Raw genomic sequence first — 57,671 nt, forward strand, 5'->3', positions numbered from 1 at the left:
ATGAACGAGCGCCGATGATTGTCGATCATACCGACCGGCTCGATCTGGTTCAGGGCACGATTGCGTTCAACTTCCAGATCACGGAGCTACTGGATCACCAGGTTCTCTTCTCCAAGGATGCGGAAGGATACGGGAATGGTGGCCACATAACAGCATTCCTGGACTCAAAAGGCAGCCTGCTTATCCGACTTCAGGACATCAACGAAACGTTCTACCTGAAAGCCCAGCTAGGCTTGCAAGTAGACAAATCCTACGATTTCGGGCTGACCTTTGGCGAACACGGGGTCGAACTGAGCCTCGACGGTGCGCGTGTGGCCTTTGATCCGGACATTGTTTTTGATCTTGCCCAGAACACCGAAGCCTTGATCATTGGTGCAAGTGGCTGGAACAACGCTCCGGGTCAAACCGATCGAGTTGGCAGCCATTTTAGCGGGACAATCAGCGACTTTGTCATTTTTGATCAACCGCTTACAACAGATCAGATGAAAGCTGCCGGTTTCGGCAAAGGAGAGATCGGACAGCTGGGCAATAGCAGCGGAAATCCCGGGATGGATGTCTATGGCTCTACTGACGCAGACGTGTTGAACGGAGGTGAAGGCGACGACTACATGTCCGGCGCGGCCAACAACGACCAGATGATCGGCGCCGAAGGCAATGACACAATCGAAGGCGGCACCGGTGACGACACGATTGACGGCGGCATAGGCAACGACCGATTGAACGGCGATTTGGGTGATGATGTGCTGAAAGGCGGAGCCGGCAGTGACTGGCTGACACCTGGAAGCGGATCGGACATGATCGACGGCGGCGCTGGAACCGACATGGTGAGCTTCTTCGACTTGTCGAAATCGGTTCGGGTGCTGCTCAAGAATGGAACCGTTGAATCCGGCACCGACAGCAACACGATCGTTGGCGTTGAGAATGTAACGGGGTCGGTTTTTGGCGACTACATCGAAGGGAATGACGGGGCGAACAGACTTCGCGGCTTGGGAGACTATGATTGGATGGTCGGTTCGGGTGGCGGCGATACCTTTGACGGTGGCAATGGCCGGGACATGGTTTCATATGTTCACTCGCAAACAGGTGTGATCGTAGATCTCGGCTTGGGCCTCGGGTTGGCCGGGCAGGCACAAGGTGATCGATACACGTCGATCGAGCGGGTGACCGGTTCTGTTTTCAACGACAAACTTCTCGGCTCAGAGGGAGAAGATGATTTCCGCGGCCTCGGCGGATATGACTGGTTCGTCGGTTCGGGCGGAGGAAAGGACCGCTATGACGGCGGGAGCGGCGATGACATGGTTGCGTACTCGTCATCCACGTCGGGCGTCGAAGCCAGTCTGCTGTTGGGGCGCGGCAGCAAAGGTGATGCTGCACAGGATCTGTACACCAGCATCGAGGGGCTGACCGGATCGGGCTTTGACGACATACTCACCGGTGATCACGGCCGAAACCGACTGCGTGGCCTGAATGGCGAAGACACCCTGATCGGCAATGCCGGGGTCGACCGGCTTGAAGGCGGCAAAGGGAACGACATACTCGATGGCGGCGCTGACTGGGATTATGCGATCTTCAGCGGAAACCGGTCCGACTACGATATCAGCACGCTTGGTATGACAACAACCGTGCGAGACCTGCGCGTATCTGGCGATGGGCTGGATACTCTGGTCAATATCGAGGCGCTGCAATTTGCGGACGATATCATGTATCTGTGAGCGGATTTCGCCGTATCTTTTTCCGCGCCGGCACCTCAGGCTGCTGGTGCGGGCAACCGCCGTCGTGACAAGAAGTTTCGCTCATTCCAGCGCGTGAAAGGCACCAACTTTCCTGCTTTCTGCATCTCTGGGAATGGGTAGTGCCTCGGGCGAGAACCGCTCACTTTCCGCTGATCTGCGATCGTGGCTTTGGGCCTTCCCATGCGTTAACCGGCAATTTTCCACCGAAAAATCTCACACAACATTTCATCAAATTCCTGCAATGAAATATAACGCTGGGGAAAAGTGAGCGGTAACAGCCGCTTGTAATTTGGGGGCATCAAATCCGGATTTGGCTGCATTATGTTTCAATCATCCAAGAATGGAGGGTTGAGAAATGGACATAGTTCAGAACCAGGCCTGGGAAGCTGCATGCTCAATGACGCCGCGCGAAGTAATGAGTTTTTACAGAATTGCAGGCCAGCAAGATCCGTTGCATCTGGAAGTTTACGAAAACTATCGCAAGCGGGGTGAATTCTCCTCAGTGAACCAGATGTTCCACTTCTACAGCGATGCGGCGGATATGCATGAGGCAGCGTACCTCGCGAACCAGTTCGAGACCAAAGGCAACGCATAACAACGTTCCCTAGACAAGGCATATCGGGCCATTCAATCCCATGACTTTCGGCTATGTCCGCGTGATCCATATTCGGATCGGGAGGATGGTCTCATGCCGACGATAACTAAAACACGCCCGACCAGCGTTCCCGCCAGCACGGGTTAACGGTCCGGAATGACAACCCGGACCATGCGCGTTCGCGGCGTCTGGTTGGCCTTGGGAACGCTCGGCAAGGCGGACTAATCGCAGCCTTTGCAATCTAGATTTTCAGAAACAACAACCAGACTAGAAACCCAATATAGAGAAACACCCCAAGATTCAGAACCGTATCAACAATCTGACCACTCATACCTGTTTCTCCGATGTCAGAGCCCTTATCAGGCAGACGACAAGAATTGGCACAATGAAAACGAATGCGATGGCCGACAGCGCGATGATGGATCGCACCAACGCGATTTCACCCACAAAGATCATTGCCAGTCCCAATCCTGCAAGAACGATGCCCCACATCATCCTGACCTTGGGAGGCGGGTTCTGATCTCCGCCCGAGCCAATCATGGCAAGCGTAAAGCCCGCGCTGACGACACTGGTGACCACAAACAAAAATGCCGCCAGTATTGTCGCTCCTTGCGCAATCCCGGCTAGCGGGAAATGCTGCAGCAAAGCAAATGTCGTGGCATCCAGACTCTGGGCATTAACTTCAAGCAGCTCTCCGTTCCCGCGGAACACATCAAAGAAACCAACTCCGCCGAACACACCAAACCAGAATACTGAAAACAGGGTCGGCGCGACGATAACACCAATCAGGAATTCCCGGATGGTCCGACCTTTGGATATGCGGGCAATGAAAATGCCTACGAACGGCGACCAGGCCAGCCACCAGATCATGTAGTTCAGAGTCCATCCCTGAAACCAGTTTGCAATGTCCCGGTCAAAAAACTCTACGGTCGAGAACCCGGCAGGCAGAACATTGAAAAGATATCTGCCAAATCCTGATACAGTCAAATTCATGATGTAGGAAGTCGGACCGAGAACGAGCAGATAGATCATCAGACCCAAGGCCAGCATCATCGCAAGGTTCGACAGTTTGGACATGCCCTCGCCAAGATCCTTCCGAAGCGGAATCATGAATGCAATGAACATTGCCACATAGATTACGGTTGTCAGGGCATTGGGGTCAGATACCCCAATCAGTCCGGCCAAGCCCGTCTGAACCTGAAAGACCCCCATTGCGAACGAACCTGCCAGTCCAACCGCTATGGCGACGATCGAAACCAAGTCGAAAAGCCAGGCCATCGCATTTACCCAAAGACGATCGCCATAGATATCTCCAAGTGGAGCACTGAGAAGCAGCGACCGCCCTTTCCGAAACGCGAAATAAGCGATCACCAAGCCGACCAGACCGTAGATTGCCCAAGCGTGAAATCCCCAGTTCAGGTAAGTCACGAACAAGGCATGCGATGCGGCGGAAGGACCATCCATGTGCTGATCCAACACCGCGTAATGAGTAAGAGGCTCTGCTGCTCCGTAAAACAGCAATCCGACCCCCATCCCCGCCGCAAACAGCATTGCAATCCAGGCAGGCGTCGAAAACTCCGGTTCGGATCCTTCCGGGCCAAGTCTGATATGGCCAAACTTTGACAGCGCCAGATAGATCGACAAGAACAGAAGCGCGCTGACCTCGAGCATGATGAACCAACCACGACTGTCGAACTGGGCCGATACAATCCTATCCGCTAGATCACCAAACCCCTGAGGATCCCAAAGCCCCCAAAGCGCTATTCCAATGCTGAGAGCCAAAGCCACCACCGTCAGGAGGTTCAGTTTCATGCCATTCCACTCCCAGACAAGTCATTGGTCGCCGGCCTACGTTGCCGACGCGCGCAACCCACCAAAGTCTGCCGTCGAATTTGCCAGTCGCCAAGACAATCGACAGCAATCCAAATCATAATTATCCCCGTATTCTCGAGTGATCCGGGTCATATGGGCAGGGGGCAATCACTCTTGCACTCACCGGTTCACCGCACAAGTTCAACTGCATGGAAGAACCGATTGCCGAAAACTCAGGGTCTACAAAGGCAAAAGCCAGGTTCTTTTGCACACGATGACCCCAAGCACCCGACGTGATTGTTCCCACCACCCGGCTATCGCACATCAGCGATGCCCCGGACGGGGCAGGGCCTCGGGTGGCGTCGATCTCCAAAGTCACCAATCCCTTTGCCCGCACACGAACAGCCCGTCCCAGCAGAGCGTCTTTCCCAATGAAGATTTCCTTTTCAAGGTTCACAAACCGATCCAGTCCGGTCTCAAACGGATCAAATTCGGTCAACAAATCAGCTTTCCAGTGCAGAAACCCTTTTTCAAGCCGCATCGACTCAACAGCTCGGGCGCCGAAAAGCTGCATCCCGAACGGACGACCTGCATCCTGCAGTGCCAAATAAGCAGCATAAAGCGATGTATTTGGTACGTGGATTTCATAGGCCAGTTCCCCAGAGAAACTGACGCCCACAACGGTCGCTGGAGCGAAGCCGACAAAACACTCGCGAACGGAGAGCCAGGGGAATGCCTTAGCCGACCAGTCGCCTCGAGCGCAACTCGACAAGACCTTTCGGGCATTGGGGCCAGCCAGAACCAGAATGGTCTGCGCCTCGGTCAGGCTTTGGATCTGAACATCCTCGCCCGGCTCCACATGCTGCTCTAGCCAGTCCCTGTCGTGGTATTCACTGGCGGCAGCCGAGCCATACCAAACCCGTTCCGGACCACGATCCGAAGCCGGCAGGTTGGCCACCGTTGCCTCGGACTTGATCATCCCAAAATGGTTCAAAAGATAGCCGAGACCTAGACGGCCCTCCCGTTTGCTCACAAAACCGCAGATTAGCCGGTCGAGAAAGCGATGGCGATCGCGTCCTGTGATCTCGATCCGGTTGAATCCGTTGACCTCGCACAGGCCGACATTCTCCTGAACATTTCGAACTTCGGCAGCCACGACGCTATGAGCCTCGTCAAAGTCAAACCCAAGTGTAAGTTGAAACGCCGGGTCCGGTTTGATGTAGTCCACCCGTTCCCAACCGTTGACCGTAGTAAAGGCAGCCCCCTGTGCAGCCAGTATCGGCGTCAGCACCGTGGTCTTTGCCAAACGCCCGGCAGATCTGTGTTCGTTCGGAAAATGAAATCGGAACTCGTTTTGGTAGTCCTCCACCGCCTTGAGAGCCGTCAGCTCTACATTGGCATGTCCGGTGAATCTGCGAGGATCCAGAACCCACGTGTCATAACAGGCCTCACCGTGCACGATCTGTTGGGCCAGCAGCCAACCGTGGCCGCCCCCTTCTCCCAAACCGGCACGCAGGCCGATGATGCAGTACGCGTTTCGCTTGCCGGGGATCGGCCCAACGAGCGGCAGTCCGTCGATGGTATAGGTGATCGGGCCATTGATAACGGTATGGACACCCACTTCGCGCAATGCCGGCAGGCGCTCAAAGGCACCTTCGAGAACATCCATCACCCGATCCAGATCATCGGGACACAGCGCGTTCACAAAGTTCGGATCAATCCCGTCCATCCCCCATGTCTTGCACGCCTGCTCGTAGAAACCGACCAGCAGGCCATTCTTTTCCTGCCTGCAATAGAAGTCGGAGATCGGGCACCTGATCAGGGGCATCCGATACCCGGCCTCTTTGATCTGCGGGATTTCGTCAGTCAGAAAGTACTGATGTTCCATCGATGCCACCGGGTGTTGCACGCCCATCATCGCGCCGACTTCGTTGACGCGGTAGCCGCAAGCATTGACGACAATATCACAGTCTAAATCGCCTTGATCGGTGTGCACGGTCCAAGTGTCGTCCCGGTGCTGGCTCAATCCGGTAACGGGCGTATTGCGATACACTTCGGCACCCGCCTTCCGAGCGCGCCGAACCAGAGCCTGACACAATTGCGCCGGGTCGATATCCCCGTCCAGAGGATCCCATAGGCCTCCAAGCAGATCGCCGGTCGAGATCAGAGGGTGTCTTCTTGCACACTCCTCAGCATCAATCACTTCGAAATGCACATCCATGCCACGAGCCATCGAGGAAAAATGTCGGTAGCCCTGCATCTGCGCCTCGGTATTGGCCAGACGGATGCCACCATCTCCGTGATGATAGTTGATCGGGAACTCAGGGTCTTCGGACAGCTCCTTGTAGAGCCGGATCGAATGGGACTTGAGGCCTATCATGGTTTGACTGGTACCGAAATTCGTCACCTGTGCCGCCGAATGCCATGTCGTGCCGCTGGTCAGTTCATTCCGCTCGACAAGAACCACGTCCGTCCACCCTTCGCGGGTCAGATGGTAGAGCGTCGAACACCCGGCGATCCCACCTCCGATAACGACAACCTTGGTGCGGGACTTCATGTGCAGGAACTCCGATCTCTTCGTTCGACACTAAAAACCCCAACCGATCGCCGTCAACGGCTTCGTTGAACCGAAACAGCGGGCGCGCTTGTGTCTGCATCCGCGCGGAATTAGTGTCCGCAAAAATACGGAGCCTCGGGTAACAGGATCAGAAAAATTGCCAAAGTTTCTTGTCGCTGTGCTCCTTCTCGGGCTGTTCGCTGGCCCGCGATCTCTTCACGCCGGTTACGAAGAATGGCGATTTATACTGACACCGTATGTTTGGGCTCCGTCGGTGGATGCGACGCTCGATATCGGACCTAATCCGCCTGTAAACGGATCAAAATCACTTCTGGACCTATTGGACGGAGCTTTCCTGATTCACGGAGAAGCCCGGCGGGGCCGATGGAGCATTCTTGGAGAATACAATTATCTGAACCTGTCGGATCAATACGGCAACACCCCGTCTGGCGCGCTTTCAGAATGGCGACTGAAAGGAACGATGGTTTCCCTTGCAGCAGCATATTCGGTTCAGGACACCAGTGCATTTCGCCTCGAAGCCGTGGCGGGCCTACGAAGCTGGAACCTCGATTTGTCGACACGGGTATTAGGCCGGACGGCGGAACAGAATGTGGACTGGATAGATCCGATGCTGGGATTGCGTGTCAACGCGCCTGTTACCGGGTCTGTCAATCTGGCAGGTTTCGTCAATGTCGGGGGGTTCGGAGTGGGCTCTCAGCTGCAATGGGAAGCATTGGCCAAGCTGGACTGGGCTCTGTCCCAGACAGTGAAGCTGTCAGCCGGGTATCGCCATCTCTACTTGGACTTTTCAGAGCCCAACGATAACGTTGATTTGACATTAAGTGGCCCATTCGTTGCCCTTGGGTTCAGCTTTTGAACCTTTTCGGCATGCGCTCCGGATGACACGGGCAGGGCATGCCCTGAATATGCGAAGATTTGGAGGATTACATGTCAGGACACGGGTACGAATCAGGCAGGTTAAACTTGCCGTTTGTCGGGATTTCGACGTTTGGCAAAAAGGAGTACGTGTCCGATTGGGATAACATCGACGCGGATGTCGCAATTCTCGGCGCGCCTTTCGATTTCGGATGCCAGTTCCGACCGGGGGCCCGCTTTGGCCCGCGCGCAGTTCGCGAAGCGTCGACACTGTTCAGTTTCGGTCACGCTGGCGCCTATGACCACGAGGATGATACGACCTATCTTGGTGAGGATGTTCGGATTGTCGATATCGGAGACGCCGACATCATTCATACCAAGACAGATGAGAGCCATGCCAATATCAAACTGGGCGTCGAGAAAATCCTATCTTCCGGTGCCTTGCCAGTAGTGATCGGGGGCGATCATTCGATAAACATTCCATGCATCGATGCGTTCGAAGCGGACTGCGCAAGAAACGGACCGATCCATATCGTTCAGATTGATGCCCATCTTGATTTCGTCGACGTTCGCCACGGCGTGACACAAGGCCATGGCAATCCAATGCGAAGAGCTATCGAAAAGGGTTATGTCTCTGGCATGACCCAATTGGGAATTCGCAATGTTTCGTCCACGACAAGGGAAGGCTACGAAGACGCGCGGTCCCGCGGCACCGACATCCTTTCGGTAAGGCAGGTCCGCAAACTCGGGCCCGAGGAGGTCCTGAAGCGCATTCCGGAAAAGGCGCGCTATTATGTGACCATCGATATCGACGGGTTCTGTCCATCGATTGCGCCGGGAACGGGAACGCCAAGCCATGGCGGATTTCTGTATTATGAAGTTCTCGAAATTCTTCAGGGACTGAGCGAGCAGGGTGATGTTGTGGGTATGGATCTTGTCGAAGTGGCCCCGGCGTATGATCCGACTGAAAGCACCCAGATTTTGGCAGCACAGTTGCTGCTGAATTTCGTCGGCTTCATCTTTCACAACCGGAAGTAAGCACTGAAACAGACCCAGAGCGCCGCGTGACTATCGCACGCGGCGCTCTAGATTTGTGACTTTGAAAGAACCTAACCCAGGAAAGGTTCCAACCGCTCACTCTTCGCGGTTACGATCTTTCTACGCCAGATCGGCAAATAGACGGCCGGGGCCTCTCATATCTGCTCCAAAATTGGACAACTGACCCAGATGCCATGCCAAAACCTGATTGCTCGACAGCACCGGCTTTCCTGTTCGCGCCTCGATTTCCTCAATCACGTCCAGGGTACGGAGATTGGTGCATGACAGAAACACCGCGTCGCAATCCGTTGCCCGCTCCATTTCGATGGCAGCTCTGGTAATGGACGCGTCGGAAATGCGAACCACGCGCTCTTCGGTTGGCTCATCAAAGCTGGCGACGGTTTCTACTCCTATCCCGTTCTCGGTCAGAACAGAGCAGAGCTTGTCTGAAACCCGCGCGGTGTAAGGGCTCAGCATAGCAATGCGGGACGCGTTCAGATGCCGACAGGCCGCGAGCAGAGCCGAAACAGGCTCGGTGACCGCAGGTGTCTCTATTCCGGCCTGAATGAGCTCTGAAATCCGTTCGGATCCAATCTGCGCCGAGGCTGACGTGCACCCATATCCCACCGCCGAAAGCTTCGCCCCTCCCGGCAAGAGAGCGGCCGCCTGCGTCAGTAATGGCTCCATCGCGCGCAGCGTCTCGGGGGAAACTTCAGCTGCAGAAGGAATCCGCGAAACCAGAATTTCGACTTTGGCCGGCAGAAGGGCCCGCATGTCCGGTTCAAGTGATTCATCTGATTGCAATACGACCAACCCGATCTGCTTGGGCCGTTTCGCGGAAAGCTCATAGTCGAAATGCATCACAGCACCCTGATTTGATGGCCCTGTCTTTCTGACAGGTATTCTGCCCCGGTTTCACGGATCACGACGTTCTCTTCGTGAACCAGAATCCTGTCCTTGCGAACAGCTACGGTGGGCTCCAGTGTCAGCACCATACCCGGTTCCAGAATGGTGTGGTCTTTGGCGATGATCGAAGGCCATTCGGTCAACTGCATACCCAACCCATGCCCGAGGCGACCAGCCCCGCCGCCTTTGGTATCAGGGTTGCAGACCGCGTTCATCGCGTGAAAGACATCTGCAATGGTGGCACCGGGACGGGCGACCTCAAAACCCGCTTGGGTCGCATCAATTAGCCGCTCATGCGCATAGCGAACCTGTTCGGTCGGCCCGGACAGGGCAAAATTTCGGTCAAAGTCACAGAAATATCCATCCCAGACCAATCCAGTATCCAACATCAGAACGGCGCCATTGGCGAGCGGGGTGTCATCCGCAGGCGAAATGACATCGTCATACCCCCCCTGACCTGCGGCTCCGGCGAGATATGGAACCCAATCCGCGCCTTCGTGAAGGCAAATCGCCTGAAACGCCCGGAAGACATCCGATAATGGAACACCCAACGCAGCGATTTCCGGAACGCGGTCAAAGGCGCGATTTGCGATCCTCGCGGCAGCTGCAGTCTTGGCGATTTCCGCCTCTGATTTTACCATGCGCAGTCGCCGGGTAATGGTTGAATCGCCTTGCATCAGTCGCGGGTTCAAACACGCCTCCAATGCCCGCAATCCGCCGAGCGGCATACGGACATGGCTCTCCATCTGATCGGCAAGGCCTATCCGCCCATCTTTCGGTGTCACTTCTTTCAAGGTTTCGGCCAGCAACCCGATCCCGTCATCTTGGTAATCGGGAGATTGCCACGTTCGAATGTCACTAACCCAAGTCTGCTCCATCAGATGCGCACCAATAGAGGGAATGACAGCAATGGGCTTTCCCACGGATGGCAGCACGACAAACCAAGGTCGGGTCGGGCTTTCCCAGAAACGGGTGAGAAATCCGGTGTAGTATCGGATTTCCGGTTCGGTCGTCAGCAACAGCGCCGAAAGCCCTTCCTGCGCCATCAATGCCTGTGCCGCGCGCGTCCGTTCCGCGAATTCCTGATCCGGGAACCCGCGCCTCGGAACGCTCACCCTGTTGCTCCTTCACTCAGGATCACAAAGACCCTTGAGCTGTCCGACAATCCGATCGCATCTGGATCGTCACCTGAGGCTAACAGACCGGAAAGCCCCGCCGCGCCTGACGGGGTGGTGGGCAACCCATGTTCATGGCACAGGACACTGCCGCGTTTGCCTTCTTCTTCGCTGATCAGCATGAAATCATCTGCGTCTCGCGCCAGACCTTTCAGGGCGATTAATGACGGTTCCTTGCAATCCAGCCGACCCATTGCCGAGCTCGGCCCTTCGGTCACGGTCGGGGTTCCGGCTGCAATCGACGCGTAGAGCGCCGGCGCCGCAGACGGTTCCACAACGATGATACGCGGCGCGCTGCCCCATGCCTTGCGCGCATAGGCCGCGCAAGCGCCAGCCAGCCCGCCGACCCCCGCCTGAAGAAAGATATGCGTTGGTGGTTCGGGCATCTGTTCTACCGCCTCTTGCATCATGACAAGGTATCCCTGCATCAACCTGTGTGGACGGTCATAGTATCCCGGCCAGGAACTGTCCGAGAGAAGAACCCAGCCTTTGCTTCGCGCCGCCGCAGCCGCCGCAGCCATGCTTTCTTCGTAAATCTCTCCCTGCCGGCGCACTTCAGCCCCCAGTGATCGGAGGCGATCGGCAAATGCTTCGGGCACGGTGTCGGCCAGATAGATCACAGCCTGCGCCCCGAAAGCATCGGCCCCGGCCGCAACAGATAACCCGTGGTTTCCGGCGCTCGCCGTTACATATGTCTGGCCGGCGGCACGACCTTCTTCGGCATCGCAGGCAATCACATAGGCGGCTCCCAGCGCCTTGAAACTCCCCAATCCCATACGGCCGCGTTCGTCCTTAACAAAGACCCGGCCAACGCCAGCCAACGCCGCCAGTGAGGGCTGTTCGATCATCGGTGTTTCCGATGCAGCGGGGCAACGTTTCAACAACTCCGAAGGATGATCGGCATTCACACTGGGCTCAGGCGTGTCGGCAAGGGCCGCCACGAGAGCAGCAGATTGCCCGGTCGGGTTGTGCAGAATTTCCATGTCGCCCTCAGCCTTTGTCAGAGCGCAAGCCTACCCGTCATCCCGCGTTTTTGACAAACATCTTTTGGGCAGGCGAGCCCAGACTTTGTTTGGACCAACAATACCCTGATTTCCCGATCTGACCGGGAAACCTCAGCCCGTACCGCCATTTGCAGCGGCCTCATCCTCGAGAAGCCAGCCAAAGAAGAGTGTGGCCAGAAATGCGGCGACAAGCTGAACCAACACGAAGGCCAACACATGAGAAGGGGCAATTCCGGCAAACGTATCAGAGAAACCACGCGCGATGGTCACCGCCGGGTTTGCAAATGAAGTCGACGAAGTGAACCAATAGGCTGCGGTGATGTAGAGACCCACTGCCACGGGCACGGCCTCGGGTCGGTTTTTCACGCATGCCAGGATCGTTCCCACCAAACCAAAGGTGGCGACAAACTCCCCGACCCATTGGCCGATCCCCGTGCGCGCTGTTGTCGACGGATCAAAGAGCGGATTGTCGAACATGATATGAGCAGCCAGCACACCGCAGATCCCGCCGAAAACCTGTACGGCCACATAAAGGCCCGCTGTGCGGGCCTGCAACTCACGTCGGAGGGCAAAACTGAGCGTTACAGCCGGATTGAAATGCGCGCCAGATATTGGCCCGAAAACCATAATCAGCACAACGAGGATCGCGCCCGTTGGAATGGTGTTGCCAAGTAGCGCAATGGCGACATTACCGTCGGCAAGCCGTTCGGCCATGATGCCCGAACCGACAACCGTTGCCAGCAGGGAAAAGGTGCCAAGCCATTCGGCAACCAATCTGCGTATCATTTTCAGTTCTCCTGAATATCGTCCGCGATCTGATAGACCGCATCACCTCGCTGAACATGACTGAGGGTGCGTTTGGCAAGAACAATTCCGCCGAATGGCGACACCACGTGAGCCGGTTCGCGTTGAGGCTGATCCGGGAAATGTATCTGTCCCAGAGCTTCGTGCGGTGACACTGGATCCGCAATGTCCTTGAAGGGTTCAAACACCCCGTCATCGTAGCAATAGACTGATCCCTGAACGCTCAATGCCCGGGTCCCGCGCGTGCCATCAGGCTGATAGCCGGGCAACATTTTCAACTTGTGCAGAACCCGCCGCAGCCCACGCTCGGCATCGGCAAGGATCGTTCTGTCAATGCCGCCGCCGCCGCCCAGTTCCGCCATGACGGACACCACGCCATTCCGGTTCGCCGCAGCCAATGCCGTGCGACCGGTAGACTGTCGACCTCCACCGCCAAACACCCATGCAAAAGGCAGATCAAACGCGTGCTCCAGCAATTGAAGTTTGGCGCGTTCTTCTTCGGTCGCGCCCATCCCACGCAACAGGGTGGCGGGATAAAACAGGGATGTGCCACCAGAATGCAGATCAACCATGTAGTCAGATCGCGGCAAGAGCACTTCCTCGATGTAATGAGCGATCATCTGCGTTGGGGCTCCCATAGCATTGCCAGGGAAGCTTCGGTTGAGATTACCCTCATCGATCGGTGAAACGCGCCGCGACGCTCTGGCCGCCGGATAGTTGGCCATGGTCAGAATGATCAACTGACCGTCAATGTCCTGCGGCTCCAACTCACGCGACAGCTTGGTCAGGGCAATCTGCCCTTCGTATTCATCACCGTGCACACCGGCCAGCATCAGCATAGTGGGCCCCGCGCCGTTCTTGATGCTGACTATGGGAAGTCCAATCCAACCATAGGCACTCCGATCGACGGAGTGTGGCACCCGCAGATAACCGGCCTGTTTGCCATTTGCGTCAAGGTCAACTTCGGACGTGATCAGTGTTGCGGCCATGACTCTCCCTCCGGAGTGAATCTTTTTCCTGCGACGTCACCAACCTGGAGCCGCATCTCTAGGCCGCCAGGTTGGTTGCTGGCCGCGCGATCACAGGCTTCCGTTTCGATGATAAACCTCTTGTGCATCAGAAGTGTCAACTTCTTATTTCGGCAGATCCCGAATTATGGAAACGACGTCCGAGAATTTGACGACTTACCAAAGTTCGTTAATTCGACTATCATCGAAATATGGATCAAGAAACGGCTATCGAAGCCTTTGCCGCATTGGCGCAAAACTCACGTCTGACCATTGTTCGAAAACTGGTCAAAGTCGGCCCCGAGGGTCTGACGGCAACCGAGATTTCAAACAGGGTCGGGATTGTTCCGTCGACACTGTCAGGGCATCTTGGAGTGCTGAAGCGGGCGGGGTTACTTACCGCCACCCGGCATTCCCGTGAAATACATTATGCAGCGGATGTCAGCGCGATCACCGCACTGGTCACGTTTATCCTGTCGGATTGCTGCGGCGGGGAAATTCAACATTGCGCTGAGATTCTGTTCCTTTTGAAGGAAGGCGAGAGCTGATTTCCCGAGACCGAAGAACTTGACAAGCCCAGAAAATGTGGCTGCCACCGGCCCATATTTTTATCGTTATCGCCGAGTATTTCGCCCATCAATTTCCTGCCAAAAAATGGCAACCGATTACGGAATTAAACATAATCCTTTGAAAATTCGAAACTCGCGGATACGATCAAGCGCTAGGAACTACTCGTGTTTCTCCAAGATCGGGTGGCGCAATTGAAAAAATTTGTTCTAAAAACTCTTTCTATCTCCGCAACGATCGCGTTCTGCGGAACCATAATCGAAGCGCAAAGTCTAAGCAGCGCAGTGCAGACCGCACTGACCTCCAATCCTAGGATTAAGGCTCAGGATTCATCAGTCCGGGCTGCGGCCTATGACCTTTTACAGACCCGGGAACAGTTCGAGCCAACGCTGTCCCTGTTCGGCACCGTTGGGCGGGAGTACGTGGACGACCCTGCAGGTCTATCGGCCGCTGATAACGCTGTTACCAAAACACCGCGCGAGGCAGGGTTGCTGGCAGAGGTCACGCTTTACGATGGCTTTCGGCGAGACAATCTTACCTTTGCTCGAGCTTCCCGGCTTGATCGTTCGATGTTCGAATATCTCGATGCTTCGGAAACTATGGCATTAACTGTTGTGCAGGCCTATGTCGATGTCGCTCGCCAGCTCGCACTCAAGCAGATCGCGCTGGATCATCTCGCCCGGCACATCGAGATACAGGGACAGGTCAGCCGACAGGTCACTGGTGGCAAATTGCCGATCAGCGACCTGTTGCAAGTCGAAAGCCGTGTCGAACGGGTTCGTGTTGCCTTGACCGAGATCGAACTTGATCTGTCGGCGGCACGTATCAGATACCGGGAACTGGTTGGCCAACTGCCCGGTTCCTATCTCAAGATCCCAGCCCCACCGGCACCGCCATCGACGGTCGATTTGCTGGTCAAAGCAAGCCTCGACAACAATTTCCGGATCAAGCAAGCCCAATCAAACATCGATGCCCGCGAGTTTGAACGCAGGATGTCCGAAGCTGATTATCAGCCACGCATCACTTTGCAGGCCGGCACATCCTATGGTGCGGACCTAGACGGGTCACGCGGCCACGAAAACCGCAATTTCGTCGGGCTAAACCTGAACTGGACGCTGTTCCGGGGCGGACGCAGGGAACGAACCGAAGCCTTTGCCGAACGCCGCAACGAGGCGCTGTATGACCGCATGTCGATCATGCGCGAGGTTGACGCCATCGCGCGGCGGGCTTGGACAAACTACTCCTCCAACCGTCGCCTTCAGCAATTGCTGGCCAAACAGGTCGAAACCAATCAGGAACTGGTGTTTCAGTATCTTCAGGAATTTCAGCTGGCCACACGCAGCCTGATCGACGTGTTGATCGCCGAAACCGAACTGTTCACCGCCCGATACGAACAGATCAACTCTCGCGCCAGCCTGTCCTTCAGCGGTTACCGGATGATGGCCGCACAGAGCAAACTGGCAAAGTATTTCGGGGTCGACAGCACAGGCGAGCTTCTGCTTTTGACTGTTGGTGTGGATACCGAAAAACGTCAGCGTCCCTATAGCGTGCTCCAGAAGGGCCGCCCTGTCGTGGATCGATGAACACATTACCGCCGGAGGGGCCTCAGAAAGAAAACGCCCCGAACGGCAGTAAGCCGGGACAGGATGAATCCCAGAGCGGAGCATTGAGCGTCATTGCTTGGTTCGCCGCAAGATACGGACGACCGTTCACCGAAACGGCTGTAGTGAGCCGCATTCCAGCTGGCACCAACACGCGCCACGCCGACGGGTTGATTCGAGGATTTGAAACGATCGGCCTTCGCGCGCGGTTGTATAAGTCTACCTTGCGGCGGCTCGACCCTGCCGTGCTTCCCTGCGTGGCCTTCGACCGGACCAATCGGCCTGTTATCGTGGAGAGCTTCGACAGTAGTCGCCACACTGTAAAGATCACCAGCGCCCACACAGGCAAAACTACGCGGGAGCCGGTTCGCGATCTGCAACGCAGGATAGCACCGCAAGTTTTACTGGTAACCCCCGAGCAGGGCGACGCCCGAGCTCTGAAATCGCCGCCCGGTGCTGCACAGTCCAATGGCCACTGGTTCTGGGGACCGGTATTGGGCAACTGGCGGTCTTGGGGCCAGATCATGCTGGCCTCGCTACTGATCAACATTCTGGCGCTCGCGCTGCCTCTCTTCATCATGAACGTCTACGACAGGGTGATCCCAAGCCTGTCATTCGTAACTCTGTGGACCCTCGCAGGAGGCGTCGGCATCGCCATCGGGATGGACTTGTTGCTGCGGGCGCTTCGGGCGCAGATCATCGAGCGGATTGGCCGCCGCGTCGACTTGCAGGTCGCCACCTCATTGTTCCGACAGGCGATGGATCTGAGAATGGCCGAGCGGCAATCCGGTGCCGCAGGTCTAGCGAGCCGCATTCGCGAATATGAAGCTGTCCGGGAATTCTTCACATCCAGTTCCTTTGCCTCGTTCGTCGATCTGCTTTTCATCGGTGTTTTTATTGCCGTTCTGTTCGCAATTGTTGGGCCGCTGGCCTATGTGCCGCTTGCGGGAGTTGCCGCGATCCTGTTGGTGGCGCTTGTTGCGCAAATCCCCATGGCACGCTCTGCCTCGCAGGCCGGGAATGTTGCCACTCATCGCCACGTGGTGCTGATGGAGGCCCTGTCGGGCGTCGAAACACTCAAGACTCTGAACGCCGAACCCGTCATGCAGCGTGAATGGGAAGGCGCCGTAGCAGCTTCGGCACGGGTCAACGGCCGAACACGGCTCTGGTCGAATTTCACCTCTAGCTGCACGATCATGGTGCAGCAGCTTGTCAGCGTGGTGATCATCGTTCTCGGCGTCTACATGATTGCCGAAAATCAGATAACGATCGGTGGCCTGATCGCGGCCAACATTCTTTCCAGCCGAGCGCTGGCCCCACTGGGGACCATCGCACAAACCGTATTCCGGGCGCAGTATGCGCGCAAATCCATGTTGGCGCTGAACGAGATGATGGGGCTGGAAACCGAGCGGGAGGCATCCATCAAATCGAACCTGCGCGTAAAGACCGGATCATTGTCGATCCGCGATGTCGGTTACACCTTTCCCGAAGCACAGCTGCCTGCGCTGGATCATCTCTCACTGGAGATCGCAGCAGGCGAAACAGTGGCCCTTTTGGGCAGGGTCGGCTCCGGTAAGTCGACACTTGGCAAGTTGGTCTCTGGATTGATCCAACCAGACAGCGGGCTTGTTCTGGTCGATGACTATGGCAGCAACCAATACGATCCGGCCGAGCTTCGCACGGGCATCGGATACTTGCCGCAGCGGTCAGAATTCTTCACAGGCACGCTGCGCGAAAACCTTGTTCTCGGCCGCCCCAACGCCACGCAGGAGGAAATCGACGAAGCACTTTTCATCGCCGGACTGTCAGATTACGTGGCCGAAAGCCCCGAAGGACTCGACTTGCATATTGGCGAAGACGGCAACAACCTTTCAGGCGGTCAGGCGCAGGCGCTGGCTTTGGCCCGGATCTTGTTGGGGCAGCACAAGCTGCTCTTTCTTGACGAGCCGACCAACGCAATGGATCAGGTGATGGAACAGCGGGTATGCGAGCGCCTAGGGTTGCTCAAAGCGCGGGGGACGGGCCTGATCCTGTGTACGCACCGAGCCTCTCTGGCCGATCTTGCGGATCGATTTGTCGTACTCGAGAAGGGTCGCCTGCTGATCGACGGGTCCAAAAACGAAGTGATGCAGCAACTCGTCTCGGCCGATGCCGACAGCGGGGGGGCAGGTTGATGTTCGGGCGCCGAATCGAAGAAGAATTCGTCAACACCGCCGAAACACAAGAACGAGGCGGCGATCGGGGCACCACATTCCTTCTCCTGCTGACGGCTGCGCTTGTTGGTGGCTTTCTCTGGTGGGCGCACACCAACAAAATAGAACAGGTCACGCGCGGCAACGGCACGGTCATTCCGTCACAGAAAGTTCAGGTTGTCCAAAGCCTCGAAGGTGGCGTCGTCCGTTCCATCCTGTTGCGCGAAGGCGATCTGATCGAACAGGGCGCTGTCCTGATGCAGATCGACGACACCAGCGTTGCTGCCGAGCTTGGCGAACTCGAAGAGCGCAAGAACGCGTTGCTGGCCGAAAAGCTGAGGCTTGAAGCCGAAGCGAAATTGCAAGAGGTGCTTGAATATCCCGATGAGCTGGCCGCAAAGTCTCCGTTAGCGACCGCCGTAGAACTGGAAGTGTTCCAGTCGCGAAGAACCCAGCTAGACAGCGAACTCGAGATCCTCGGCGACAAGATCCGTCAACGGCGCAGCGAACTGGCCGAACTCGAAGCCCTGCAAAGTAAGCGCCGTCAGGTTATTGCACCACTGGCCGAGGAGATCGAACTGGTCAGCAAAATGACTGAGTCTGGCACGATCCCCCGCATCGAACTGTTGCGGCTCAATTCGCAAATGGCAGAGCTTCAAGGTGATCTGACCGTCGGAGAAGCTGCGAAAGTCCGGGTGGAAAGTTCTCTCGCTCAATCCGAAAACGAACTGGATGCGGCAGTCTCAGCTTATGTGCTGACAGCACGGCAGAGGTTGGCGCGTCTTCAGGTCGAGCTTGCCGTCGTCCAAGAAGAACTGCGTGCGGCCAGCGAGCGTGTCACCCGTACGCAGCTCCGATCTCCGGTGCGCGGCACGATCAACGCGCTGTCGGTCAACAGTATCGGCGCGGTGGTTCGACCGGGACAGGAAGTGGCGGAGATTGTACCAGCGGATGACGGCTTGCTTATCGAGGTAAAACTGCGCCCGGCAGACGTGGCCTTCGTGACACCCGGCGCCGAGGCCTCGGTCAAGATAACTGCCTATGATTACCTGATTTACGGATCTCTCCCCGGCATTGTCGAACGCATCGGTGCCGACACGGTCACGGATGCCGAAGGAAACGAGTTCTTTCGGGCAGTCATCCGAACAGAGCAGAACATTCTCGGCCCGGCTGACCAACCGCTGCCCATCTCGGCCGGAATGGTGGCATCGGTCGATATCCGCACCGGACAGCGCACGGTCCTCGAAATTCTACTGAAGCCCCTGCGCCGCGCCCAGAACGAGGCCCTGCGCGAAGGGTGATCATTTGGTCTCGGCCACAAAGACACCGTCCCAATCATCTGGCGGGTCACGCATGAGCCGTCGCAGCCTATCGCCATAGACCTCGGTGTAACCCGACAGTTCAATGTCGAGCGTTTCGGCAAGATGGTTCACCTCAGAAATATAGTCTTTTGCCGCCTCGAACTGTCCAGTCCGGTATGCGTCGAGCATTTTCCCATTCTCGGCCTGAACCGCCAGAAACATGGGATTTTGCGCCAGTTTCTGATCGCCAAACAAGGCAAATATGCGCTCAGGCAAGGACTTACCCTTGACCCTGATCAGGTCCAGTTCCAGCAAGGCGAAACTGTCCTGCACCGCCAGCGCGGTGGCCTCGCCCACGACGATGGAAACCCCGTAAGTCTTGGTCTGACCCTCCAGCCGTGACGCCAGGTTCACCGCATCGCCAAGGGCTGTGTAATCAAAGCGTGTGTCACTCCCCATGTTGCCGACAACACATTCTCCGGTGTTGATCCCGATACCGACATTGATCGGCTCGTACACAGTCTTTTTTCGCGGTCGCAAGCGTCGCGTTTCGTTCAGGTCATCCACCGCCTTGAGCATCCTGAGCGCCGCCTCGCAACTGGATTTGGCATGCCCCTGATCATCCAGCGGTGCGTTCCAAAACGCCATCACAGCATCACCCATGAACTTGTCGATGGTCCCACCGCTCAGCATGATCGCATCGGACAGAACCGTCAGGAACCGGTTCATCAATTGGGTCAACCCCTGCGGGTCTTCTCTGAACCGTTCGGCGATAGAGGTGAACCCGCGTACATCGCTAAACAGCACCGTCAATTCCCTGTTCTCACCTCCCAGCTTCAGGTTGTCCGGATCCTTGGAAAGCTGAGACACCAGTGCCGGAGAAACATACTGACCGAAAGCGCTGCGGATCTGGTTTCTCCGCAGTTCCTCGCGCAGATAGTTGGCGCTGGAAAACAGCATCACCATCAAACCGGTAGAGAGCATGGGGAATGTCGGATCAATGATCTGATTTGCGTTCAGGAACAGATAGAAGGTGAATGCGCCATATCCCGCGATCAGCAGGATTGAACTCAGGATGAGCCACCGGGCTGCCAAAATTGGTGCGAGAAAGATCACAAGAATGCACAGCGATGCGGCCCAGACCAGTTCCTGAGCCAGGGCCGTATTCGGTCTTAGCAACAAATCCCCTGCCAAAATGTTTTCGAGCAACTGGGCGTGGATTTCGACACCGGCCATGGGAATTCCAAGCGGCGTTGCGCGAAAATCCTCCAGCCCGATGGCCGAGGTACCTACCAAGACAAGATGGTTCTGCAGCCGACCGGGCGGAACCCTGTCCTGCAAAAGATCGGCTGCGGAAACAAATCGGTTGGGGTCAGACACAGAATAGCGAGGCCAAACTGTAGCATCCGCCTCGGTTTGAATAAGCTTTCGGGCCACCACGATCCCATCGACGCCTGCCTCGTTGGACTTGACGGCAAAGGCGTCGCCCCCGGTCGCAATGCGCAATAACTCGGGTGCAATGCTAAGGCGGATCTGGCCTTGAACCAACATGACCAGCGGAACCTTTCGGTAGACACCATCCGGATCCGGCAAGACCGTAAACACCCCGCGCCCGCTTGCCGCTTCTTCCAATTCAGGCAAGTTCTGGATCAGCTCCGGAAACTGCAGAAGAAACGGGCTGGGATCCGGCCCGAGCATCGCATGCGGTACCTGCGGAACCTCGCCATCGGTCTGCGCGGTTTGCGTGGTTCGAATACTCGATTGACCGGCGACGACACGCGATCGCCGGAATGTCTCGGCCAACACAAGGTCATTGGACGGCATCGCAGCAAGCTCTGCCCGGACGTCCGGAGGCAGGTTCGGGTTATCCGCAGCGACAAGTGCCGGGGACAGCCGGTCAGGCTCCGAAAACAAGACGTCGAACGCAAGAGCGACGCTTCCTGCCTGCATGGCCTTTTCAGTCAGTTCAGCGATCTGGGTCCGCGGCCAAGGCCATTGGCCGATTTCAGTCAGGCTGGCGTCGTCTATATCGAGAATGGCGACTGGAAACTGGCCCAGATCACGCGGAAAACTCTGTTGGAAAAGATCAAAGGCCGAGAGCCTCAGACGTTCCACCGGGATCGGGTCGATCACGCGCAGTGTCAGCAGGGCTGCAAGCAACACCACCCCGGCAATTCGGGACAGGCTGATTCTTCGCAGAAGTCCTGAAAGCGTCAATGTATGCCCCTAATGGTTGAATCTGGCATATCTGGCTGCGCTTTTGATTTAATTTTCCTATCCGTCACAAAGTTCGTTGCCTATGGGCGCTCACCACATTTCGGCCACAATTGCGAAATGATCGCTAGATCTCGATTGGCCATCATCCCGGTCCTGAAAAGAAATGGCGAAAATGTGAATTTAGAGGCACAATTCTCAGCAAGATTTTTATTATTGCAATGATTTTTGACAAAAAGGCTTGGGGGCGATGTCGCGTGGCGACCTTTATACTGGTGACCTGTCTTTAGTGCGGTCAGTCTTGGCCGCTGATTCAAAAGGTGCGTCAGATAAGCTACAAATTCCCGACCATATTGATCTGTATTCAGCTGAGTTTTCCAAGGCTGGACCCAATTTGGTCATTCAGAATGACAACGGCCAATCTTTGGTCATTGTCGACTATTTCCGCAACGGTGAAGCACAGGATCTCATGGCCGCCGACAAGGGTGTGCTGCGCGGCCATGTTGTCGAGTCGCTCGCCGGTGCGGCACCGGATGCACGGCTTGCCCAGACGTCTCCGACCGAAGGACCAATACCGATCGGACAGGTTGAAGTCGCCGAGGGCAGCGTTCGCGTGCAGCGCGGCGACGGTACGGTTGAAGAACTCGATGTCGGGGTCAAGATCTATCAGCGTGATGTTCTGATCACCGACGTGGACGGCAATCTGTCGGTCACCTTTGCAGACGGGACGATCTTTACCTTGTCGGCTTCTTCGCGGATGGTCGTGGATGAGCTGATCTATGATCCCGAAAGCACCGAAAACTCGGGCGCGTTCAGTCTTGTTCAGGGCGGGTTTGTCTTTGTGGCCGGCCAAGTCGCCAAGACGGGTGGCATGACGGTCGATACCCCGGCGGCAACCATGGGGATCCGTGGCACTAATGTTTCTGCCAAGGTATATACCGTCGGCGGCGAAACCGAAGTTCAAATGGCGCTGAACAAGGACTTCGACGGAACCCTCAGCTCGATCGAAGTCTACGTCGACGATGTGCTTCAGGGCGTTATCACAACCGACACCGAAGTCTGGGTGGTGTCGACCGCAGACGGGCGGGTCGAACGCTTTCCTCGCACGATTGACGATCAGGCCGCAGACCAGGAGCTGATCGACGAGGCCTATGAGGCGTATCTGGCCGCTCAGGACCGGATTGCACAGGGCCAGAACTACGTTGAACAGGAGGCACGCTCGGGCAATATCCAGAGAGGCACGCCAAGCGACAACAACTTCAACGATCTTCCTGAAAACTCCGGCCCGGAGGAACAACAGGAAGGGCCGGAAGGCGACGAAAATCTCGATGACGGGTTCGACGATACCAATCTGCAAGATGACGGTGTCGACAATCTCCGCGATCCCGAGGAACCGCCGGTCGCCAATGATATTACCGTAACGGGGCTAGAAGACGCATCCGGCTCGGATCCGATCAGGGGTTCGGTGCTGAGTGCAGGACAGGCCAACCAATCTCTGACATTCGGGATTGAAAGTGCCCCGCAAAACGGGCAAGCCGTGATCAACGAGCTCGGCGAATTCATCTACATTCCAAACCCGGATTTCGCCGGGCAGGACGTGTTCACCTACAGCGTTTCGAATGGGGCGGACGGGTTTGACACCGCGACCGTGACGATCAACGTAGCACCGGTCAACGATGCGCCCGAAGCAAAGAGCGATCAGGCGCAGACAGCCGAAGACATGCCTGTCGTAATCGACCCGCTGACAAATGATTTCGACGTCGACGGCGACAGCCTCCAGATCGTCAGCACAACCCTGCCGGCAAATGGCAGTGTGGCAATCAACAGCGACAATACGCTGACCTATACACCGAAGCCAAATTTCAACGGCGTCGACCGTTTCACCTACAAGGTCGAAGACGGACAGGGTGGCAGCGACAGCGTCGAGATTGTTGTTACGGTCAGCGATCTCAATGACCAACCTGTTGCCGGGGGCGACAGTATATCGACCAACGAAGACCAGCCAATAACCTTCGACCCGCGGGACAACGACACGGATGCAGACGGTGATCCGCTGTTTGTCACCAAGGTTTCCGATCCCGCCAATGGGTCAGTCATCATCAATGTCGATGGCACACTCACCTATACTCCCGATCCGAACTTCAATGGCATGGACAGTTTTACCTATGTCACCGAGGACGGAAACGGAGGCAGCAACACGGCGACGGTTTCCGTTTCGGTTGGCGATGTGAACGACGCACCGGTAGCGGCGAATGATCCGGTGACAACAAACGAAGACCAGTCGATCACTTTCGACCCGCGTGGCAATGACAATGACCCGGATTCCAATCCACTGTCCGTGTCAGCCTGGACCGACCCGGCCAACGGCAACGTCGTGCTCAATCCTGACGGAACCCTGACATATACGCCGAACCCGAATTTCAGCGGCTCCGACAGCTTTACCTACACGGTGCAAGACGGGCAGGGTGGCAGTGCCTCGGCCGAAGTTTCGGTCACGGTTTCGCCGGTGAACGACCAACCTGTTCTGGGCGCCGATTTCGTGTCCACGGCCGAAGATCAGCCCGTCACCTTCGACCCACGCGGAAATGACAGCGACACCGACGGGGATGTCCTGCAAATTCGCGAGACTTCGACACCAGTCAACGGCAATGTCATTATCAATATCGACGGCGGCCTGACTTATACTCCTAACGCGGATTTCAACGGTACTGACAGTTTCACTTACACGGTTGTTGACGGACGCGGCGGCACAGCAACCGGAACGGTCAACGTGACTGTCAGCTCGGTCAACGATCCTCCGGTTGCCACTCTCGATGCAGCAACCACAAACGAAGATCAGGCGGTTACATTCAATCCGCTGACAAATGACATGGATCCAGATGGCAACCCTCTGAGTATCAGCGGAACGTCAAACCCATCCAACGGATCCGTCGCGATCAATCCCGACGGGACGCTCACTTACACGCCAAACCCAAATTTCAACGGAACCGACACATTTTCTTATACCGTATCGGACGGGCAGGGCGGCAGCGCCACGGCGCAGGTATCCGTCTTTGTCGGGCTGGTGAACGATCCGCCCGTTGCCGCAGATGACACAGCCAGCACGCTCGAAGATCAGGCCGTCACCTTCGACCCGCGCGGCAACGACGTGGATCTGGATGGCGATCCCCTTTCAGTCACCGGAACGTCAACGCCTGCAAATGGATCCGTCAGCATCAATGCCAATGGCACGCTGACCTACACACCAAACGCCAATTTCAACGGCACAGACAATTTCACCTACACCGTGAATGACGGCCAGGGAGCCAGTGCTTCCGCAACCGCTACGGTGACCGTAATCCTGGTCAACGACTTGCCTGTGACCGTTGATGATGCGTCGACAACCAGCGAAGACCAAGCCATCACATTTGACCCCACTGGCAATGACAGCGACCCGGACGGGGATCCGCTCACGATAACTGGCACCTCGGTGCCATCAAATGGCGCGGTTGCCATCAACTCTGATGGCACTCTGACATACACCCCCAATGCCGACTTCAACGGGACGGACAGTTTTACCTATACGGTAAACGATGGGCAGGGCGGGCTTGGCATCGCAACCGTCAATGTCACCGTAACACCGGTCAATGACCTGCCAGTGGCAACCAACGATGAGGCCGCCACCAATGAAGATCAGGCGGTCACCTTCGACCCGCGGACCAATGACAGCGACGTGGACGAAGACCCGCTAACCATATCAGGGACAAGTATGCCGGCGAACGGATCGGTTGCAATCAATCCGGACAACACGTTGACCTACACTCCGGATGCCCATTTCAACGGAGCAGACAGCTTCACCTACACCGTGAGCGACGGGCAGGGCGGAACCAGCACCGCCACCGTAAATGTCACGATTGCAGCGGTGAACGACCTGCCAGTGGCCGTGAACGATATAGCCGCCACCAACGAAGACCAATCGCTCACATTTGATCCCCGCGACAATGACAGTGATATCGACGGAGACCCGCTGACGATCACCTCGACCACCGCCCCGGCTAACGGGTCGGTCGCGATCAATCCTAACGGTACGCTGACCTATACGCCGGACGCTGATTTCAGCGGGTCCGACAGTTTTACCTATACCGTGAATGACGGGCAGGGGGGGATCGCCACTGCCACCGTCGATGTGACCATCGCACCGGTGAACGACCCGCCGTTGGCCGCTGATGACACAGCCTCGACAAACGAAGATCAATCCGTAACCTTCGATCCGCGCAGCAACGACAGCGATGCGGATGGCGACCCGCTTTCCGTTTCCGGGACCTCGACGCCCTCGAACGGATCGGTTTCAGTCAACGCAAACGGATCGCTCACCTACACTCCGGATGCCAATTTCAATGGCACCGACAGTTTCACCTACACTGTAAGCGACGGGCAAGGCGGGACCGACACCGCAACCGTGAACATAACCATCGTTGCAGTGAACGACCCGCCAGTTGCGGCGGACGACACCGTTTCGACGAACGAGGACCAGCCCGTCACCTTCGAGCCAAGGGGCAATGACAGCGATATCGACGGGAACCCCATTTCAATCGGAGCAACCTCGACCCCATCCAATGGCTCGGTGGTGATAAACGCCAATGGCACCCTGACCTATACACCAGACGCGAACTACAACGGGGCCGACAGTTTCACCTACACCGTGAGTGACGGGCAGGGCGGCACAGATACCGCGACGGTAGATGTCACTGTCACCGCTTCGAATGATCCGCCCGAGGCCACAAATGACAACGTGACAACGGCGGAGGATCAGCAGATCACCTTCGATCCGCGCGACAATGACAGCGACCTCGACGGTGATCCCCTGACCATCACCGGCGCTTCGAACCCGGCCAACGGTTCGACAACGGTCAATGCCGGAGGATCGATCACCTATTCGCCCGATGCGAATTTCAACGGCAACGACAGCTTCACCTATACGATTTCAGACGGTCAGGGCGGAACCGACACCGGCACGATTCAGGTCACGGTGACTGCCGTGAATGACAACCCAGATGCTGTGAGCGACACAGCGTCCACGAATGAAGATCAGGCCGTTATCATTTCCCCGCTTGGAAATGACTCAGATGTCGATGGGGATACCCTGACAGTCTCGGGCACATCGACCCCGGCCAACGGTTCTGTCACAATCAATTCGAACGGAACGCTCACCTATACTCCGGATGCCGACTTCGCTGGCAACGATAGCTTCACCTACACCATTCAGGACGGGCAGGGCGGATCGGACACCGCCACCGTTTCAGTCTCTGTTGCACCGGTGAACGACCCGCCGATCGCAAGCAACGACAGCAGAACGACCAACGAGGATCAGGCGGTCACGTTCGATCCGCGGGTCAATGACAGCGACGCTGACGGGAACACACTGACCATCACCGGGACCACAATCCCGACCAACGGATCGGTTGTCATCAACGCCAACGGCACGCTGACTTACACTCCGGATGCCAATTTCAACGGTCAGGACAGCTTCGGCTATACACTCGAAGACGGGCAGGGTGGCAGTGATACAGCTACGGTTCAGATCACGGTCAACCCGGTCAACGACGATCCCGTGGCCAATGACGATGCCAGAACAACCGACGAAGATCAGCCAATCACGTTCGACCCGCGAGACAACGACAGTGACATTGATGGCAACCCGCTTTCAATTTCGGCAATTACTGTGCCGGCGTCCAGCGGGCTGGTTTCCGTCAACCCGGACGGGCAACTGACCTACACGCCCAATCCGGGTTTCTTCGGAACCGACAGTTTCACCTATGAACTCAGCGACGGGCAGGGCGGCACAGACACCGCGACGGTCACAATCACCGTGAATGAGGTCAACGAAGCACCGACAGCCAACCCCGACCTGCTGATCGCTCCGTTCGGCAGTGGAGGATCTGTCGTGGCAACCGCCAATGACACCGACCCGGATGGCGACAGCCTGAACGTCATAAGTGTCTCATCGGCCCAAAACGGATCCTCTGGCTATTCCGGCGGCACGGTCACCTACACACCTAACAGCAACTTCTTCGGGCTCGACAGCTTCAGCTATACCGTCAGCGACGGAACGCTGACCGACACGTCGACCGTAACCGTGGTCGTGGAGCAGGATCCGTCCTCGCTGCCGCCCGATTTCCCGGTAACGATCAGCTTTGATCCCAACGCACCCGGCAATGTTCCCGGCAAGTTCGACATCGACATCACTTCGGTGCAGTCAACGAACATCAACCTCGTTTTTGCGATGGACAGTTCCGGCAGCATCGGGCAGGCGGGTTGGAACACTCAGGTTTCAGCCGTGCGCAATGCCCTGGTCAATCTGGCCAGTGACTTTAGCGGGTCGCAAACCAATGTGGATGTCTACATCATCAACTATGCGACTAATGTTCAGACGGTGGGCAAGTTCAATCTGGTCAGCGAAACGAGCCAGCTGCTCAGCGCAGTGGATTCTCTACCCTACCAAAGCGGTGGAACAAATTGGGAAGGCGCGCTGAACACGGCAAACAGCTTCTTCGGCAGCGAGCCGTCCGGTGAAGTCAACATCATGTATTTCATCACGGACGGGAACCCTTTCCCGGCCAACCAGAACTGGCAAGGTGCCTTGAGCAACCTCAACAGCTCTCATTCTGTAGACATCGAAGCCTTTGCAATCGGCAACGGCGTCAATCTTGGAAACCTCAATATCGTTGACAGCGACGGCTCGGCCACCTCTGTGACCAATGCCGGGGCGCTCGAGGCAGCTTTCGGACAAACACCGTTGTTCAACGCGCAGCTGATCGATTTCTCGCTCAGGCATAACGCCGACGGCATCGACCTGGGAGAAATCGCTGACGAAAACAGCCCGTCGCTTACGACAGACGGCATCAATTTCGATCTGGCGCTGGCAGACATTCCGGGGCTGCAAGGCAATCTTGGCGACGTGAATGTGTTCTCGGTCTACGCAACCTTCGATCTTGACGGCAATCTGTCGACCACCGGCGATCAGGTGGAGGTGTTCTCGGTCGGCACTCTGACAACATCGGCAGTGGCTGGAGTATCAGCCTCCAGTTCTTCACCGACCCCAACACCGACATTGGCCCAAGGGGGATCCGGTTTGGTTCCGTTGTCACTGACCCTGTCCGGCGACCCACCCCCATCACCGGGATCACCACCCGAGGCACAACAGCTTCAGGGCGTGCTGGACCTGTCCGGAACCGGTGGAAATCTTCCAACCGGCGGCGGCGGGCAATCTGGCGGCGGCGCAATGGGCGCAACCGGATTTACCGATAGCCTCGGAGGTCAGCTCCCCGGCCTGTCAATGGATCCCGCCGAAGCGCCGTCAATGCCGTCGGCCTGAGCCCCGTCAAAATCAAGCCAATCCACCCGACTGCAAAACGCCTAGCGCAACCCCTCGTTGATGCTGTTCAAAACCTTGCTGCCGGGACAGAGTTCATCCTTGCCAAGTTCGTTCAATGGACGCGTCGCCAGCTTGAGGTTCTGGTTCAAGTTCTGCGTGTTCGGATCGAGGAACAGCAACCCGGTCAGGATACGCCCTTCGTCCTTTGCCGCCTGGACCGCGTTCATCGCCCCTGTCCGGTCATCAGACCTGTAAGAGCTGTCAGCCTTGTGCAGGTGAATCACCGACCCGTCATGCAGGGTGACGCTCTGACTGGTGCCCTCCGCATACTGCGTGTGGATCTCTTCCCGCATCGGCACGAAATCCACCGGCATCGCATCCAGATGCTCACGGGTTTCGGCATAACTCTTGGTAGATCCGACATGATTGTTGAACGTCACGCAGGGGGAAACCACATCAATGAAGGCAAACCCCTTATGCGCCATTGCCGCACGGATCAGGGGCTCAAGCTGATCTTTGTCACCCGAGAAACTACGCGCCACAAAGCTTGCACCCTGCAACATCGCGAGACTGGCAAGGTCGATACCGTCGAACGGATTGACGCTGCCCAGCTTGCTGACCGAACCAAGATCTGCCGTGGCGCTGTCCTGTCCCTTGGTCAGGCCATAGCACCCGTTGTTGGCCACGATATATGTCATGTTCACGTTACGCCGGATCAGGTGGATAAACTGCCCCATCCCGATCGAGGCCGTGTCACCATCCCCGGATACTCCGATATATGTCAGCTCGCGGTTGGCAAGGCTCGCGCCTGTTGCCACCGATGGCATCCGACCGTGGACCGAGTTGAATCCGTGCGACCGGCCAAGGAAGTAGGTGGGCATCTTTGACGAACAGCCGATCCCCGAGAGCTTTGCGATCCGATGAGGTTCGATCGACGACGCAAAACACGCATTTCGGATCGAAGCCGAGATGCTGTCGTGACCACAGCCCGCACAGAGCGTCGAAATCGCCCCGTCATAGTCGGCAACGGTATAGCCCAGCCGGTTGGTCGGCAGGCGCGGGTGGCGGAATTTCGGCTTGATATAAGACATCAGGCAGTCTCCCTCTTCAGGGGTACAATTTCGGCGCTCTTGGTTCTCAGCGCCTTGCGGATCTGATCGGCAATGTCACGCGCAGTGATCGGTGTGCCAGAGTAGTTCAGCACCGAGGTCAGTTTTTCGGGTGCGATATGACACTCATTCATGATCAGCTGTCGCATCTGGCCGTCACGGTTCTGTTCGATCACAAAGACAAGGTCATAATCATGGATGAATTGATCGAGGCTTTCATGGAACGGGAATGCCCGGATCCGCATTGTGTCGATCGGATAGCCTTCGTCGGCAAGTATCTCGACCGCCTCATAGGCAGGCGAGGCGGTTGTTCCAAAGAACAACCCACCAAGCCGGAGCTTGGTTTTCGGTTTCTTCACTTCGATCGGTGGATGTGTCTTGGGTTTGGGCACATATGTCTTTGCCGTATCGAATTTGCGCAGCAACCTGTCTACGTTTTGCACATAATCCTCTCCGGATTCCGAATAGACCGCCATTTCGTTCTTTGACGACCCACGAGTGAAGTAAGCCCCTTTGTCAGGATGCGCACCGGGCAATGTGCGATAGCAGATTCCATCTCCGTCCACGTCGAGATACCGGCCCCACTTCTCGGCCGCGTCCAGACCGGCTGCATCCAGAACCTTGCCCCGATCCATCTGATAGTCGTCGTCCCATTCGAGCGGCGGCGACATCCAGTCATTCATACCCAGATCGAGATCCGACATCATGATTACCGGCGTTTGCAACCGTTCAGCCAGATCAAAGGCCTGCACGGTCATGTCGAAACACTCACGCGGCGTTGCCGGGAACAGCAAAACCTGCTTGGTGTCACCATGGCTCGCATAGGCGGCCGCCAGCACATCCGACTGCTGGCTGCGTGTCGGCATGCCGGTTGAAGGGCCAGATCGCTGCACGTTAATCAGAACAACGGGAACCTCTGCAAAATAGGCGAGCCCCAGAAACTCGCTCATCAGTGACAAACCCGGACCCGAAGTGGCCGTGAAGGCCCGCGCGCCGTTCCAACCAGCTCCGACAACCATGCCCATGGCAGCCAGTTCGTCTTCGGCCTGAACGATTGCAAAGTTCTTCTTGCCGCTACCGGCATCGATCCGCATCCGCTCGGCATATTTGCTGAATGCGTCCACGACCGATGTCGACGGTGTGATCGGATACCACGCGGCAACGGTGGCACCACCATAAATCGCGCCAAGCGCAGCGGCGGTGTTGCCGTTCATAAGGATATGTTCGCTTTCAAGAATGTGGGGGGCCACATTGCCGCCGCGCTTCAGCCGGATCGGCAGGGGGCAGTTGAAGTTTTCCTTGGCATACTGATATCCCATTTCCAGCGCCTGCACGTTGGATGAGATCAGCTTCTCCTTGCCCTTGAACTGGTCATTCAGAAGGTCCTTGAGCACCGGAAATTCGATATCAAGCAGCGCCGCCAGAGCTCCCACATAGACTACGTTCTTCAACAGCTGCTGCAAGCGCGGAACCGGGAACTCCCGCATGCACATCTGGGTCAGCGGAATGCCAAAATAGGTGATGTCATCCCGCTTGAGATGTCCCGCCAACGGCTTGGTTGAATCATACAGGAAATACCCGCCGGGTTCGACCGAGGCCACGTCCTTTTCCATGCTCTGCGGATTGACGCAGACCATCATGTCTACCCCGCCACGACGCCCGAGATATCCCTTTGAACTGACTCGCACCTCATACCACGTCGGCAACCCCTGAATGTTGGACGGGAAAATATTGCGCGGGCTGACCGGGATCCCCATGCGAAAGATCGCCTTGGCGAACAGGTGGTTGGCCGAGGCCGACCCGGTGCCGTTCACATTGGCGAACTTGACGACGAAATCATTGGTGCCGCTGATCTGTTTCATGTGACCTCCACAAGGTCAGGAGTGGCCTTTGCCACCGAGTAGAAGAATTTTTGAATATCCCAGGCTGCGGTCGGACAGCGCTCGGCACACAGGCCGCAATGCAGGCAGACATCTTCGTCCTTGACCATCACCTTGCCGGTGGGAAGTGTCTCGGACACATACAGATCCTGGTCAGGGTTGGTCGCCGGAACCAACAGACGCTGGCGCAGTTCCTCTTCGGGGGCGTTCTCGACAAAGCTGATACAGCTTGTTGGGCAGATATCCGTGCAGGCATCGCACTCGATACAGTTGCCGCCGGTAAACACGGTCTGCGCATCGCAGTTGAGACACCGTTCCGCCTGAACAAAGGCCGCCTCGGCATCAAAACCCAGTTCAACTTCCAGCGTTTTGCTCTTCAACGCCTTGTCGAGTTCGACAAGCGGTACTGCCTCGCGTTTGAAATCCACCGGGATGCTGTCATAGCTCCATTCGTGGATCCCCATCTTCTGGCTAATCAGTGTCACATTGGGGGCGGGGCGGTTCTCCAGATCCTTGCCCTGACAGTAAAGGTCGATCGAAACCGCCGCTTGATGGCCATGCGCCACCGCCGTGATGATGTTGGCCGGGCCGAATGCAGCGTCGCCGCCAAAGAACACATCCTTGCGGGTCGATTGGAACGTCACATCATCATTGATGATCGGAGTACCCCAGCTGGTAAACCGGACACCTGTGCTTTGCTCAATCCAGGGAAAGGCGTTTTCCTGGCCAATGGCGATCAGCACGTCATCACATTCGTAGAAAACGGGATCTTCACCGGTTGGGACCAGTTTCCGGCCACCTTCCTTGTCATAGACCGCTTCGACCTTTTCGAAGTTCATTCCGACCAGCTTGCCCTTGTTCAGCACGAACTCCATGGGCACATGGTTGTCGATGATCGGAATACCCTCGTGAATGGCGTCTTCCTTTTCCCAGGGTGACGCCTTCATGTCCTCGAACGGCGATCGAACAATCACTTTTACGTCCTCGCCGCCCAGCCGGCGCGACGTGCGGCAACAGTCCATCGCAGTATTACCACCACCCAGAACGATCACTTTCTTGCCGATCTTCTTGGTGTGGTCGAAGGCAACATTTGCCAGCCAGTCGAGCCCGATATGGATGTTCTTTTCGCCTTCGGTGCGCCCGGGAAGATCCGGCAAGTCGCGCCCCCGCGGGGCGCCGCAACCCACGAAAACCGCGTCGTAATCCTTGTCGAGAATGGCCTGCAGACTGTCGACATAGGTGTTGAAATGGGTGTGAATGCCCATGTCGAGGACATATCCCACCTCTTCATCGAGAACCTCTTCGGGAAGGCGGAATGTCGGAATTTCCGACCGCATAAAACCGCCGCCCTTGGCCTGCGAGTCGTAAAGATGCAGCTCGTATCCCAGCGGCGCGAGATCACGCGCCACGGTCAGTGATGCTGGCCCGCCACCGATCAGCGCAATCTTCTTGCCGTTCTTTTTTTCAACCTTCGGCAGGCGATCCGAGATGTCTTCCTTGAAATCGGCGGCCACCCGTTTCAACCGGCAGATTGCCACCGGTTCTTCTTCGACACGGCCACGACGGCAGGCCGGTTCACAGGGTCGGTCGCAAGTCCGGCCCAAAACGCCTGGAAACACGTTGCTTTCCCAGTTGATCATATAGGCGTCGGTATAGCGTTCCTGCGCGATCAGACGGATGTATTCGGGTACCGGCGTGTGGGCCGGGCACGCGAACTGGCAATCCACGACCTTGTGAAAAAACTCAGGGTTCTTGGTATCGGTCGGTTCCACGTCCGCCGCCTCCCTACTTTTGCTGCACCGATCGTATTGTGCACGACGGCATACCTAGAAAATGTGGCGAAAGACCGCGTGTAAAGAGGATCTTTCCAAATTAAGACCAATTGGCGATATCTGCGACACAAAACCGCGAGTTTTAAGGGACTGGCAACAGGTTGATTTTCAGATGTGCGTCCCGGACCCCGGCTGGTTCGGATCTATGCAGTCGTCAACCTTCGGGAAGTGGGGGCAGCGCAGGACGCGGATTGTTGACAGCGTGTGTGTGGATCCGCCGGATGCTCCACTCCACTGCCTTGCGCATCGTATCCCCAAGAGCCTCGTCAAAGGCAATCGCCAGATCCCCTGCATCATCACTCGCGGAAACCTCGAGTGCTTCGAAAGAGTTCGAGGCAATGATCTTATCATCATATGCTTCGACTATCTTGACGTTGATCCGGACATTGACCCTCAGAACCGGCTTGTCGTCCGCGCCGGTCAGCACATGAGCCTGAAACTCCCGCAGATCAGTGACAACGTGGTAATCCGCCCGCAGCCCGACCGCCGAGCGGCCGACCGCGGCGACCTTCCCGGTGTTCTCGAAACTTTCGATTAGCAACGCTTGAACAATCAATGGCGCCCGATCCACCCACCGCGCCTGCGGCAAGTACTGAACCTGCAAGGGGGTCGGTTGAACAGCAATCTGATCAGTGTTCACAGCGGCTGTGGCCGTCGGTTCCTCGACAACGATCTGTTGCTTGATCCTCGGTAAATTCGACGAAAACGTGCTCTTGGGCGTCAGCGCATAGAGATCGTTCGGTTTCGAGGCGCGATTGAGCGTTCCCAGCCCAGTACACCCGGAAACGGCCAGCGATAGAACCAAAAAGATAGGAAGAACAACGCGGTTCATCGGCGGAACTCCGAAGCTTGTGTGCCGAGAAGGAAGCGGGCCGGATCACGCTCGACCCGTTTGACCAGTCGATCGAGATTGACCACCAGTCGCCGCGATTCCTCAACGAATTGCTGCAATTGCGGCAGACCGACACGCAGGAAACCCGATACCTGCCGGCTGTTCTGCTGCACGATGGTGTCCAGCGTGCCCACAAGATCCGAGGCCGATCGCGACGCACTCAGGACCTCTTCCGAGATCACGTCGATATTGCCGGTCACCCGTGTCATTGTGTTCGAGAACTTGTCGACCGCGCTGCGCACGTCGGTAACGATTGCGTCCACATCTTCGTCAACGATCCTGTTGACCGAAGCAAAGGCCTGATCGGCGGTGGCAAGGGTGGTCTCGGCACTTTCCATCGCGCTGTAAATTGCTTCCAGCGTGTCATTGGCATTGGCGAATGTTTCGGTCGCGGAGTTCAACGCTGTGCGGCCATCATCGCTCAACCCGCGAAGCCGCTCGGCCACGTCCGACACGTTTTCACCAATATCGCCGACGACCCGGTTAACCGTCTCGGCCGACCGATGAAGATCCTCCAATAGACCCGGCAGATCCTGCTGAACCGATGCGTTGATAGTTTCAACGGTGTCGCGGGCATCGGTAAGCGTTTCCTCGAATAGCGCGATCGTGGATTCAGCCTCTTCCAGCCTTTTCTGGGCAGTCTCTCCGACCTGCTCATAGCGGTCGATCAGCTGTGTTGCCTCGGCACCGACCGAGGCAACCTGCTCCTCCAGCACGCGCGCTGTTTCCTGAACCTGCTCGGCCAGAACCGGCAAGCGATTGGTCACCAGATCCTGAGCGGATTCCAAAGTGGCAACGACCGTGGGCTCCAGCGTCTTGACGGTCTCATCCAATGTGGTTGCCACTTCGGTTCCACGCGCGATGAATTCGGACAATTCGTTTTGCATCAAACCGTCCGCGGTTGAGAATGCCTCCTTGGCTGTATCCAGCGTTCCGATCGCGCTGTCCGCGGTATCCTGTGCGCGGGTCAACGTGTCCGTGGCCGTGTTCAGCGTTGTCTCAGCAGTCTCCGAAAGCTGATCGAGCCGATCAGTAAAGGCCGCTATCTCGCGTGCAGCGGAACCAAGATCACCCGACAGCGTCTCGAAATCATCGAGCGTCCGGTCCAGTCGCCCCGAGGCCGAGGCAAGGTTCTCCAACACCTGACTGACGGCGGCCCGGTTCTCATCGTTTACGACGGATTGCACATCTTCCAACAGGTCGATTGCCTTGTTCAGCAGCTCTGGTGCACCCTCAAATATGGATTGCAAAGGGCTACGCTTGCTCTGGATCTCGCTTCCGTCGGGCAACAGGTCCGCCGTAGGAGAACCACCCGATAGGCCAACATAGCTCACCCCTGTCACGCCAAGTGATTGCAGTTGTGCGACCGTGTCGGTCTTGATTGGGGTCTCAGAGTCCACTTCCAACCGGACACGCACCTTGGACGGATCATTCTCGTCCAGATCCAGCGATACAACCTGACCGACCGGCAATCCATTGTACCTGACGCTGGCTGCCGACGCGAGACCCGAGACATCCTCAAACAGAACATCAAAATAGGCGTATTGGCGACTGACTTCGACCTTTGCGAACCAGAGCAACGCTCCGAACATGCCGAGAAGCCCCGCAAGCGTAAAGGCTCCAATCAGAATGTAGTTCGCTCGGGTTTCCATACTTTCTCTACTTGCCTCAACCTCTGTTCAGGTCCTTGTCCGGACCCTTTTCCTGCGCCGCCCGCGCCCTCGGGCCGGTAAAGTACTCCTGAACCCAAGGATGATCGACCGAGGTCATCTCCTCGATCGGACCTTCAACCAAGACGCGCTTTTCCGCAAGCACCGCGACCCGGTCGCAGATTGCATAAAGGCTGTCGAGATCGTGCGTCACCATGAATACCGTCAGTCCGAGCGATCGTTGAAGCTCGCCAATCAGATCATCGTAGGCGGCCGCTCCGATAGGGTCGAGCCCGGCGGTTGGTTCGTCAAGAAAGACGATTTCAGGGTCCAGCGCCAACGCGCGGGCCAGTGCCGCACGCTTGCGCATCCCACCGGAAAGCTCCGAAGGCAGTTTGCCACACGCCAGCGGCGGCAGGCCGACAAGGCTGATTTTCAACTCACCCAACGCTTTCATCAGACTTTCACTGATGTTCAAATGCTCTCGCATGGGTGCGACAACGTTCTGCAACACGGTGAGTGATGAAAACAGAGCACCGTCCTGAAAGGCCACGCCCCAACTGCGTTCGACCTGCGCCCGCTCTGATTCCGGTGCGTTCAGCACGTCCACACCCAGAACTTCGATACTGCCTGCGGCCGGCGTGTTCAGACCCACAATCGTGCGCAGCAACACCGATTTACCCGTGCCCGAGCCGCCAACGATGCCCAGCACCTCGCCGCGCCAAACATCGAGATCCAGATTGTCGTGCACCACCTGCGGCCCAAAGGCGTTTCGCAACCCGCGCACCCGGATCACCGCCTCTCGCTGGGTGCCGGTATCCTGCTGTTCCGGAGCCATCGATCCGTCCATGTCAGATCCCCATCTCGGAAAAGAAGATCGAGAAAAGGGCATCAATCGCGATCACCGCAAAGATCGATTGGACCACCGACGCCGTGGTCCGGCGTCCGACGCTTTCCGCAGAACCGCGGACCTGCATCGCCTGCCAACAGGCGATCACCCCGATTGCCACAGCAAAGAACGGAGCCTTTATCAGACCGACCCCGAAATGCCAGACATCGGTGTTTTCCTTCAGCCGCGTTACGAACATGCCCGGGCTGACACCCAGATCGATCCAGCTCATCAGCATTCCGCCCAGCAATCCGGCCAGATCGGCAATAAACCCAAGGATCGGCAGCACGACCAACAGCGCCAGCGCACGCGGCACCACCAGAACCTCGATCGGGTCGAGCCCAAGCGTACGCATCGCGTCGATCTCTTCCTGCACCTTCATCGACCCGATCGACGCGGTAAAAGCGGACCCGGATCGGCCTGCCACGATGATCGCAGTCAGCAAGATCCCCAGTTCGCGTAAGATCGAGATCGAAATCAGTTCGACGACGAACACCTCGGCCCCGAATTGCTTGAGCTGGGTTGCCCCCTGGAACGCCAGAACCACTCCGATAAGGAAACCCATAAGAGCCACGATTGGCACCGCTTTGAGCCCGGTTTCTTCCATCTGGGTCACAACCGAAGCCCATCTGAGCCGCCACGGAAAAGCCACGGAGCGGAAAATGCGGTGCAGTGTCAGCCCGAAAAACCCGACAATCGAAAGGGTGTCCTCCCATGCTCCGACCGTGCGGCGCCCCAGCTTCTCCAGCCACGGCACAAACCCGCGCGGTGGCGGTTCGGAACCTGGTTCGACCGGGATGTTTTCGGTCACGGTTTCCAAAAGGGCCGCATGGGCAGGTGCCGCACCGACAACCTCAACGCGGATCCCCTCTGCCTCGAGCCGCTGCTTTAGATTGGCAATCATCAATGCCCCACCGGTGTCGAGCGAATCGACCGCAGACAGATCAATCTCGGCGCTGCTGCCCTGCGCCAGCAATCCGGCCATCGGCGCTTCGATACTGTCCAGCGACCGGGTCAGCAGCTTTCCGGCAAACCGGACCAGCGTGCTGTCTTGGGTGAATTCGGTGGTGAGCGTCGGGCTTGCCATAACGGGATTAAGAAGCCGCAACCAAAGCTTCTGCAACGGTTTTCCGTTCACCGAGCCGGATATTGTCGAAAATCGTAGCGATTGGCCCACCAGACAACCCTATGCGGGAACGAAACCCTCGGTGGGGTCGGCCCAAGATTCTTGCTGCACAAAAAAACCAAAAAAGTTTTGAACCCTTTGCCCACCCCGCCCGACATATGTTCGTAACGAGTGTTGCACTTGCCGGGGGGCGGAGTTTCGCAAGACCAACGGGCAATCCGGGGGATGCCCGTTGGTCTTCCCGGCATTGCCATAGATCCGGCAAGTGCCTTTAGATCCTTAATCCGGCAATGGAGTGCCATAACACTTGGGTGGGAATATGAAGCGACTGATCGAAATGGAAGCCTTTGCAAGCGTTGTCGATCAAGGCGGTTTTACAAGTGCAGCCAAGAAAATGGGCATCTCGAAGTCCGCAGTTTCAAAGCATGTCGCCAATCTTGAAACCCGTCTGGGTGCCCGACTGTTGAACCGCTCAACGCGCCGGGTCGGCCCGACCGAGATTGGTCTCGCTTTTTATGACAGGGCGCGTCGGGTTCTCAACGACGCCGGCGACGCCGAAGCACTGGTCCGGTCAATGCAGGGCAAGCCCTCGGGTCGGCTGCGGATCAGCGTGGCAACCGATTTCGGGGTGAACACCTTGTCTCCAGTGGTCAGCAGATTTCTGGACGATCAGCCCGACGTAAAGGTCGAACTCGTGCTCAGCAATCGACGGGTCGATCTGATCTCGGAAGGGTTTGATCTGGCCATCCGCATAGGCGACATGGCCGACAGCACCCTCGTTGCCCGCAAGCTGGCGGAAAGCAATGTCCGCATCGTTGCCAGCCCGCGCTACCTTGAACAGCATGGACAGCCAAAGAAGATCGAAGATCTGAGCGAACACAAATTGCTCAACTATCTTTCGCGTTCGAACGGCGAAACCTGGAAACTGGCCCGTAGCTCGGGAAAGTGCGAGCAAGTTCATTCCAACAGTTCGCTCAGCGTCAATGACGGACAATCGTTGCTGAACGCTGTTCGCAGCGGCGCGGGAATGGCGTGCCTTCCCAGTTTTCTCTATTGCGACGCGATGGAGGCTGGCGAAGTTGTCGATGCCATGCCAGGGCTCGAACTCAAAAGCCAATCGATCCACATCGTTTATCCACCGGGTCGCTTTGTGCAGCCCAAGGTCCGCGCCTTCATCGACTTTCTGGTCGCGGCCTTTGCCCGCAAAGGCCCCGAACACTGGTAGCCAAGGTCAGCGGGTTCGCACCCGAACTGGGCGCAATCCTGCAAATCCTTGAGCACGTTGTAGAAAACCCATGACAGTGTGATCCTCTATTGGCTAGGGTCGCTTATGCGAACCTTGTTTCCAGTATCATCTGTCAGGCGAATTTAATGAGTGCAGATCACGGTTTCCTGGTGCGCCAGATAGCAAACGGCGACAAGCGGGCCTTTGCCGCGCTCTACCGGGATCTGGAACAGCCCACGCTCAGATTTATTCGCTCCAGAATGAACGATCCGTTCGAAGCGAACGACATACTACATGACACGTTTATGGAAGTCTGGCGTTCCGCTGGCAGATTTGAAGGCAGGTCGATGGTCAGAACTTGGATATTTGGCATAGCCTACCGGAAAGGCATCGACGCCCTGCGTAAGCGGCGGCGGCTGGATACAGACGCCGACATGCCGGAACAGCCGGATCCGACCGTTGGGGCCGACATGGTGCTGAATGCAAACGAAGAGGCCGCACATCTGCGCACCTGTCTTGACCAGCTGTCGGTGGACCATCGCATGGCCGTATCACTCGCCTTCTACGAGGACATGACCTACGACGAAATAGCCGAGGTTGCCGGGGTCCCGGCCGGCACCATCAAATCCCGGGTTCACCACGCCAAGAAAAGCCTTCTTGAGTGCCTTAAAACCAAAGTGGCGAGGCAAGCTGGATGACACGGTATTCGAAAGAAGAACTCGACGCCCTGCTGGTATTCTACGCCAACGGCTCCCTCACCGGAGCCGAACGCACAGCGATTGAAGACGCGCTTGAACAGGATCCCGACCTGCGCGACGACCTGCGCCACCTCGTGTTGCTGCGGGACGAGATGCGTGACGAAGATCCCGGACTTGCAAACGAGATCGCGTTTCACAGGATCATGCAGGAAATCGATACGACTCCGCAGGACGCACCCACAGAGAATGGCGAAGCGGAAAAGCGGCCCCGTATCTCCATTGCCCGATGGATCGCCGCCCTGGCACTGATCGCGCTTGTCACCCAGAGCGTGGTTCTGTGGCGAAACAGCCTAGGCTATCAACTTGCGTCCAATGACGCCCAAACCGATATCATTGTTGCCTTTCATCCGTCGGTTTCCGAGGGCGATATCCGGGATTTGCTGCTCGAACTGGACTTGCAAATTGTTTCCGGTCCATCCTCACTAGGCCTTTACGGGCTGAACGCCGATAATCCTTCTGCCGCGCTCGCTGCTTTGAAGGCCCATTCGGCGGTTGTTGAAAGTGCGCAGGATGCGATGGATTAGGACCCGAACTCTAACTGTCGCGATGATTGCATCGCTGTTCCTCGTTCCAGTTCTGGCTTCGGGGTTTTTGTTGTTTTCGATCGCCAGCCCGGCCTTGGCTTACGGAGAACGTGGGGAACACGAAGGTACCAATCACGGTCACGACCATGGCCGAGGTCATGATCGGGACCGGGAAAAAGCGCGGGATTGGGACCGCGACGAAGATCGCGAACGAGGCTGGGGCCGAAATCGCGACCGAGACCGCGGCTGGGGCCGAGACCGGGATTTCCATGACCGTGATCGTGGAAAGGGTAGTGGGCGCGGTCATGGTCGGGATCGAGGATACGGGAAAGACCGGGATCGAGAACACGACAAAGGGCGCGGACATGGGCATGGCAAAGGTCGCGGACACGGGCACGGTAAGGACCGGGGGCATGGACACGGTAAAGACCGAGGCCATGGACACGATCATGACCACGACGATGATCATGACGAAGACGGCGATTGGGGCGATTCCGGCGACGATGACGGTGATGATGGCTATGACGGTGACGAAGGGGATGGTGGCGACGACGGGGATGACGGTTCAGACGACAATGGGTCCGACAACAGCGATGACAATGGCAGCAATGGAAACGACGGCGGAAATGGGGATGACGGCGCGAATGGCGGATCCTCGGGCAGCGATGAAGACGACTCGGGTGTAAATGGTGAAACCGGTTCCGGCAGCAGCGACGGATCCGGCTCCAGTGGCAGCGGAGGATCAGGCTCGGGCGGCGACGATGGCTCGGGATCCGATGGAAACGGTGGTTCCGGTTCGGGCGACAACAGCGGGTCTGGCTCGGACGGAAACGGCGGGTCCGGATCGGGTGGCAATGATGGCTCTGGTTCAGACGGCAACGACAGTTCGGGATCCGGTGGAAACGGTGGCAGCGGGTCCGGTAGCAATGACGGGGCTGGCTCTGGCGATAATGATGGATCCGGATCAGACGGAGGTAACGGATCTGGATCAAGCGGAAGCGATGGTTCCGGTTCGAATGGAAACAACGGATCGGGCACCGGAAGTAATGGTGGCTCAGGCTCGAACGGCAGTGGCGGCTCAGGCTCGGGTAACAACAACGGGTCAGGCACTGGCGGCAACGCAAATGCCGGTTCCGACGGGTTCCGCGAGGTTCTGTCGGATACCGCCGAGGGCGGGCACGGTGCACCTCAGTCGAATTTCGGCGGCACCGCAGCAAAGATCGCCAAAGGCGTCGTGACCATTCCGGGGTCGGGCAATCCGCAACTGGTCGTCGCTGGCCCGTCGCGGCAATCCGAAGCCGCAATCGCAGCAATGGCTGAAATCGGGGCGCAACTGGTTCGACAACGCGATCTGGCGTCGCTCAACCTGCGTATTCTTGTGTTTGATTACCCGACCGGTCTGTCCAGCGCCGCAGCCCAGCGGGCGCTGAGCACAGTCGCACCACAGATGACCGCCGATTTCCAAACCATCTACCGGTTTGCCCAGTTCAACCCGCGCACCTATGCGTCCGAGGCTGTCTCGGCCAGCGACCCCGGAGGTTGTGTGCTGCCGCGCCGCGTTCGCATCGGGATGATCGACGGGCCTGTCGACACCCGGCATCCGGCCCTTGCTAACGCTTCGGTTCAGGCGGTCTCCCTTTTGGAACGGTCCGAACGATCCGTAGGCCCCCGGCATGGAACCGCCATAGCGGCGCAGATCGTCGGGCAAGACAGCAAAGGTGCGCTGTCCGGTTTTGCACAGGGCGCGCACCTTGTCTCGGTCGCCATCTTCACCACCCGGTTTGGTGCCGAACGCACGAATGTCGAACGTATTGCTGAAGCTCTGGACTACCTGCTGTCGCAGAGCGTGCGGCTGATCAACATGTCCTTTACCGGGCCCGACAACCTTGTCCTGCGCATCGTGCTTGACTCAGCCGCAGCACGCGGAGCGGTCATGGTGGCCGCCGTAGGAACCGATGGTGAACCCGGCGGATCCCTTCCGGCCGCCTCGGAAAACGTGATTGGCATCACCGCAGTGGATTCCCGCCTGCGCCGGTTGCAGGCCGCCGACACCGGGCCATATGTCGAGTTCGCAGCCCCGGGAGTTGACCTGTTCGTCGCTGGCGCCCGCTACGGAAAATACGTCACCGGAACATCATTTGCGGCCCCAATTGCAACTTCGGTCATCGCCGGAATGATTGCCCGCGGCACGAAATCCCTGCCGGCAATCCGAAAGCGGCTTCGGGCAACTGCTGCGGATCTGGGTGCGCCGGGCAAAGATGACCAATTTGGCTGGGGGTTGGTGCAGGCCAACGGCTGTTGAACCAGCGCCCAGGCAAAACTACTGACTGACACCGGCCCTGCGCAAACCCTGCAGGAACAAATCCTGATGGTCCGAGCTGAAAAACGGGTAAGAGGCCGAAATTGTCTCGGGGTCCAACGAGTAACCCAGATCCGACAACTGGCGCGCGGCATCTGACGCTCCGGCACGATCATCTGTCAAACCGCACAGCGCGATCCGGCGCTGCAACGCTCGCCCGTATTGCGGATCCCAGGTTTGGGCGCGGGTCAAGCGGTTATCCGCTTCGGGAAACTGCTTGTCCATCATGTGCCACAGGCCCAGATCGGCCTCGATCACCGCCCGGTAGGGATAAACAGGATCCATCCGCAATAGCTTTTCCTGATACTTGCGCGCCTGGTCCGGCTGGCCGGAGAAACCGGAAATACAGCCTCCGAAATGATAGTTCATCGACGCGCTCGGGTTCAGTTCGATCGCCCGATCAACATGCAGCGTGGCACGTTCATGGTTGCGATTGGTCCAAAGCTGGCCAACCGCTGACAGCGCATGGGCCAGCCACGACCCCCGGTCAATTTCCAACGCCATATCGGCAGCTTCAAGCGTCCGGGTGAAAGCGGTGCTGCTGTCGGCGCCGGAAAAACAGGTCATTGCCTGCTGAAACCGCGCCATCGCAATCAGCGTATACGGCAGAACCCAACCCGGAGCGAGATCCGCAGCGCGTGCGGCCATGTCCTCGGCCTCGGCAAAGTCGGTCTTTTCGCGTTTGTTGATCAACCACGAAGATCGCACGACCAGTTCCCACGCGGACAGGATTTCAACTGGTTTGCGCATCGCCCGGCGCATCTCGGCACCTTCCAGTTCCGGCGTGATGACAGAGGCAATCTGTGCAGCGATTTCTTCCTCTACATCCATCAGGTCAGCCATGTTCCTGACGATCCGGTTGGTCCAGATCTGACACCCTGTATCCGCGTCAGTCAGAGCAACCTGAACCTTGATCCGACGATCGGATCGCCGAATTGCCCCGGTCAGCAGATAGCGGGCCTGCAACGCGGCCCCGATTTCAGATAGGGCATGGTCATTACCACGAAACTGCACTGCCGAGCCCGGGGCCACCACGCCGAAATACCGCCATGCGGCCAGCGCAGCGGATACTTCGTCTGCCAGCCCGTCCGCAAGATGGTCATCGGCTCCCTCAGTCAGTTCAGAGAACGGCAACACCGCGATGGACGCATAGTCATTTCCATCCCGCCCAAGCGTTTCAACAGGCAGTGCATCCCCGGCGCCGGAAGGTGCAGAAACAACCTCGGCCTCGGCCACAAAACGCAATCCACGCCGTTGGATCGTGCGGATCACGCTCTGCGCCGTGCCATCATCACCGACGGCTTTGCGCGCATCGCGGATCCGGCTGGACAGCGCTGCATCAGACACGATGCGGTTACCCCAGATCTTTTCGAAGATTTCTTCGCGGGACACAATCCGATCCCGGGCCGAAACCAAGAGCTTCAGCAAATCGAACACCTGCGGTTCGATAGGGATCTGCTGCCCGTTGCACCGCAGCTCAGCACGACCAGCATCCAGCTCATAGTCTCCGAAGAGATAACGCATCAGCCTCGCCCCGTAGTATGAACCGTCAGAGTAGCCGGAAATCTCCAAAAAGGCGACTCAAAGGGTCATCAATTGTGATCTGGTGTGTTGAGACCGGTCTGTAACGCCCCTGAAATCATAACATTTTCAGCATCCGACAGGAGATCTGCAGAACTCTCCACATATTCTCCAGATCTCCTGCAAGCGGTTTGGCGCAGGGGGCGGCATAAACAGGACATTCTCATATCTGTTTAGGGAGCCCCGAGATGAACGTGCAAACCACCCCCGCAAATACGCCGGATCTTGCCACCGTCAAAACCCGCCAGCAGGCGGCGTGGTCCACTGGGAATTACCCCCTTGTCGGCGTGACCCTTCAAATCACCGGTGAACGCCTGGCCGAAGCCATGGATCTGCATCCTGACGCACGCGTTCTGGACGTGGCCGCTGGCAACGGCAATGCCACGCTGGCCGCTGCGCGCCGCTTTTGCAATGTGGTTTCGACCGACTATGTAGGCGCATGGCTCAAGGCGGGCATGGCCCGCGCCGAGGCAGAACGTCTGGAGGTGGCTTTTCGCGAGGCGGACGCCGAAGATCTGCCCTTTGAGGACGGTTCTTTTGACGCCGTGACTTCGACCTTTGGCGTGATGTTCACCGCCAATCAGGAAGCGGCTGCCAGCGAATTGACCCGCGTTTGCCGGTCCGGCGGCCGTATCGGGCTGATCAACTGGACCCCCGAAAGCTTTGTGGGCCAGCTGTTCCGCACCATCGGCCAGCATGTCCCGCCACCGGCGGGTGTGCGTTCGCCGCTGGAATGGGGCACCGAAAAGCGCATCGAGGAATTGTTCAACTCCTCATCCCGCGCGATCGAATTCAACCGAAAGCATTTCACATTCCGCTTCCGGTCTGCCGAACATTGGATCGAGCTGTGGCGCGATGCATACGGCCCAATGAACAAGGCTTTCGAAGCCGTGGGAGAGAGCGGATCCGCCGCGCTCGAAGCTGATCTTGCGTCACTTGCGCGTGAGCATTCGCAAGATGACACGGCAATGATCGTGCCTTCGGAGTATGCTGAGATCATCATTCATCGCAGCTAACGCCCGTCACCTTGCGGGACGCTGACCCATTGCCCCGCAAGACACCCGCCCGAAAGGAAAACACCATGTCTCATGCCCGCACCTTTTCCCCGAATATGCCTCTTTTTGATAAGTATGGCGGCCTGAGCGGATTGCGGTCCGTCATCATGGACTTCTACGACCGCGTTCTGGATAGCGATGTCGTCGGCCACTTCTTCGAAGATGTCGATATGCCTCGTCTCGTGGATCACCAGACCAAGTTCTTTGCTGCGCTGCTGAATGGCCCTGTTCAATTTGCCGAAGAGCGGCTGGTTCGCGCCCATGCCAACCTGAAGGTGACGGATATCGAGTTCGACGAGATTGCCGAACTGCTTCAGGAAACCCTGACCGAAGCCGGTTTTACCGAGGATGACCGCAAATCCGTCCTGACCGCAGTTGAGGCACGCCGGCCCCTGATCGTCAAGAGAGGTTCGTGATGTTGATCGAAGCCCTGAGTTCCCGTTTGCTGAAATCCATCGGCGTCGGCATCTGCCTTGTCGATGAGGCGACACTTTCCGCCACATTCTGCAACCCCACTTTCGCGACTTGGTTTCCCGGCGCCGAACCCGGTATCGCAATCTGCGATCTGATCGAGGATCTCGAACCGGAGATCCTGACCGAGGCGAACCCTGCCCGGGCGCTGGAACTGAAAACGCGTATCAAGCGTCGGACACTGATCATCGAAACCCGCGTGCACCGAACCGAGCACGAAGGACGGACAATACTGCTGCTTGAGTGCCAGAACGTGTCCCGCCTGCGCGAAACCGAGGCGATGATCGACAGCTATGTTGCAATGGCCGACCGGCGCACCCGCGATCTGGAACGGGAAAAGGCGCAATCCGAAAAGCTGCTGCTCAACATCATGCCGCGCACGGTCTACGAGGAATACAAGAGCTTTGGTTCAGTTACGCCGCGCCTGTTCGAGCCAGTTTCCGTTCTGATGCTGGACTTTGTCGGGTTCACCGAAATGGCTGCCGCGGCAGACCCCACCGTGACAGTTGCCGAGCTCAATGACATCTTCACCGCCTTCGACCGGATCGGAGAATTGCATGGCTGCGAGCGGATCAAGACCGTAGGAGATTGCTATATGGCGGTTGCCGGCCTCCCGCATCCGAACCCGGATCATGGGCGATCGGCAGCACAATGCGCGGTCAAGATGATGCGCTATCTCCAACGGCGGAACGAAACCCATCCCCATCACTGGCGGGCTCGGATCGGTATTGCTTCGGGTTCCGTGGTCGGCTCGGTTGTTGGCGTTCAAAAATACATCTACGACGTTTTCGGCCCTGCCGTGAACTATGCCGCCCGCCTGCAGTCTCTTTCAGGTCCAATGGAGATCACGGTCTGCACATCAATGACCGGAGAGCTGATCGACGATTTCGTTCTGAGCAACAGCCGCAAGGAACAGGTTCAGGGTTTCGGAGAGTGTGCGGTGGCCACGCTGACCGATCGCAAAAGCGCCGCTCATGCCGCATGAGCGCGCCATCTCCTTTCAGTCACCGGGCACCCCGGCCAGCCGCAAACCTTCCAGATAGGTTTGAAGCTGGCCGGGTAGTTTCAGGTAGAACAGATGTTCGCGGGCAAATTCCACGGTGAACTCTGGTTTGATTTCCAGTAGGTCCTGCCGCGCTGCCGCGATCTCCACCGGGTCTCCCAGATGTCCTAAAGCGGCCGTCAGATGCGCCTGCGCCCAGTATTGCGCGTTGGGAATTCTCAGCGACCGGCGGGCCCAGATCACTGCAGCTTCGTAGTCTCCCTGAAACAGATGAGCCAGTGATCGATAGGAATAGAAAGCCCACCGGAACGGATCATGCGGGCTAAGCCGGATCGCGGTTTCGAACTGCGCAATGGCCTCGTCCAATCGCCCTTCGTAAGCCAGAGAATCCCCCAACCCGCAATAGGTCACCGCAAGGCAGGGATTCAGTTCCAACGCATGTTCCAGCGCCTCGATCGCCAAGCCGTATTCCTGCCGGGCCAGATGGATGCGCCCAATCGTGAAATACCCGTTGGCATCCTGATCATCCAGCTCGATCCCGCGCTGCGCCAGTTGCAACGCCTCGTCCATGACCGCCTGCTCCGGGGGGGCGTCGAAATAGATCATGCTGAGCACGATGGCATAGGCCAAACGGGAATAGGCCGCCGGAAAAAGCGGATCGATTTCGATTGCGCGACGCAGCAATTCTTGCGACCGGGCATTTGTGTCGGTCGTGAACTTGTAAAACTCGGCGACGCCCAGCTGGTACATGTCCCAGGCGCCGCGGTTCTGGCGCGGCACCCGCTTCGCTCTTTTCTGTTCGGCCAGCCCCAGTTCGGTTTCGATCCGGGCCGCAACCATTTCCGAGATGTCGTCCTGAAGATCAAAGATATCCACGCCGTCCCGGTCATATCGTTCAGACCAGACGCTATGCTCGGTATCTGACTCCACCATCTCGACGGTGATACGGAACCGGTTGCCGGCCTTGCGGACACTTCCCGTGACCAGATACTGCGCCTGCAGCTGGCGGCCGATTTCGCGGAGGCTCTCGGTCGAATTGCGAAACGCAAAAGCCGGGTTGCGCGCAACGACGGTCAGCCATCGATTGCGCGCCAATGCAATTGTAATGTCTTCGGTAATACCATCAGCGAGGTAGTCCTCGCTCTTGTCCCGATTCATGTTGGCAAAGGGCAATACCGCCACCGAAGGTCGGCTCTCAAGCGCCGGGATCGCAGGAGGCAACGGGTCAAGACGAGACGCCGGATCCGGCAGGTCTTCGACCCTCTCAGACAGGCTGCCAACCCGGTCTGTCAGCGGCGCTACGAACCGAAACCCGCGGCCATGCACCGTGGCGATCACCGACTGCGCCGAACCGGAATCTCCCACTGCCTTCCGGGCCGCTTTGACCTGACTGCTCAGGGCAGAGTCGGATACGACGCGATTGTTCCAGATCTCGGCAAATATCTGATCCTTGGTGACCAGCTTCCCCGCATTGCGCGCCAGCAGAACTAGCAGCTCGAACGCCTGCGGCTCCAACTGAACCGGCTTGCCGTTGCGGCGTAGCTCAAACAGATCCGGCAACAGCTGGCACTCTCCGAATGACATCGTTGCATTCGCCACAGGTCGAGGCGCCTCTGTCATTTCAACCCGGAACGCCTCGATCGGTCGTTGCAACCCTTTGACCTTCTGCGGCCCAAGACTCACGAATGTTCCGTCTACTGAACCATGGATCTGATCGTGCACCTGCTTGGAGAACACGACGCCACCCGGCGGCGCGATATCTTCCAGACGCGCCGCCACATTGACCCCGTCACCATAGATGTCGCCGTCGTCAACCAGAACGTCACCCAGATGAACCCCAGCCCGGAACTGCATCCGGTGTGGCTCGGGCAGTTTGGCATTATGTGCCTTGACCGCCGATTGCAGTTCGATCGCGCAGGTCAGGGCATCGACGACGCTGGCGAACTCGATCAGAGCGCCGTCCCCCATCAGTTTCACGACGCGCCCCGAATGGGCCGATACGCGCGGATCAAACAGGCGCTCGCGCATCTCCTTGAGCCGCCGGACTGTTCCGGTTTCATCGCGTTCCATCACCGTGCTGTATCCGGCGACATCCATCGACAGAATGCTGGTTAGCTTGCGCTTCATCGTCCTTCCCCCCTCCCCGAGGTCCGGCAGAGTCGCCCATTCGCCGGTGCAGGGGCCGGCATCAATGACTTTTCAAAAACACTCCGGCCCGAACCGGAAAGTCCGGGCCAACATAGCAGATTTCAAGAAAATGGAAGTCAGTCCTCGCCGATCCCATCAAACAGGGCTGTGGTGATGTAACGTTCACAGGCGCTCGGCAGGACGGTAACCACCGTCTTTCCCTTCATGTCATCACGCGCGGCCACCCGCATTGCACAGGCTATCGCAGCCCCCGACGATATCCCGGCAGGGATGCCGTCGAGCCTTGCCACGCGTCGCGCAGTCTCCATCGCTTCTTCGTTACCCACCAGCAAAATCTCGTCGATGACTTGGGTGTCCAACACGTCCGGAATGAAACCGGCACCAATCCCCTGAATCATGTGCGGCGTATGGGTGCCACCAGAGATGACCGGGCTGGCTTCGGGTTCGATCGCGATGACCTTCAAGTCAGGTTTACGCGCCTTCAGAACCTCGCCAACACCGGTCAGCGTCCCGCCGGTGCCGACGCCAAGCACCACTGCGTCAACAACACCGTCGGTATCCGTCCAGATTTCCTCGGCCGTTGTGCGGCGGTGAATCTCAGGATTGGCCGGATGCCCGAACTGCCAGGGCATCGTTGCACCAGGGGTCGCGGCAATGATCTCCTTTGCACGTTCGATTGCTCCGTTGATCCCCTTTTCACGCGGAGTCAGGGACAGTTCAGCGCCAAAGAACTTCATCAGTTTCCGACGCTCAATCGAGAAGCTGTCCGGCATGGTCAGGATACAGCGATACCCCTTGGCTGCGCAGGCAAAGGCAAGGCCGATGCCGGTATTGCCCGAGGTCGGCTCAACAATCACACTGCCGGGACCGATGGTTCCATCGGCCTCCATCGCCTCCAGCATGGACACGGCAATCCGGTCTTTCACGCTGGAGATCGGGTTGAAACACTCCATCTTGACCAGAACCTCAGCCTGGCATTTTGCCTCGTCCGCCGTTCTCCCCAACCGCACCAATGGTGTGTTACCGATCGTTTCAAGGATCGAGTTGTAGACACGTCCCCGACCGGGCTTGTCCAGTTTCACGCGGGTCGACTGCAGATTCATTTCCATTCTCCCTGTTCTACGATTTCACCGGCATCTACCGGATTTCGAGCCGTGATCACCCACGATGAACTTGGCATGATGATGCCATCGTCGCCCGTGGTTTCGGCACGGATCGCCTTGGCCATTGCGGCTTCGATTTCAGGGCGTCTTTGCTCGGCCAGCTCGCCGGCTTCGCGAAACACCTCGCCGGCTGGGCCTATGGCCAGCTGAAAGGCGATGGCATCTTCGACATCACGCCCAACCAGAACCGGCGCATCGACGCGGCGAAATTCGATATCCGTATAGCCAGCGGATTTCATCATTGCCAAAACCGTATCCTCGTTGGCCATGGAAAACGGGCCGGGTCCGCAGGTCTGGGCGTCGTCACCGGGTTGCGGCAGGAAATCCAGCACCACGTCGCGCGCCATGGACAGCCACGGGTTGTCGGCCCTGTTGCGCCAGACGATGTGCACCATCCGCCCGCCGGGGCGCAGAGCCTCACGCATGTTTCGCAAACCCGCGACCGGATTCGCAAAGAACATCGTCCCAAAGCGGGCAAAGACGAAATCATACTCGCCGCGCGGCAATAGCTTTTCGGCATCTGCTCGCAGGAAATCGATGTTGCCTGCACCCGCAGCAGCGGCCTCTTTCTGAGCCTCGGCTAAAAAGGCATCGCAGCAATCGACACCAGTGACATGCCCATTGGGACCAACCTTGCGGGCCAGCTGGAGTGCGGTATCCCCAAATCCGCATCCGACATCCAGAACCCGATCGCCTGAGTGAACGGGCAGATCGGGAAACACCGCCGCGCTGTGCCTTGTCAGTCCACCGACAAGAATGTGGCGGAACCGGATGAACTTAGGAGCCAGAACTTCGTTCCAAAACCGGACAAACTCCGTGTCCTCTTCGGCCTGAATTGCCATTGCGTTCGAATGTGTCATCTCGGGTCCTCCTGAAATTGCCAAACTCTTGCAATCACGCTACCTCCGCCTCGAAACAGCTGCTTGGAGGATTTCTGTAGGAGATCTGGAGTTTTACCGAAAAATCCGATGATTCGCCTGTTGCGCAGCAGTGAACCGCGGAGAACCCGCCGGTAACTCCGTCCACGAACCCGAAACAAAGCGTTGCCATACTGGAAACCGTGACCCGTCTGCACCAGCACTGTGGCACTTCGGCAAAAACCAGGGGAATCCAGGGCTTCGTTGTTTACCGCCAGCCCATTTGACGCTAAACAGCAACGGTTGCCAAAATCTCTATGAAAATGATTGATGCCATGCTTTTGTTCTGGGCTCCTCTTTTTGCGTCATTATTGGTTTGCGGACTCCTCGTTTCAACGCGGTCGAAGCACCTCAAGCTTACCGGCTCCGGTAATGAGCTTTCCGCTGTTCAAGCCTCTCATACCGCACCAACACCCCGTATTGGCGGCGTTGCGGTTATGGCCGGAATGCTGTCGGGCGCTTTCGTGGCTTATCTCATGGATCAGCCGCTCTTTGCTATTTTGCTGCTCACAAGCCTGCCGATGTTCCTGACTGGACTGGCCGAAGATTTGTTCCGGAGGGTTTCAAGTTCGGCGCGTTACGCCGCCACGGCGTTTTCGGCGCTGATCGCGGTTTGGATTCTCGGGATCTGGATCACCACCGCCGATTCTTATGTGCTGGAATGGGCGTTCTACTTCAAAGCCACCGCTGTTGTCGTGACCCTGTTCGTGGTGGCCAGCTATTGCCACGCCTTCAATCTGATTGATGGGTTGAACGGTTTGGCCTCGGGTACCGGCCTTCTGATCGCCGCAGGGCTCGCCGCCATCGGCGCGATCACCGGCCAGCAGGAGATCGTCACAATGTCGATGATCACCGCTGCGTCGGTCGCTGGGTTTTTTGTGTTCAACTTCCCCTTTGGCCGGATTTTTCTGGGTGACGGGGGGGCTTACATCATCGGCTATATGCTGACATGGACCGCTCTTGTCTTGATGCATCGCGTGCCCGAAACCTCCACTTGGGCAATGTTTCTGATCTTTTTCTGGCCGTTGGCCGACACTCTGTTCGCAATTTTCCGGCGAAAGAGCAGGGGGGTCAGCCTCGACACGCCCGACCGTCTGCATTTTCATCAGCTTGTTCTGCGCGCGCTCGAAATCTTCTTTCTTGGCCGGAACCGCCGGGCCACCGCCAATCCGCTGGCGACCAGCGTCATGCTGCCGGTCATCTCTCTGCCGGTGATCGCCGGGGTGGTGCTGTGGAACAATCCGCTGCTGTCTTTCCTAACGCTCGTTGTTTTCGGAGCTGCGTTTGTAGGCGCTTATCGCTTTGGGATCACAATGGCGCGGAACCGGGTGATCCGCCCCAAGCCGCGCGTCGAACCCGAGTTCAAGCAGGCGGCATAAGCCTGCATCCAACAAACAGATCTTGGCCGTGATTGGACGCTGATTGCGGCTTTATACAAGGTGAATGCTGGGCTATAGCCAGTAAGTACCCGAGGGCAGAAAACCGTGAATCAAGTCGTTGATACAAGTCAGTTCGATGATGCCGACCAGACGAAGCTATGGTTGCTGGCCCAGATCAAGCCGAACATGATGCCCCGCGCGCAAAATCATCTGGAAAATCAGGGATTCCGGATTTTTGTTCCGATGCTCCGAACCACGCAGCGCGTGGCCGGCCGGTTCCGGGAAAAACTGGCACCTCTGTTTCCGGGATACATCTTTGTTCAGGTCGACCCCAAAATCAGCCCGTGGAGAAAAATCAACAGCACCTACGGTGTGTCGAAACTTGTCAGTTTCACCATGCAGCGTCCAGCGGTCGTGCCCTCGGGGTTGATCACCGATCTTCGGAGTCGCTTTACCGCCGATATTGACGTAGCCACGGAAACCCGACTGGAGCCGGGCGACGAAGTGCAGGTGATCCGCGGGCCGTTTGCCGGTTTCGCAGCCAAGGTAGAGCAGACCGCGGCCGGCGACAGGATCTGGCTGTTACTGGATCTTCTCGGCAGGGAAACCCGTGTGTCAGCAGACACCAAGAATGTCATCCGGGCCTGACGCAGACGGTGCGACCGTCTGCGTATCGGCAACAGTTTGAACACAAATTTGCAACCAAACTTGTTTCGTTTCCCAACCTTAAGTAGACAACGAAGCAACAAAAAAAACCGAGGCAGGTGGAGTAGACCGTGATGAAAGTGTTCCCGTTTCTGGGCGCCCTGTTGCTTGCTGGCTGTGGCCTGGCCTATCATTCATCGTCCGTATCAGAGGGAGTCGCCGAAAGCGGCTCGCAAGTGCGTGTGGTTCCTTTGACGGCTGAAAGTGTTTTGGCCGCGAACCGATCCAGCTATGTTCCAAAACAGCTTCCCGAAGTGTTCTTTGCCTCGGCCGGGGCAGGGGGCGGGTTAAAAATGCCCAATACTTCGGTTGAACCTGCCTATCTGCCCGAGTCCCGACCGGGAAAGATCGAAACCCGGGTTCCGCCCGAACCTGCGCGCACGCAATACCGGATTGGGATCGAAGACAAGCTTTTGCTGGCAACGCCTAGCGCAACGTCGTCGGTTGAGGAACTGACCGGCTTGCTGGCAGCCGAAAACAAGCGTCAAGGGTACACCGTTCAGGATGACGGCGCGATTTCGATTCCCGATGTTGGTCGTGTGATGGTAGCCGGCAAGACGCTGGAAGAAGCCGAAAACGCCGTATTCAACGCCTTGGTCGAGGCCGGGCTGAACCCGGCTTTTAGTCTCGAGATCTCTGAATTCAATTCCCAGCGCGTTTCAGTTGGCGGCGCCGTCAGTTCGCCCACCGTAGTGCCTTTGACGCTAACGCCGTTGAAACTGAACCAGGCGATCAACGCGGCCGGCGGGTTCCAACTGGTGGATCAGGACTACGCTTCGGTTCGCATCTATCGCGATGGCACGCTCTACCAGATCCCGGTGCGGGAGTATTATCAGAAGGGATCGTTGCAAAACGTGACGCTCCAGGATGGGGACAGCGTTTTTGTTGACACTGATTTCGAACTCGACAAGGCGTCGGAGTATTTCGCTCAACAAATCCAGCTGTCGAACTACAAGCAGAATGCCCGTTTCAACGCGTTGAACGAGCTGGAAGTCGAAGTAAGCCTGCGACGAGACGAGCTTGACGAACAGCGCGAGAATTTCTCTGAACGCCTTGCTGTTGAGGCCGTGGACCGGGATTATGTTTATCTGGTCGGCGAGGTCTTCCAGCAGGCGCGTTACGCGTTGCCCTTCGAGCGCAAAGCGACATTGGCCGACGCCCTCTACAGCGAAGGCGAAGGGTATCTGAACCGGACAGGCGACCCGCGGCAGATCTACATTCTGCGTGGTGAGGCAAATCCTCAGGCGTTTGGCGGTGTGACCGCTTGGAATCTGGATACAACCAATGCGGCCAACTTCATTCTCGCCACACGGATGGAATTGCGCCCGAACGATGTTATCTTTATTGCGGAGCAGCCGATCACCAAATGGAATCGCGTGCTGACGCAGCTGGCACCAAACCTCGTCACCTCATCGGTCGCGGGTGTTGTAAACTAAAATTGGCCCCAATCTGCTCGGGGCTTGAACAAAACTCGCAAGACGGGATTGTTGCGTGAACAATATTGAACCGATCAACCAGAACACGGCTGCCCATCCCAACCATCCAACCGGCCCGCAGGTCGAAACCGTCATCGCCGACGACGACGAAATCGATCTTGGGCAATTGTTCCGAACCCTCTGGCGCGGAAAGTGGTGGATCGCAGCCTGCATGGCCGTGGCGGTTCTGATTGGCGGATACTATGCCTATATCGTGGCTGTTCCGGTCTACTCGACCACCGCTTTTGTTACGCTGGAGAATCGGCAGGAACAGGTGGTCGACTTTGAAAGCGTCGTGTCCGGTCTGGCCGGAGACCAGACCAGCATCAACACCGAAGTCGAAGTGCTGAAATCCCGCGAGCTGGCCAAAAAGCTTGTGGTCAAGCTTGATCTGGTCAACGATCCGGAATTCAACGGCCGCTTGCGGGAAGATCCGGGCTTTTCGGTCGGTCAGGCCAAATCCTTCGTCAAGGGGCTGATCACCGGCCCCGAACCGGAGGCACCGGCCCCGACCGAAGAACAGCTTCTGGAAAACGTCACCACCACCGTGACCAGGGCCATCAACATCTCGAACGTCCGCAACACCTATGTGTTCAAGATCACGGCCACCACCGAGGATCCGCTAAAGTCCCGTCTGATGGCCAACACGCTGGCCGACCTCTACGTGCTGAACCAGCTCGATGTGAAATTCGAAGCTACCCAGCGCGCCACCGAATGGCTGTCTGAACGGGTCGCCGATTTGCAGGTCGATCTCGAAGCCGCCGAGGCCGAGGTCAAGGCGTTTAACGCGCAGACCGAATTGATCAGCCCTGAAGCCTTGGAAGGTCTCAACCGTCAGGCCAAGGACACACGGGAACGGCTGAAGCTGACAACCGAGCGCGCGCAGGCCGCCGCCAGCCGGATCGAAGCTCTGCAAGCCGCCGGTGCAAGCGGAAACCGCCAAGAGATGGCGCGAATTCTCAACAACCCAACCCTGAACCAAAGCCTGAAACGGGTGGAGTCAGGCACCATGCCCGGTGAGCTGTTCGACACCCAATTCGACCAGTTGGTTCGCGGCGAAACCGTTGGTCTGACCCGTCTCGAAGGCCAGATTTCGGGCCTGACCCAATCCCTCGACAACATCGAAGATCAGATCGAACGGCAATCCAAGGATCTCGTCACCCTGCAACAGCTGACCCGCGAGGCGGAAGCGGCCCGGTCCATCTATGAGTATTTCTTGGGGCGTCTGAAAGAGACATCAGTGCAGCAGGGCATCCAGCAAGCCGACAGCCGTGTTCTGTCCAAGGCCGTGTTGCCGACCTTCCCGTCTGCGCCAAGGAAATCCCGCATTGTCGCTCTCGCAGGCATACTTGGCCTGATGCTCGGTGCGGGCCTGATCCTGCTGCGCGAATTCCTCAACAATACCTTTCGCACCTCGCAACAGCTTGAGACCGGAACCGGCGTCACCGTCATGGGGCAAATCCCGCGACTGCCGGCCCGTAAGCGCCGCAACGTGATCAAGTATCTGCGCGAAAAACCCGCCTCAGCAGCGGCAGAAGCGATACGAAACCTGCGCACCTCGATCATGCTGTCCAATGTCGACAAGCCGCCTCAGGTGATCATGTTGACCTCGTCGATCCCCGGCGAAGGCAAGACCACGATTTCGCTGGCTCTCGCCCAAAGCTTCTCGGGTCTCGATAAACGGGTTCTGCTGATCGAAGGCGACCTGCGCCGCCTCGTGTTCTCGGAGTATTTCAGCGAGAAAGACTACGAAACTGGAATGATTTCGGTTCTCGCCGGGCAGACCCGACTGCAGGATGCTGTCCGACAGATCCCCGAAGTTGGAACAGATGTGCTGCTTGGCGAAAAGACCGAGGCAAACGTGGCGGACCTGTTCTCATCGGACCGGTTCGCCCAGCTGATGAAGGCGGTGCGGTCGGCTTATGACATCATCATCATCGACACGCCTCCGGTTCTGGTTGTTCCGGATGCACGCACCATCGCACAGCACGTGGACGCATTGCTGTTCGCCGTTCACTGGGATTCAACCGAGCAAACGCAGGTTTCCGAAGGCCTGCGGATGTTGGCCAGCGTCAACATCCGTCCATCCGGCGTGGTGCTGAGCCAGATCGACATGAAAGGCATGAAGCGCTACGGCTATGGGGGCCAGTACGGTGCTTACTCGCGCTACGGCCGGAAATACTACACAAACTAACGCTTTCTACTGGCAACATGGCCTTTGAACAGGCGGGTATGGCCTTTACCCGCGCGCTCAAATCACTAAACAGATTTTAGTTGTTTGTTTCATTCGCGCGCCGGACAACGCCGGAACGCGATCCAAAGTCAGGAACGAGTCATTGACCAAAAAAGCTCTCATCACCGGCGTCACGGGGCAAGACGGCTCCTATCTCGCGGAATTCCTGCTCGAAAAAGGTTATGAAGTGCACGGCATCAAGCGCCGTGCCTCGATGTTCAACACCCAACGGGTCGATCACATCTATGAAGATCCGCACACAGATCATGCCAAGTTCAGACTGCATTACGGCGACTTGACCGACACTTCGAACCTGACCCGCATTATTCAGGAGGTTCAGCCTGACGAGGTCTACAACCTCGGCGCGCAGTCTCATGTGGCGGTCAGTTTTGAAAGCCCGGAATATACCGCGGATGTCGACGCCATGGGCACCCTGCGTCTCCTCGAAGCCATTCGATTCCTCGGTCTGGAAAAGAAGACCCGCTTCTATCAAGCCTCCACGTCAGAACTCTATGGCCTGGTTCAGGAGATCCCGCAGAAAGAAACCACGCCGTTCCACCCG

General features: G+C 57.5%; 40 protein-coding genes (2 of these 40 running past the window's edge). 21 read left to right on the forward strand and 19 right to left on the reverse strand.

The genetic code is table 11. The features are described 5' to 3' along the window. Both ACP15U_RS15580 and ACP15U_RS15585 read left to right on the forward strand, forming a co-directional pair. A protein-coding gene (locus tag ACP15U_RS15580) for a LamG-like jellyroll fold domain-containing protein (RefSeq protein WP_425046075.1) crosses the window boundary here: on the forward strand, positions 1–1,712 show its 3' portion. The gene continues 1,663 nt to the left of window position 1, outside the view; the window shows 1,712 of its 3,375 coding nt (coding positions 1,664–3,375); its start codon lies off the left edge, out of view; the stop codon is at positions 1,710–1,712. Positions 1,713–2,088: 376 nt separating this feature from the next. Beyond that, on the forward strand, positions 2,089–2,328 hold the full coding sequence (locus tag ACP15U_RS15585; protein WP_425046076.1) for a hypothetical protein: 240 nt from the start codon (positions 2,089–2,091) through the stop codon (positions 2,326–2,328). A gap of 327 nt (positions 2,329–2,655) precedes the next feature. On the opposite strand, the gene ACP15U_RS15590 is transcribed toward ACP15U_RS15585, so the two are convergent. Together ACP15U_RS15590 and ACP15U_RS15595 are read right to left on the reverse strand one after the other, a co-directional pair. Further along, positions 2,656–4,140, reverse strand: coding sequence for a BCCT family transporter (locus tag ACP15U_RS15590; protein WP_425046077.1), 1,485 nt, complete (start codon positions 4,138–4,140; stop codon positions 2,656–2,658). Between the two features lie 121 nt (positions 4,141–4,261). Beyond that, positions 4,262–6,697: an FAD-dependent oxidoreductase gene (locus ACP15U_RS15595; RefSeq protein WP_425046078.1), complete on the reverse strand. Its 2,436-nt coding sequence runs from the start codon at positions 6,695–6,697 to the stop codon at positions 4,262–4,264. A gap of 157 nt (positions 6,698–6,854) precedes the next feature. Here ACP15U_RS15595 and ACP15U_RS15600 point away from each other — a divergent pair, with 157 nt between their 5' ends. Together ACP15U_RS15600 and speB are read left to right on the forward strand one after the other, a co-directional pair. Next, complete coding sequence (locus tag ACP15U_RS15600; RefSeq protein ID WP_425046079.1) at positions 6,855–7,574, forward strand: hypothetical protein; 720 nt, start codon at positions 6,855–6,857, stop codon at positions 7,572–7,574. A gap of 71 nt (positions 7,575–7,645) precedes the next feature. After that, positions 7,646–8,611 (forward strand): agmatinase, encoded by a 966-nt coding sequence (speB, locus tag ACP15U_RS15605; protein ID WP_425046080.1) that lies wholly within the window; start codon positions 7,646–7,648, stop codon positions 8,609–8,611. 120 nt (positions 8,612–8,731) lie between these two features. On the opposite strand, the gene ACP15U_RS15610 is transcribed toward speB, so the two are convergent. The 5 genes from ACP15U_RS15610 to ACP15U_RS15630 form a co-directional block, all read right to left on the reverse strand. Beyond that, positions 8,732–9,472 (reverse strand): maleate cis-trans isomerase family protein, encoded by a 741-nt coding sequence (locus ACP15U_RS15610; RefSeq protein WP_425046081.1) that lies wholly within the window; start codon positions 9,470–9,472, stop codon positions 8,732–8,734. Continuing rightward, positions 9,472–10,632, reverse strand: a complete 1,161-nt coding sequence (locus ACP15U_RS15615) for a M24 family metallopeptidase (RefSeq protein ID WP_425046082.1) — start codon at positions 10,630–10,632, stop codon at positions 9,472–9,474. Before ACP15U_RS15615 ends, ACP15U_RS15610 begins: the two co-directional genes overlap by 1 nt. After that, a complete protein-coding gene (locus ACP15U_RS15620) occupies positions 10,629–11,675 on the reverse strand; it encodes a pyridoxal-phosphate dependent enzyme (RefSeq protein WP_425046083.1) in 1,047 nt (348 codons plus the stop codon). Before ACP15U_RS15620 ends, ACP15U_RS15615 begins: the two co-directional genes overlap by 4 nt. Before the next feature lie 132 nt (positions 11,676–11,807). Continuing rightward, positions 11,808–12,482, reverse strand: a complete 675-nt coding sequence (locus ACP15U_RS15625) for an aquaporin (RefSeq protein ID WP_425046084.1) — start codon at positions 12,480–12,482, stop codon at positions 11,808–11,810. Positions 12,483–12,484: 2 nt separating this feature from the next. After that, a complete protein-coding gene (locus tag ACP15U_RS15630) occupies positions 12,485–13,489 on the reverse strand; it encodes a succinylglutamate desuccinylase/aspartoacylase family protein (protein WP_425046085.1) in 1,005 nt (334 codons plus the stop codon). 230 nt (positions 13,490–13,719) lie between these two features. On the opposite strand from ACP15U_RS15630, the gene ACP15U_RS15635 reads away from it, so the two are divergent. From ACP15U_RS15635 to ACP15U_RS15650, 4 genes are all read left to right on the forward strand, one after another. Then, entirely contained in the window at positions 13,720–14,055 is a 336-nt protein-coding gene (locus tag ACP15U_RS15635; protein WP_425046086.1) for an ArsR/SmtB family transcription factor, read from the forward strand. A 186-nt stretch (positions 14,056–14,241) separates the two neighbouring features. Then, positions 14,242–15,657, forward strand: coding sequence for a TolC family protein (locus ACP15U_RS15640; protein WP_425046087.1), 1,416 nt, complete (start codon positions 14,242–14,244; stop codon positions 15,655–15,657). Positions 15,658–15,740: 83 nt separating this feature from the next. Further along, positions 15,741–17,849, forward strand: coding sequence for a type I secretion system permease/ATPase (locus tag ACP15U_RS15645; protein ID WP_425046088.1), 2,109 nt, complete (start codon positions 15,741–15,743; stop codon positions 17,847–17,849). After that, on the forward strand, positions 17,849–19,168 hold the full coding sequence (locus ACP15U_RS15650) for an HlyD family type I secretion periplasmic adaptor subunit (RefSeq protein WP_425046089.1): 1,320 nt from the start codon (positions 17,849–17,851) through the stop codon (positions 19,166–19,168). The genes ACP15U_RS15645 and ACP15U_RS15650 overlap by 1 nt, the downstream gene beginning before the upstream one ends. Here ACP15U_RS15650 and ACP15U_RS15655 read toward each other — a convergent pair whose 3' ends face one another. Then, positions 19,169–21,385, reverse strand: a complete 2,217-nt coding sequence (locus ACP15U_RS15655; RefSeq protein WP_425046090.1) for a CHASE2 domain-containing protein — start codon at positions 21,383–21,385, stop codon at positions 19,169–19,171. It abuts the gene before it with no gap. A 391-nt stretch (positions 21,386–21,776) separates the two neighbouring features. Here ACP15U_RS15655 and ACP15U_RS15660 point away from each other — a divergent pair, with 391 nt between their 5' ends. Next, positions 21,777–28,736: an Ig-like domain-containing protein gene (locus ACP15U_RS15660; RefSeq protein WP_425046091.1), complete on the forward strand. Its 6,960-nt coding sequence runs from the start codon at positions 21,777–21,779 to the stop codon at positions 28,734–28,736. A 41-nt stretch (positions 28,737–28,777) separates the two neighbouring features. Here the strand turns inward: ACP15U_RS15660 and ACP15U_RS15665 are convergent, their stop codons facing one another. The 7 genes from ACP15U_RS15665 to ACP15U_RS15695 form a co-directional block, all read right to left on the reverse strand. After that, positions 28,778–29,827 (reverse strand): 2-oxoacid:ferredoxin oxidoreductase subunit beta, encoded by a 1,050-nt coding sequence (locus ACP15U_RS15665; protein ID WP_425046092.1) that lies wholly within the window; start codon positions 29,825–29,827, stop codon positions 28,778–28,780. After that, the gene (locus ACP15U_RS15670) at positions 29,827–31,707 is read right to left on the reverse strand and encodes a 2-oxoacid:acceptor oxidoreductase subunit alpha (protein ID WP_425046093.1); all 1,881 of its coding nucleotides are present in this window, start codon (positions 31,705–31,707) and stop codon (positions 29,827–29,829) included. The genes ACP15U_RS15665 and ACP15U_RS15670 overlap by 1 nt, the downstream gene beginning before the upstream one ends. Further along, positions 31,704–33,497: an FAD-dependent oxidoreductase gene (locus ACP15U_RS15675; protein ID WP_425046094.1), complete on the reverse strand. Its 1,794-nt coding sequence runs from the start codon at positions 33,495–33,497 to the stop codon at positions 31,704–31,706. The genes ACP15U_RS15670 and ACP15U_RS15675 overlap by 4 nt, the downstream gene beginning before the upstream one ends. 214 nt (positions 33,498–33,711) lie before the next feature. Beyond that, positions 33,712–34,389: an ABC-type transport auxiliary lipoprotein family protein gene (locus ACP15U_RS15680; RefSeq protein WP_425046095.1), complete on the reverse strand. Its 678-nt coding sequence runs from the start codon at positions 34,387–34,389 to the stop codon at positions 33,712–33,714. Then, the gene (locus ACP15U_RS15685; protein WP_425046096.1) at positions 34,386–36,101 is read right to left on the reverse strand and encodes an MlaD family protein; all 1,716 of its coding nucleotides are present in this window, start codon (positions 36,099–36,101) and stop codon (positions 34,386–34,388) included. Before ACP15U_RS15685 ends, ACP15U_RS15680 begins: the two co-directional genes overlap by 4 nt. Before the next feature lie 16 nt (positions 36,102–36,117). After that, on the reverse strand, positions 36,118–36,948 hold the full coding sequence (locus ACP15U_RS15690) for an ABC transporter ATP-binding protein (RefSeq protein WP_425046097.1): 831 nt from the start codon (positions 36,946–36,948) through the stop codon (positions 36,118–36,120). Between the two features lies 1 nt (position 36,949). Further along, positions 36,950–38,074, reverse strand: coding sequence for an MlaE family lipid ABC transporter permease subunit (locus tag ACP15U_RS15695; protein WP_425046126.1), 1,125 nt, complete (start codon positions 38,072–38,074; stop codon positions 36,950–36,952). 358 nt (positions 38,075–38,432) lie between these two features. Here ACP15U_RS15695 and ACP15U_RS15700 point away from each other — a divergent pair, with 358 nt between their 5' ends. From ACP15U_RS15700 to ACP15U_RS15715, 4 genes are all read left to right on the forward strand, one after another. Continuing rightward, entirely contained in the window at positions 38,433–39,338 is a 906-nt protein-coding gene (locus tag ACP15U_RS15700; RefSeq protein WP_425046098.1) for a LysR family transcriptional regulator, read from the forward strand. 146 nt (positions 39,339–39,484) lie between these two features. After that, positions 39,485–40,036 (forward strand): RNA polymerase sigma factor, encoded by a 552-nt coding sequence (locus ACP15U_RS15705; RefSeq protein ID WP_425046099.1) that lies wholly within the window; start codon positions 39,485–39,487, stop codon positions 40,034–40,036. Beyond that, positions 40,033–40,620, forward strand: a complete 588-nt coding sequence (locus ACP15U_RS15710) for a hypothetical protein (RefSeq protein WP_425046100.1) — start codon at positions 40,033–40,035, stop codon at positions 40,618–40,620. Before ACP15U_RS15705 ends, ACP15U_RS15710 begins: the two co-directional genes overlap by 4 nt. Next, positions 40,607–42,922, forward strand: coding sequence for a hypothetical protein (locus tag ACP15U_RS15715; protein ID WP_425046101.1), 2,316 nt, complete (start codon positions 40,607–40,609; stop codon positions 42,920–42,922). The genes ACP15U_RS15710 and ACP15U_RS15715 overlap by 14 nt, the downstream gene beginning before the upstream one ends. Before the next feature lie 18 nt (positions 42,923–42,940). Here ACP15U_RS15715 and ACP15U_RS15720 read toward each other — a convergent pair whose 3' ends face one another. Further along, positions 42,941–44,503 carry a winged helix-turn-helix domain-containing protein gene (locus ACP15U_RS15720; protein ID WP_425046102.1) on the reverse strand — a complete coding sequence of 521 codons (1,563 nt, stop codon included), beginning with the start codon at positions 44,501–44,503 and terminating at the stop codon, positions 42,941–42,943. 245 nt (positions 44,504–44,748) lie between these two features. Here ACP15U_RS15720 and ACP15U_RS15725 point away from each other — a divergent pair, with 245 nt between their 5' ends. The 3 genes from ACP15U_RS15725 to ACP15U_RS15735 all read left to right on the forward strand — a co-directional run bounded on the left by ACP15U_RS15725 (position 44,749) and on the right by ACP15U_RS15735 (position 47,071). Beyond that, on the forward strand, positions 44,749–45,576 hold the full coding sequence (locus tag ACP15U_RS15725) for a class I SAM-dependent methyltransferase (protein ID WP_425046103.1): 828 nt from the start codon (positions 44,749–44,751) through the stop codon (positions 45,574–45,576). Between the two features lie 65 nt (positions 45,577–45,641). Next, entirely contained in the window at positions 45,642–46,031 is a 390-nt protein-coding gene (locus ACP15U_RS15730) for a group I truncated hemoglobin (protein ID WP_425046104.1), read from the forward strand. Next, positions 46,031–47,071, forward strand: a complete 1,041-nt coding sequence (locus ACP15U_RS15735) for an adenylate/guanylate cyclase domain-containing protein (RefSeq protein WP_425046105.1) — start codon at positions 46,031–46,033, stop codon at positions 47,069–47,071. The genes ACP15U_RS15730 and ACP15U_RS15735 overlap by 1 nt, the downstream gene beginning before the upstream one ends. Before the next feature lie 15 nt (positions 47,072–47,086). Here ACP15U_RS15735 and ACP15U_RS15740 read toward each other — a convergent pair whose 3' ends face one another. From ACP15U_RS15740 to ACP15U_RS15750, 3 genes are all read right to left on the reverse strand, one after another. Then, positions 47,087–49,216, reverse strand: coding sequence for a winged helix-turn-helix domain-containing protein (locus ACP15U_RS15740; RefSeq protein ID WP_425046106.1), 2,130 nt, complete (start codon positions 49,214–49,216; stop codon positions 47,087–47,089). 137 nt (positions 49,217–49,353) lie between these two features. After that, entirely contained in the window at positions 49,354–50,340 is a 987-nt protein-coding gene (gene cysK, locus ACP15U_RS15745) for a cysteine synthase A (protein ID WP_425046107.1), read from the reverse strand. After that, positions 50,337–51,260 carry a class I SAM-dependent methyltransferase gene (locus ACP15U_RS15750; protein ID WP_425046108.1) on the reverse strand — a complete coding sequence of 308 codons (924 nt, stop codon included), beginning with the start codon at positions 51,258–51,260 and terminating at the stop codon, positions 50,337–50,339. Before ACP15U_RS15750 ends, cysK begins: the two co-directional genes overlap by 4 nt. 494 nt (positions 51,261–51,754) lie before the next feature. On the opposite strand from ACP15U_RS15750, the gene ACP15U_RS15755 reads away from it, so the two are divergent. The 5 genes from ACP15U_RS15755 to gmd form a co-directional block, all read left to right on the forward strand. Next, a complete protein-coding gene (locus ACP15U_RS15755; protein WP_425046109.1) occupies positions 51,755–52,696 on the forward strand; it encodes a glycosyltransferase family 4 protein in 942 nt (313 codons plus the stop codon). Between the two features lie 105 nt (positions 52,697–52,801). After that, the gene (locus tag ACP15U_RS15760; protein ID WP_425046110.1) at positions 52,802–53,344 is read left to right on the forward strand and encodes a transcription termination/antitermination NusG family protein; all 543 of its coding nucleotides are present in this window, start codon (positions 52,802–52,804) and stop codon (positions 53,342–53,344) included. 131 nt (positions 53,345–53,475) lie between these two features. Next, a complete protein-coding gene (locus ACP15U_RS15765; RefSeq protein WP_425046127.1) occupies positions 53,476–54,837 on the forward strand; it encodes a polysaccharide biosynthesis/export family protein in 1,362 nt (453 codons plus the stop codon). 55 nt (positions 54,838–54,892) lie between these two features. Further along, a complete protein-coding gene (locus ACP15U_RS15770) occupies positions 54,893–57,070 on the forward strand; it encodes a GumC family protein (RefSeq protein ID WP_425046111.1) in 2,178 nt (725 codons plus the stop codon). Between the two features lie 142 nt (positions 57,071–57,212). Further along, on the forward strand, positions 57,213–57,671 hold the beginning of the coding sequence (gmd, locus tag ACP15U_RS15775; protein WP_425046112.1) for a GDP-mannose 4,6-dehydratase. Its footprint extends 663 nt past the window's final position; 459 of the gene's 1,122 nt are visible here — the first part of the coding sequence; it begins with the start codon at positions 57,213–57,215; the stop codon falls past the right edge of the window.

The organism is Primorskyibacter sp. S87, from assembly GCF_049801055.1.
GTDB lineage: Bacteria > Pseudomonadota > Alphaproteobacteria > Rhodobacterales > Rhodobacteraceae > JBNAGF01.

Coding starts and splice junctions, on each gene's coding strand:
- ACP15U_RS15610 (WP_425046081.1), bottom strand. CDS start 9,472: ATGCATTTCGACTATGAGCTTTCCGCGAAACGGCCCAAGCAGATCGGG.
- ACP15U_RS15590 (WP_425046077.1), bottom strand. CDS start 4,140: ATGAAACTGAACCTCCTGACGGTGGTGGCTTTGGCTCTCAGCATTGGA.
- ACP15U_RS15755 (WP_425046109.1), top strand. CDS start 51,755: ATGGCCGGAATGCTGTCGGGCGCTTTCGTGGCTTATCTCATGGATCAG.
- ACP15U_RS15700 (WP_425046098.1), top strand. CDS start 38,433: ATGAAGCGACTGATCGAAATGGAAGCCTTTGCAAGCGTTGTCGATCAA.
- ACP15U_RS15695 (WP_425046126.1), bottom strand. CDS start 38,074: ATGGCAAGCCCGACGCTCACCACCGAATTCACCCAAGACAGCACGCTG.
- ACP15U_RS15670 (WP_425046093.1), bottom strand. CDS start 31,707: ATGAAACAGATCAGCGGCACCAATGATTTCGTCGTCAAGTTCGCCAAT.
- cysK (WP_425046107.1), bottom strand. CDS start 50,340: ATGAATCTGCAGTCGACCCGCGTGAAACTGGACAAGCCCGGTCGGGGA.
- speB (WP_425046080.1), top strand. CDS start 7,646: ATGTCAGGACACGGGTACGAATCAGGCAGGTTAAACTTGCCGTTTGTC.
- ACP15U_RS15730 (WP_425046104.1), top strand. CDS start 45,642: ATGTCTCATGCCCGCACCTTTTCCCCGAATATGCCTCTTTTTGATAAG.
- ACP15U_RS15635 (WP_425046086.1), top strand. CDS start 13,720: ATGGATCAAGAAACGGCTATCGAAGCCTTTGCCGCATTGGCGCAAAAC.
- ACP15U_RS15750 (WP_425046108.1), bottom strand. CDS start 51,260: ATGACACATTCGAACGCAATGGCAATTCAGGCCGAAGAGGACACGGAG.
- ACP15U_RS15740 (WP_425046106.1), bottom strand. CDS start 49,216: ATGAAGCGCAAGCTAACCAGCATTCTGTCGATGGATGTCGCCGGATAC.
- ACP15U_RS15620 (WP_425046083.1), bottom strand. CDS start 11,675: ATGGAAATTCTGCACAACCCGACCGGGCAATCTGCTGCTCTCGTGGCG.
- ACP15U_RS15630 (WP_425046085.1), bottom strand. CDS start 13,489: ATGGCCGCAACACTGATCACGTCCGAAGTTGACCTTGACGCAAATGGC.
- ACP15U_RS15650 (WP_425046089.1), top strand. CDS start 17,849: ATGTTCGGGCGCCGAATCGAAGAAGAATTCGTCAACACCGCCGAAACA.
- ACP15U_RS15690 (WP_425046097.1), bottom strand. CDS start 36,948: ATGGACGGATCGATGGCTCCGGAACAGCAGGATACCGGCACCCAGCGA.
- ACP15U_RS15725 (WP_425046103.1), top strand. CDS start 44,749: ATGAACGTGCAAACCACCCCCGCAAATACGCCGGATCTTGCCACCGTC.
- ACP15U_RS15715 (WP_425046101.1), top strand. CDS start 40,607: ATGCGATGGATTAGGACCCGAACTCTAACTGTCGCGATGATTGCATCG.
- ACP15U_RS15720 (WP_425046102.1), bottom strand. CDS start 44,503: ATGCGTTATCTCTTCGGAGACTATGAGCTGGATGCTGGTCGTGCTGAG.
- ACP15U_RS15595 (WP_425046078.1), bottom strand. CDS start 6,697: ATGAAGTCCCGCACCAAGGTTGTCGTTATCGGAGGTGGGATCGCCGGG.
- ACP15U_RS15710 (WP_425046100.1), top strand. CDS start 40,033: ATGACACGGTATTCGAAAGAAGAACTCGACGCCCTGCTGGTATTCTAC.
- ACP15U_RS15765 (WP_425046127.1), top strand. CDS start 53,476: ATGAAAGTGTTCCCGTTTCTGGGCGCCCTGTTGCTTGCTGGCTGTGGC.
- ACP15U_RS15585 (WP_425046076.1), top strand. CDS start 2,089: ATGGACATAGTTCAGAACCAGGCCTGGGAAGCTGCATGCTCAATGACG.
- ACP15U_RS15665 (WP_425046092.1), bottom strand. CDS start 29,827: ATGTCTTATATCAAGCCGAAATTCCGCCACCCGCGCCTGCCGACCAAC.
- ACP15U_RS15685 (WP_425046096.1), bottom strand. CDS start 36,101: ATGGAAACCCGAGCGAACTACATTCTGATTGGAGCCTTTACGCTTGCG.
- ACP15U_RS15705 (WP_425046099.1), top strand. CDS start 39,485: ATGAGTGCAGATCACGGTTTCCTGGTGCGCCAGATAGCAAACGGCGAC.
- ACP15U_RS15735 (WP_425046105.1), top strand. CDS start 46,031: ATGTTGATCGAAGCCCTGAGTTCCCGTTTGCTGAAATCCATCGGCGTC.
- ACP15U_RS15680 (WP_425046095.1), bottom strand. CDS start 34,389: ATGAACCGCGTTGTTCTTCCTATCTTTTTGGTTCTATCGCTGGCCGTT.
- ACP15U_RS15625 (WP_425046084.1), bottom strand. CDS start 12,482: ATGATACGCAGATTGGTTGCCGAATGGCTTGGCACCTTTTCCCTGCTG.